Source organism: Pseudoalteromonas sp. H105, assembly GCF_001469215.1.
GTDB lineage: Bacteria > Pseudomonadota > Gammaproteobacteria > Enterobacterales > Alteromonadaceae > Pseudoalteromonas.
On sequence record NZ_LOFH01000005.1, the window covers coordinates 173,015 to 230,685 of the forward strand.

Consider the following 57,671-nt stretch of genomic DNA (forward strand, 5'->3'; position numbering starts at 1 on the left):
CAGCACCTAAAATAGCGATAAATGACGTTGTTTCGATACCAATTTGAGATAACGCCATCAATATAGTAGCCATAAATACAATGGCATATACAATGCTAGATACGAACGAACCAACCGCTTTATCAACTTTTTTCTTATCGAACGCTTTTTCCGTCAAACTAGCGCAAAATTTCGCAACGCGCCCGCCGAGTAGAAAGATCACGAGTGCAATAACAGCTTGAATGCTGTATTGCAGGATCAACCCTGAGTTTTCGTTTATCCAGTTTAGTATTGTATCCATTTTCACTCCTGATGTGAGGTTAAGCAGTTTGCTGGTTAAATTATATCTGATTTAAATCGTTTTTTTATATTAATTTATCTAGTTGCATGAAAGTGCATGTTGAAATACGAATTTTCTGAGCGCGCGATTGTAACGTTTTTAGATGAACACAGTATTAAAAGATTTATTTTTATACAAAAGAAAGTTTTTTTTACTTTTTTTGATTTTTTTTCGCTGACCCCCTTCACAAGATTTATAATTTTATGTATTATCCGCGCCACACCAAACAAGGTGTGTTGTGGCGGTTGTAGCTCAGTTGGTAGAGCCCCGGATTGTGATTCCGGTTGTCGCGGGTTCAAGCCCCGTCAATCGCCCCATCTTTTCCCCTCTAAGTTAAACATCAAATTTTAGTTAAAATCTCCTTTTTATTTAATAACAATGCCAGATATTCATCTCCTGAAAAAAGTCATGTAATTCGAACGACGAGATACATGTAAGTCATTTTAAATCTCAGTTATAACAATTCGCTTAATTAAGAGAACTATTTTGAGGCAAGAAAACCTTGTCGATAACAAGGCAAAAATATCGTCATTTAGTTGTTCTAAATAAGATATTTTTAATGCCGTTAACGTCAGGTTTAATACCTAAAAATGATTTTGTATTATTGCGGATTGGTATTAATAGCGACATTCCGTTATATAATATTGACGCGCTGAAGCACGCCCTACAACACAACCATGCTTAGCTCTCCTCTTAAGCACCTCTCGCGGTGGCAAGCCACTCGCCTACATGTAAATATTAAACTCCGTAGGCGTTAAGCTTGCTGACGCGAAAAACACTTGCTCAAAGAGAAGTAAATCCCCTTATCACTTTCTTATATCAATTCGCTTATTTAAGTGATCTATTTTGAGGGTAGAAAAACGTGTTGATAGCAAGGCAAAACAAATCGCTATTTTTTTGTTCTAAATGAGAATTTTTTAACGCAGATAGCGATAAGTTTAGCCCCGTAAAATGATTAAGTATTATTGCGGATTGGTATTGCAGACAAAAAAATGCCACCTTTCGGTGGCATTACACACGGGATTATTTCTACATTATAGAAATTCTTTTCAATAATTATTGCTGCGTGAGGTGAGGCATATCTCACTTCATCCTATTGATATGTTCTCGTTATTTCCAGCTTTTCATTTTATGGCCTTTAATAGCATAGAAAAGGATAAATAAATAACAAGGTAACATTACTATATAAGCTGCTTGCTGCGCGTCAGCTGAGTCCACACCGCCACTCGCAAGGCCCCAAAATAATGGACCAAATGCACCACCGGCAATACCCATTACCAACAAACCAGAGCCAACACTGGTTAGCTTACCTAAACCTGAAAGCGCGAGCGGCCATACAGCAGGCCAAACAATTGCATTGGCGAATCCTAACACAGCAATCATTAATAGTGTATCAGGTAATTGCACTTCTAAACCAAGCGCACTTGCAACAACCACTGAGCTTGAATCACTCAATACAATCGCAACAGTTAAAATACTACCCAAAATAGCTGAAACACTCAACGCAGCTTGCTGAGATATTACGCGTGGAATTAATGCTATACCAATAATATAACCAATCACCATACAGAACATAGTATACGAGGTCATGATGCTGTACTTTTCAACACCCAGAGATAAAGCAAAAGTACCGATAGTGTCACCAGCAATAACTTCAACAGCAACATAAACAAATAATGCAACAACGCCTAATGCTAAACTAGGGTGTGCCAATGCCGCCTTCACTTGTCCTTTTTGACCTTGCTCTTCATCATCAAGCAATTCTGGTAATGGCATTTTTGTAACAGCAAAACCCAGCGCACCAATAAATAGCGCCATACCTAGGTAAGGATAAATCAAGCTATTTGCCATTGCATCGATTTCGAGTTGAGTTAACTCTTTACCCACTGAGCCGGTAAAATCACTGAGGATTAGGGCTGTAAATACTATTGGTGCAATTACACCGGCTCCTTTATTCAGAATACCCATCACACTGACACGAGCGGCAGCTGATTCTTCAGGCCCAATACGAACCACATACGGGTTCACCGCCGTTTGTAGTAATGTTTGTCCAGCACCCATTACAAGTTGGGCGAATAAAAACAGTGCGAATACTTGTGTTTTTGCTGCAGGGATAAAGAGTAAACCTGCAACCATCATAGTGCCCATACCCAGCGCCATGCCATTTTTATAGCCTACTTTGCGAATAATCATCGCTGAAGGTACGGCAGTAAATGTTACCGCAATATAAAAAGAGAATAAAATCAGCGATGCCTGAAATGGAGTCAGTTGCAATACTTGTTTTAAGTAAGGCATGAGCGATCCATTTAACCAGGTTGCAAAACCGAGTATAAAAAATAGAGTGGCGACTATCGCCATAGGTATAAAGTTACTTTGCTTATTTGACACGGTGGCTTCCATAAAACATTCTCTTGTTGCGAGCTTTCGTTATAGTTATCTATATTTTATTAAGTGTTTTAACTTAACTGACTATCACACAGCTTCATTCTCAAAGGTAATTTATAACATTACCCTAACAAAAATGACAGCGCTGCCATAAAACTTTACGTTAATTGCTGCCATATTACTAGTAACTATTTATTTTACAAATAGCATAAAAAAGGGCCTACAGGCCCTTTCAATATTACAAAAACTACTAATACATTAATTTATATAGGTAATTCTGCTGTTAACTTGCTCATTTAAACGACTGCGTAGAGCAACTTTCTGCGATTGAGAAACACTGATCGGAGCTGTGTAACGTTGCCACGTAGTCCCTTCATCCAAGCTATACTCCGTTTCTAAGAATGCAAAAGGAGTATTAACGTTTAATTTACCATTTTCAATCACCCCTCCAGGGACTGGCAAATTAATACTCACATCAGCATTCGCTAGCTTAGTTAGCTCCTTAAGACCAACCGCTGCTGCAAATTGCGACCAATCTTTAGCGCGTGTTGCGGTATCAACTTGCTCACCTTCCCATGGTGCCTTATGCCAAGCTCGTTCTGCAACAGATAAAATACGTGGAAATATCATTGCTAATACTTGTTCTTCAGTTCGAATAGTCTCAGACCACACTTGCCCTTGCATTCCCAAAATATTTTCAGGCTTTTCAAGTTGAGGTAATGGACGACCAACCAATGCTTCTAAATTAGCAATTGGCTCGCGAGTACGCGTGTAATCTGCATTAGCATAAACATTATCTGGCATGTAATTAAATGCTTTTGCAGTATCCGTGTAACGTGTTGCCCAATAGTAACCACGCTCTTCAGGGTGCGCTTCGTAAGGGTGATCAAAGTACAAGTGAGTACCGTGAGACAAAATCACCTGATAACCGGCATTTGCTAAACGGTATGCTCTATCTGCAACCCCCCATTCCCAGATATTATCCCACACGTTCGCGGTGAATGTTTTATTAGGAAACTCATCACGCTTAAATGGGTTTGTACGGTCATACATCAGCCCGTCTTCCCAAGCACCAGGTGAAATACCGCGCTTTTCTAATAGTTTCGCGACACGCTGAGTAAAGTAAGGCTTTAAATCTGCCGCCCCAGCGACCCCATTATTTGGGTCAGCAAACATCGCTTGGCATATTGGCGAACCCACCCATGAGCCTGCGCCAACTTCATCACCACCAAAGTGGAGGTTTGTTAGTTGCACACCCGCTTCACGGTACATTTGCTGAAGCTCATACGTGACTTTGTCTAAAAATGCATAGGTTGAGTCCATACACACATTCATTGAGTTATCTTTGTAGTTTTGCACCGTCATGTAAACTGAGGTGTCGTTAGGATCGCTCAATAAATATTGCGCTGCAGCACTTATATCAACTTGCTGTATTTCTGTGTCTGTTTGCTTTTTATTTGTTAAATTATTTGTAGCCGTTTTCTTCGCTTCTTCACTGAGTGTGTGAAAACGCGCTTCCATCGCTTTTATAGATGCACGCGCGTGGCCTGGACCTTCTATTTCTGGAATAATTTGAATATGACGATCTTTGGCGAATTTTAATAGCTCTACAAATTCATCGCGAGTTAAGTAACCATTACCTGAGCCTGATTTAAATGGACCTGTTCCAAGTTGTGTAAGTAAACATTCCCGCTCTTGTAAATCAAAACAGCGATAGCCACCAATATCTGTCAACTCGGGTAGTCCCGGTATCTCTAAGCGCCAACCCTCATCTTCTGAAAAATGCCAGTGTAGCTTATTCATTTTATAACGTGCCATTTGTTCAACCAGTTTGAACATGGCCTCTTTACCATGGTAGTTACGACCATTATCGTAGTGCATACCACGCCAACCATAACGCGGGCTATCTTCAAGCTCTAGCTGTGGTACTTCAACAGCACCTTGGCTATTTGCAGGTAGCAAATTAAGCAAACTCTGCATGGCATAAAATACTCCAGCATTGTCACTACCGACAATATCAATGCGGTCATCATCAACTTCTAGGGTGTAACTCTCAGCTTTGCCATCAGCAAGGCTTGGATTTACTTTTAAGCTGATTAGTTTTTCTTTATTGGCTTTTATATGATCAGGCTCTGCTTTAAGTACTAAACCGTAGTCATCTTGTAGGTCTTGCATGAAAACCATGACTTCGCTTTTTAATTGCCCCTGAAAGCGAATTTGCCAGCTGTTATCAAGTTTGGCCACACCGCGATTGAACTCTATATTTTGTGGCTTTGGAATAATACGTTTCAATGCATCTTCTTTAGATACTTTATTTGCCGTTGCTTTATTTCGTTCAAAACGAACTTGTGGCGTAATGAGAACAGTGCGATCTAGCGGTTCATTGTATCTACGCAGTTGATTCTCGCGCTCGAACGGCGCTACAAACTGGGTCATATCTTCAGTATCAGTATTAGCAAAAACGGCTGGTTTACTGTCACCAGATACAAAGAAAGCACGCGGCATAAAATCGGTATAGGCCACAATCCAGACTTGAGCATCAAACTCGATGTCTACACTTTTACCTGCAGCTAAACCTTTGAAGTCTTTTGTAGGAACAATGCGATGTAAGTCACCATTTACATGATCGATATTCAACCCCGCAACATGCTCAGTATTAATTTTACGAACAGAGTGGATATAGAGCTGCCAATCACTTTCACCCGCAGGCAATGCAACATCTGATTGGTTATTTAGGGTTATTTTACCCAAGAACCCAGAATCTTTATTATGAAAATTATCGACGACTGCAAATGTTAATGTGGTCTGTTTTGCAAAGCTATTTACATCACTTTGCGAAAATTGTGCCTGTGCCATAAGAGGCATGGCAGCAATTAAACCTGCCACTGCGTGCTTCTTGAAATCCATTACTCTCTCCTCGTTTATACCCTAAGACTACGCATTTCCCCCCGCATAATCTCTTATTATTGTTTATAAATTCCTCCCCATCATATAAAAACTAAAATGACAGCGCTATCATTAATTGAAATAAAAGCGGTAAGCGGTAAGCGGTAAGCGGTAAGCGGTAAGCGGTAAGCGGTAAGCGGTAAGCGGTAAGCGGTAAGCGGTAAGCCAGAAAGTTGGAGGACATAATTGATTATGTCAACATCTAGAAAACACTCAGGCAACTTAGCGGCTTCACACATACCGCTTTGCCGCTAAATTTTTATACACACATATTTTTCTTCAAGGTATTCGTCGAGCCCTTGGCGACCACCTTCTCGGCCTAGTCCAGATTGTTTCACTCCGCCAAACGGCGCCACAGGGTTTGAGATTAGACCTTCATTAATGCCTACCATGCCATACTCTAACGCTTCGCTGACACGATAAATTTGTTTAATATCTTGGCTATAGAAATAAGCTGCTAAGCCATAAGGCACATCATTCGCTAGCGCCAAAACTTCTGGTTCTTCTTCAAACTCAATAATACTCAACACGGGGCCAAATACTTCTTCATGATAGATATCCATATCCCGCGTAACCCCTTTTAAAATTAGGGGGGATTGAAAATTACCGCCAAGGTCTTTATCGTCACCAATCAACAATGCCCCTTTGGCTTTTGCATCAGCAATTAAGTTTTGTATTTTTTGCTTTGCTTTAGCATAAATCAGCGGCCCAATATCACAGCCATCTTCAAAACCATTAGTGACTTTTAGGCCGGACACTTTTTTTGTCAGCTTTTCTATTACCTCATCAAGCACGTTACGCTGAATAAAAATACGATTTGCGGCAACACACGTTTGACCGGCATTTCTAAACTTAGCCCCCATTAAGCCTTTTACGGCGTCATCTAGATCTGCATTATCAAAGATAATAAAAGGAGCATTACCACCGAGTTCCATCGATGTGCGCTTAATTGTAGAAGCACATTGTGAAAGTAACTGCTTACCTACTGCTGTTGAGCCTGTAAAAGTAAACTTACGTACCCGTTCAGATTCTGTCAGTATTTCACCAACCATGTTGGCATTTTCACTCAGCAATACGTTAAATGCCCCTTTTTCAAAACCCGCCTGATCGGCTAAGTATGCTAACGCCAAAGCACACAGTGGAGTATGCTCTGATGGTTTTAATACAAAGCTACACCCAGCTGCATAAGCAGGTGCTACTTTTCGTGTCACCATCGCAATAGGAAAATTCCAAGGTGTTATTCCGCCAACCACCCCAATTGGCTGCTTAAAGCTTGTTAAACGATGCTCATTATCGGTTGCAGGAATTACATCGCCATAGCTGCGCTTGGCTTGTTCGGCAAACCATTTAATAAAGCCTGCGCCATATTCTACTTCGCCCAGAGACTCTTTAAGTGGTTTACCCTGCTCCTTGGTCATCAACTCAGCAAGGGTTTGTTTGTGCGCTATGACTAACTCGTACCAACGCATTAAAACGTCACTGCGCGCTGTGGCGTGAGTTGACTTCAATTTAATAAATGCACTCTGAGCTGCGTCAATAGCTTGTTGTACGCCAGCTTGGTCAATATCGCTGACTTCTACGATGCTTTCTTCGGTAGCAGGATCATCTACGCTAAATCGCGTATCAGTTTTATAAAACTCACCGTTTATAAACGAGTCTGAAAAAATAAGCTCACTCAAAATACACCTCCGAAATAGGGTTGAACCCGTAGCAGCAGATTTATTCCGCGTTCAACATAAAGACGCGACGTAAAATCATTACTACAAACAAAAACACCGCGTTCGAATTGAGCGCGGTGTTTTCAATAAAGCTTACAACTTATCGCTGCGCTTTAAATTAATGCTCTTCATTAACGATGTTGAGATTGTATTTCGGTATTTCAACCACGAGGTCTTCATCTTTAATGATTGCTTGGCAACCAAGACGAGACTCAGGCTCTAAGCCCCACGCTTTATCTAGCATATCATCTTCTAGATCGTCACTTTCATCTAGCGAGTCAAAACCTTCACGAATGACTAAGTGGCACGTTGTACACGCACATGATTTTTCACATGCATGAGGAATACTAATCCCATTTTTTAATGCAACATCTAATACTGTCTCACCCGTAGGTGCTTCAATTGCGGCGCCGTCAGGACATAATTCCGGATGGGGAAGAAAAATAATTTGTGGCATTCTAACCTCTTTAAACGTTGTCTACTGACTGCCCTTGCAGTGCTTTTTTAATCGATGCATCCATTCTTCTTTCAGCGAATACGCTACTAGCGTTATCTACTTTTTCAATGGCTGCTTTTATATCACTTGGCTCAACGGCTGTCTCACGGATAGCAGCAAGCGCTGCAATTTCAGTTTTTAACACACCCAGTTCTGTTTCATCAAGCAATTGACTATCTGTTGCCAGTGATGCATCAAGGGCTTCAATAACACGCAATGCCTCTACTTGTTGCTCTTTAAGCATACGCGCTTGCATATCACCTTTAGCATTTGTCATTGACTCTTTTAGCATATTGGCAACTTGGTCGTCAGATAAACCAAATGACGGTTTCACTTGAATATCAGCTTGAACACCCGTTGATTTTTCCATTGCTGACACACTGAGTAAGCCATCGGCATCTACTTTAAATGTTACACGAATATGTGCGGCACCCGCAGCCATCGGTGGAATACCTTTTAAACTAAATTTAGCGAGTGAACGGCAATCATCAACCAGTTCACGCTCACCTTGGAGCACATGTAAAGACATCGCGGTTTGGCCGTCTTTAAATGTTGTAAACTCTTGTGCGCGAGCAACAGGGATAGTGGTATTGCGTGGAATAATTTTTTCAACCAATCCACCCATTGTTTCTAACCCTAGTGACAAAGGCAATACATCAAGTAATAACATGTCTGAATCAGGCTTATTGCCAACCAATACATCAGCTTGCAATGCAGCGCCTAGAGCCACAACACGGTCGGGATCAATCGATGTAAGTGGTTCTTTACTAAAAAACTCGGCGACTTGGTTCCGCACGATTGGCATACGCGTAGATCCACCAACCATCACTACTTGTAGAACGTCGTCATTCTCAATGCCTGCATCCTTCACAGCACGACGACAAGAACGCAGTGTTTTTTTAACAAGCGGCACGGCGAGTTCTTCAAACTTTTCACGAGTGACTTCAACCATGTGTTTTTCGTCGTCAAACTCAAGCCCAACGTTAACTTTTGCGTATTGGCTCAACGCTTCTTTACAGGCTTTAGCCTTATTGATGAATAAACGAAGTACCGATGGCGATAAGTTCATTACCCCGGTTTCACGCTTAAAGTAATCGACTAGTAAGGAATCAAAATCATCGCCACCTAAACTTGAATCACCACCGGTTGCAAGTACTTCAAAGACACCTTGATTTAAACGCAAAACCGAAATATCAAATGTGCCTCCCCCTAAGTCGTAAACCGCGATGATACCTTCTTGACCTGAATCTAAGCCATAAGCAACCGCTGCCGCAGTTGGCTCATTCAATAAGCGAAGCACTTTTATACCAGCCAGTTCAGCTGCATCTTTTGTACTTTGACGTTGAGCATCGTCAAAATAAGCGGGCACAGTAATCACCGCACCTAAAATATCTTGACCAGCGAAGCTCTCTTCGGCGCGTTGTTTTAACGCGATTAAAATATCACTTGAGGCTGTAACAGGGCTTATTTTCCCTGCCGCTGTTTTGATTGCCAACGCCCCATCATGCTCACAAAAATCATACGGTAATTGACCATAGCTTTGTTGTATTTCTGCTTGGGTTTTACCTAAAAAGCGTTTCACAGAGATCAGTGTGTTTGCAGGATCTTGCGTCGCGGCTTGTGCGGCTTGCTCACCAACGGTTGTGCTATCCGCTTGATAGCGGACCACAGACGGTAACATGGCTGCACCACTTATATCTGTTAAAGTGCGTGCTTCGCCACTTTGCACCGTTGCCACTAAAGAATTGGTTGTGCCTAGGTCAATCCCTATGGCTAGCTTATGTTCATGTGGTGCCGCGCTCTGCCCCGGCTCAGCAATTTGCAATAATGCCATAATGATCTTTAACTCGCTTTTACTTACTTTAATACGTAAGTTAAAAAATTAATCGTCGAATAAACTGTCTTCAATACGCTCTAGTTCATCACGTAATTTATAAACAAACTTAAGTTTGCGTATGTTATCTGCTGCTTGCTGCCATTGTTGCTCATCAGCACTTGCCAATTGCACTGCTAGTTGTGCGCTGTATTGGCCATCGAGTTGCTTTATTTGCTGTTCAAACTGTCCAATCGCTGCATCTGGACCGCTACTTGAACTTAATTCTTCAAGCTCTTCACGTAGTTCCATTTGTTGCATTAAAAACAGCGGATCTTGCAACGTTTGTTGCTCAGCGCGAATATCAACACCGAGTTCACTCAGCATATATTCAGCACGTTTAACTGGGTGCTTAAGCGTCTGCAATGCATCATTAATCTCTGCAGCATTTTGTACCGCTAATAATTTATCGCGGCTGCTACTGTTTGCATGGCGATCAGGGTGGACGGCACGTTGCAAGTCCAGGTAGTTTTTGTTGACTGTTGCCAAATCTATTTGGTAATCAACAGGTATAGCAAACAACTCAAAATAGCGCATCATCAAACCATATAAATTTCAGATAGAACAAAGCCCTACAGGTGCAGGGCTTAAGAAAACAATTACGTTGCGAATTTAAACTGTGAAACTTTCACCACAACCACACTCATCAGCTTGGTTAGGGTTAATAAACTTAAACCCTTCATTCAACCCTTCTTTGGTGTAATCTAGTTCAGTGCCATCAATGTACACTAGGCTTTTAGCATCGACGATAACTTTAACCCCTTGGGATTCAAACACTTCGTCGCCTTCAGATAAATCGTCAACAAATTCAAGAACATAAGCAAGACCTGAACAGCCCGTCGTTTTAATGCCTACGCGAAGGCCTAGACCTTTTCCGCGATTTGCTAAAAATGATTCTACGCGGTTTGCTGCCGCATCTGTCAATGTCACTGCCATGAGTATCTCTTACTTCGCTTGTTTACTTTTGTAATCTGCAATTGCTGCTTGGATTGCGTCTTCGGCTAAAATCGAACAGTGAATTTTCACTGGTGGTAACTCAAGCTCTGCACTGATATCAGTGTTTTTGATAGTTGACGCTTCGTCTAACGTTTTGCCTTTAACCCACTCTGTTACCAGTGATGAAGAGGCAATTGCACTACCACAACCATATGTTTTGAATTTAGCATCTTCAATTACACCAGTGTCAGATACTTTAATTTGCAGCTTCATCACGTCACCACATGCTGGTGCGCCGACCATTCCTGTTGCTACTGATGGATCGTTTTTGTCTAAAACACCTACATTACGTGGGTTTTCAACATGATCAATTACTTTATCACTATACGCCATTACTCTATCCTCACTACCTGCTAGCGGATGTGCACATCAATTAATGATGTGCCCACTCAACTGAATCTAAATCAATACCTTCCTGATGCATTTCCCACAAAGGAGACATTTCACGTAAGCGACCGATAGAGCTCTTCATTAAATTGACGGTATAATCAATCTCTTCTTCGGTTGTGAAGCGGCCAATACTAAAACGAATTGAGCTATGTGCTAATTCATCGTTACGGCCAAGCGCACGTAGTACATAAGAAGGCTCTAAACTTGCTGATGTACAGGCAGAACCTGACGATACAGCAATGTCTTTTACAGCCATTAATAACGATTCACCTTCAACAAAGTTGAAGCTGATGTTAACAATTCCTGGTACTGATTGGTCTTGCGCACCATTGAAGTACACTTCATCCATATCAGCCATAATGCCATCAATTAAACGCTTACGTAGCGCGCTGATGTGAGCATAATCTTTTTCAAAATCTTGTTTTGCAATTCTAAAAGCAGCACCCATGCCAACGAGCTGGTGAGTGGCAAGAGTACCAGAACGCATACCACGTTCATGGCCGCCACCGTGCATTTGTGCTTCAAGGCGAGCACGTGGTTTACGACGAACGTACAACGCACCAATACCTTTAGGGCCATATGCTTTGTGTGCAGAGAACGACATAAAATCAACTTTAAGCTGTTGAATATCGATTAATACTTTACCTGCACTTTGTGCTGCATCAACGTGGAACATGATTTTGCGTTCGCGGCACATTTCGCCGATTGTCGCGATATCTTGAATCACACCTAGCTCGTTATTCACGTGCATAATGCTCACTAATACGGTGTCTTCACGCATTGTTTGTTCAAGCTTTTTAAGATCAAGAAGGCCGTTTTCTTCAACGTCCATATAGGTCACTTCAAACCCTTGACGTTCAAGTTCACGACATGTGTCGATAACAGCTTTATGCTCAGTTTTAGCGGTAATGACATGCTTACCTTTCTTTTTATAAAACTGTGCAGCTCCCTTAATCGCTAGGTTATTTGATTCAGTCGCACCCGAGGTGAAAACAATTTCACGTGGATCTGCGTTAATGAGATCAGCAATATCAGTTCGCGCCTGATCAATTGCTTCTTCAGCTTGCCAACCAAAACGGTGTGAACGTGATGCAGGGTTACCAAAATTGCCATCCATTGTTAGGCATTGCATCATTTCATTTGCAACACGCTCGTCAACTGGCGTGGTTGCTGCGTAATCTAAATAAATCGGTAACTTCATTTCTATCTCCGCTGGAGCCAACTTAAAGTTGACAGCTTACTTGAATATTTTCCAATTGCTTAATTGCATTGTTAACGCTGTTATCTTGGCGAGATGCTACTTCTTTCACATCTGATTTTTCCACCAATTCAGCAAGGGTAATACCATTTAAAAAGTCTTCAATCCGCGTGCTTAAATCGGACCACAATGTATGTGTTAAACAACGCATACCACTTTGGCATCCGCCTGTTGCGCCATGGCAACGTGTAGCATCAACAGATTCGTCGACGGCATTAATTACATCGCCGACTGAAATTGTGCTTGAATCACGCCCCAGTAAATAACCACCACCAGGACCACGCACTGAGCTCACTAAACCATTCTTACGTAAACGGGCAAATAATTGCTCAAGATATGACAAAGAAATTTCTTGTCGTTCTGAAATATCGGCTAGGGGGACTGCACCTACGTTAGTATGTAACGCAACATCGAGCATAGCTGTTACGGCATATCTGCCTTTTGATGTTAACTTCATAGAGCCCCCGCACAAAAGAGTGCAAATTTTAATTACCAGAGTAAAATAGTCAAGTATTATATTGACCCAGATTTGACGCTGTAGCCATTAACCTAAAGCGATTCTAAAACACTTTAATACCCGACCTTTTTAGTCAAGTATTGGTGTATTGTAATTACCTGAGTAATTTAGTCAAGTATTAGCTTATAACTTTCGCTTATTTTATAGACTTATTTATTGACGTTAAAATGCCGCGCAAAATATTCATTTCAGCGTCTTCTGGGCGTGCACGATTAAATAAGCGGCGTAGCTTTGTCATAACCAAACCGGGGTGTTGTTTGATAATAAAGCCGGTATTGTGGAGCGTTTCTTCAAGGTGATCGTAAAACAGCTCTGTTTGCTTTGAGCTTGGGTAGACCGTTTCATCTTCTTCAACCACTTTTTTAGGCTGTTGGTTTAAAAATGCCATACGCGTTTCATAACACAGGGTTTGAACCGCCATGGCTAAATTCAGTGAGCTATATTCTGGATTAGCAGGGATACAGACATGGTAATTACATAATTGTAATTCTTCATTCGTTAAGCCACTATTTTCACGACCAAAAACTAACGCCACAGGCCCATTAACAGCCTCATCAACTAGTTTTTCACCACATTCTCGTGGCTCAACCATAGGCCAAGAAAGTGTACGCGAGCGCGCACTGGTACCAATGGTAAGCGCACAATCAGCAATAGCATCCGCAACGGTATCGACAATCACCGCATTACCGAGTACATCCGATGCACCCGCTGCCAGCGCACTAGCGTGACTATCAACTTCACACGCTGGGTCAACCAAATAAAGCTTTGATAAGCCCATGGTTTTCATTGCACGTGCTGCAGAACCAATATTACCTGAATGCGAGGTGTTTACTAAAACAATACGGATGTCATCTAAGATCATTGCGGTGTTACTTAACTCATACAAAAAATTGGTGGGAATTGTAGCATGTATATTAGTTGTAAGCGATAAGCTGCGTAGGTTCTAGGTTCTAGGTTCTAGGTTCTAGGTTCTAGGTTCTAGGTTCTAGGTTCTAGGTTCTAGGTTCTAGGTTCTAGGTTCTAGGTTCTAGGTTCTAGGTTAATCACAAATTTTTTGTTTAAGCTGGCATTACAAATTTTTTATGTACTTTTTACCTTGCAACTCATACCAGTACAAAAAACACTCAGAACTATTTGGGGTTTGGTGTTTACTTTGTGTCAAAAGTCGCTAGAATACGCCAGCTTAAAATATATAAACGTTCTTTTACAACCCAAAGGTAAAACCATGCATCCAATGTTAAACATTGCGGTTCGCGCTGCGCGTAACGCAGGCAAACTTTTACTTCGCGCAAGTGAAGATTTATCAAAAGTTGAAGTGCAACAAAAAGGCACTAACGACTTAGTAACAAATATTGATAAAGAAGCTGAAGCCGTAATCCGTGACACTATTTTACAGTCTTACCCGACTCACTCTATCGTGGGTGAAGAATTAGGTGAGCACAAAGGCAAGGATGCAGATTACCAATGGATTGTAGATCCTATTGATGGCACAACTAACTTCATCAAGGGTCTTCCTCATTTTGCGATCTCTATCGCGCTTAAAGTTAAAGGTCGTTTGGACCAATCTGTTATTTATGATCCTATCCGTGGCGAGCTTTTCACAGCTTCACGTGGTCAAGGCGCACAGCTTAACAGTAAACGTCTTCGCGTAAGCAAAACAACGGTTCTTGCGGGCACTGTACTTGCTACTGGCTTCCCATATAAAAACAAACACCACATGGATGCATACACTGAAGCATTCAAAGCATTGTTTGTTCACACTGCTGATATTCGTCGTGCAGGTTGTACAGCGTTAGATATGGCATATGTTGCAGCAGGTCGCGTTGATGGTTTCTTTGAAATTGGTTTAAAACCTTGGCACAGCGCTGCAGGTGAACTTATGGTTAAAGAAGCGGGCGGTATGGTTGTTGATTTCGCTGGCGGTAATAACTATAACCAAAGTGGTAACCTTATCTGTGGTGCTCCAAAACTGACACAAGCGATTATTCGTGAGATTCGTCCAGTTTTAACTGAATCATTACTTCGCTAAACTTAGCGTCAAGTAAGAAAAAGGAGCGTAGGCTCCTTTTTTATTGTGCGAAATACGGATTGGCCAACGTAAGTTCTGTCGCTTTTGCCTCTTTGAAAGGCAGCGCATTTAAATCATCTGCAAAGTATTTATTAAATAACGCTAAAAACTCCCCAGACTGCTCCAGTTTCGTTAACCCTTGCTGTATTGCATTAGCGAGCGCTGGCTTTTCTTTCGATACAAAATAATAGAAGGCTGCTGGGTACTGAAGGTATATGTGCGGCACAATTGCCAGTTCATTATTATCTATCTCTCTAAGCTCAGAACTAACCTCGATAAATGACCGAGGAAAGTAATCAATCCTCCCAGCGGCAGTTAAACCGAACATCGCTTTATAATTAGCTAATGGCCTAACGTTTAAACCATTATGTGACAACACTTTTGTATCCGGCCAATCATGCCCTTGCACTGCAGTAAGGGGTTGAAGTTGCTCAAGTGTTGTAATATTTTTGAACTGAGGCAGTAATTCACGTTGGGTTACTAGCGCGCGCTTACCAATGTACCCACGATATAATGGGATTTTAATGGCGATTGCTAACGTTTCTCGCTCAGGGCTTGTCATGCTCCAATATAAATCGACCTCACTGTTTTGCAGGGTAATTAGCGTACGCTGTTGATGAGGGTGAACAATAATATAATTCAATGTAGCTGAATAGTTGGCGGCTTCAAGTGCTTTAATCAACAGTGTACTCAAGTATTCGTCACGCTTATATTGAGCGCGGGGCTCTTGCGCTACATTGATTGTTTGAGCTGATAACGCTGCACAAAAGAATATAAAACTATTAAATATTAAATAAGCAAATGATCGTGTCATTGATATTATTTTCTGTTGGTTTTCTTTAAGCTACACGCTGTTGAATAAATACTCAAGTGTTCTATTTCATAACGCTTTTATATCGGGTGTTAATCTAACAACAGCAGGAGCTGGACTACGCCGCTTACAGACAAATAAATGACTTTCACGGTAACGTTTAGCCTCTTTTTTAGCGTCAGTCGCCAGTGCCGCAACTTGGTGGCTGTTATTACAGAGCGCTAAATCGGGTTCAACAAGGCCAATAGACAATGTAAGTAGCGGCACAAATTGTTTTTCACCTTCACGATTACTAGCCCAATACCCCCCACTTGCAATATGTTCTGGCGTAAAAAAGGCGCGAGACTTCAGCTCAAACTGACTAATAATGTAATTACAAATCATAATGGCATCATCACTATCAAATACCACCATGAAGTCATCTCCGCCTATATGACCTACAAAGCTGGGTATGTTCGTACACGCTTGAACAGTGACATCTGCTAACAACTTAATCACGCTGTCACCACTGGCATAACCGTATAAGTCGTTAAACTGTTTAAAGTGGTTTAAATCAATGTAAGCAAGTGAAAAACTATTTTTAGTACGTAAGCGGTGCTCAATCGCCTCGTTAATAGCCACATTGCCAGGCAACATTGTGAGTGGATTTGCATGTTGCGCGTGGCGTATTTTTTCTTCAGTAATATGTTTTAAAATATCGCGTAACGGCGCTAAGCCTAAATACTTGTCAGATCGTGTGATGATTATATGGCGGCGAATATCAAAGTCATGCTCGGTGATTTGTTGGCTTACTGTATCTAACAGTTGATTTTCATCAACAACAAGCGGCTGCTTATGCATTAAAGCCGTCACAGGTTGCTTGCCGTATAATGCATGGCCATAAGGGGCTGCAAACACTTCTGTTAACTGATCTTTGTGGAGCAAACCAATAGGTTGGTGCTGTTCATTCAGCACTGCGATACTAATTATTGTTTTATCTTTTTCAAACAGCTTATGAGCATCTTTGCAGCGTGTGTTGCTGTCAATGCCAGGTTGATCCACCGCTAGCCAACCTATCGCCATAGACTGCTCAAGCTGATTGTTTAAAGGTGAGAAATTAAGTTGCTCTAACTGCTTACTGTTAAACTGTGTACTCGGTCGCGTATTTGGCTTTTCAAGTAAAAAACCTTGTGCATTAACAATCCCCAGCCCTTCGAGTAAATACAGCTCTTCTATTCGTTCAATTCCCTCTGCAATCACCGCTGTATTGGTCACTTTGGCCAGCTCTATAATCGACTTCAAAAACTCTTTCTTGACGACGCTTTGGTCACAATGATCAATAAAATAGCGATCGATTTTTACAAAATCAGGACATAATTCTGACCACTGTTTTAAACCAGAGTAACCAGCACCAAGGTCATCAATTGCAATTGAGAAGCCCAGTTTACGGTAATGCGCAATGGTTTTGAGGAGCAAGAAGCCATCATCTACTTTTTCTTGTTCTGTTACTTCTATCACAACGCGACTGGCAGCGAGTCCAAATTTTTCAATTAGGTGAAGGGTTTCGCCTTTTGGATGGCAGGGGTCAAGTAGCGTTTTGGGGCTGACATTCAAAAACAGTTTGCCCTTCAAGCCTAGTTTTACAAAGCTTTCTATGGCTGTTGAGCGGCACAATAATTCCAACTCAGATATTTTCTCGTAATTAACAGCGGTACTAAACAATTCGCTTGGCATCTCAAGTAAGCTGCCTGCGGGGCCTCGGCTCAATGCTTCGTAACCTAATATCTGTTTACCAGAAATATCGAAAATAGGTTGAAACAAAGTTGTTATATCACTGTTATGCAATATATTTTCTAAAGAACGCTGCTGCTCACTCACCTATCACCAAGCCAATACTAATTATCAAGAGGCACATAAAGTAGCAATAATGTATGACAATTTTATGTCAACTTTACGGCTTTTGGCTAAGGCTCTTTTTAACCTGATCATAATGCGCTAAAGCTGAAATTATCTCATGTTTAGGCACCAATAATACCAGCTCGTTTTTATCTGCTTTAATACTAAGCACCTGAATAGTCACAGCGTGAACTAATACCGCTTTTGCATGGTAACAAATTGGGTCATTAAATTTGGGGAGTGTTAAATTCGACAGTTGTTTACTTGTTATTTTTTCAAGTGCAGGAGAAGTTAATTCTGCCAATGCCGCGTTTAGCGCAGTTAAGTAATTTGTGCATTGGGGGTGCTGCTGCATAAACTGATCTAATAGCGCATTTGACACTTCAACAAGCGCAGTAGATTCTTTCGTTAAACTAGCAAGGCCTTGGCCCATATTAATCGCATTAAGAAGATGAGAAGCTTGGGCATGAAAAGCCTCTGAAGGGAGTCGCTTTTTAGCTTCAGTTTTTACTTGCGGCTCTGGCTGGGGCTTATCGCAAGCCGTTAATATAAAAACCGAGCACACGAATACAAACAACTTAAACATAAATCAACACAATCCGTAACAACAATAAAAGCCGCTTAAGTAAGCGGCTTTTATATAAGTGCAAATCTAAACCTATGGCATTGGGTCTAGGTCTGCCCCTTCTTTTTCAATCACTTCTGGAATTAAATCTTCTTTGCTTACACCCATTGCAATGGCAACAGCACTAGCAACATAAACTGAAGAATAAGTACCAATAAACACACCAAACAATAATGCAGTGGCAAAGCCATGAATTGTTTGACCACCCCATACGAACAATGAAATCAATACCAGGATTGTGGTAATTGAAGTCACTAAAGTACGGTTAAGGGTTTGTGTAAGTGAAATATCAATGATTTCAATGGTGTCGTCGATACGAACTTTACGGAAGTTCTCACGAATACGGTCAGATACAACAATAGTATCGTTAAGTGAGTAACCTATTACTGCAAGTATCGCGGCAAGAATGGTTAAATCAAACTCCAAGCCAAGCACTGAGAACAATCCTAGCGTAATAATCACGTCATGCATAAGTGCTGCAACTGCGCCTAATGCAAAGCGCCACTCAAAGCGAAACGCAACATAGATCAAGATACAAATCAGTGCAGTTAGCATGGCAAGGCCACCCTGCTCTTTTAAATCTTCACCAACACTTGGGCCTACAAACTCGATACGACGCATTTCAACACTATCATCAGCAGTTTTTAACGCCTCGATTACTTGGTTACCAATGACCTCAGCTTTTACGTCGTCACCGCGTGGGGCTAAACGGACTAAGATTTCTTGGCTGGAGCCAAATAATTGCACCGATGCATCAGCAAAGCCATTTTCAGCTAATACTGAGCGCACCTTTTTTAAATCCGCTGGCTGCGAAAAACCAACTTCGACTGCTGTACCACCTGTGAAATCAAGGCCAAAGTTCAAGCCTTTGACAAAGATAGACGCAAGTGAAGCCAAAATAAGTAGTGTTGAGATACCCATTGCAACTTTGCGCAACGACATGAACTTTAATGTTCTTCCGCCTAATTTTAAAATTTGCATTATGGCTCCTTATATTGACAGCTTATCGACACGTTTACCGCCGATAAATAAGTTGATCACGGCACGTGTACCCACTATTGCTGTAAACATTGAAGTAAGAATACCTATTGCTAATGTAACGGCAAAACCAGCTATTGGACCAGTACCTACAGCAAACAAGATAATCGCTGCAATTAGCGTGGTGATATTCGCATCAAATATAGTACTAAATGCACTGTCATACCCATGATGAACAGCTTGTTGAGGGCTACGGCCATCAGCCAGTTCTTCACGAATACGCTCAAATATTAGTACATTGGCATCAACCGCCATACCAACCGTTAATACAATACCTGCAATACCTGGCAGTGTTAACGTTGCACCTGGGATCAATGACATAACGCCAATGATCAGCACTAAGTTAGCCGCCAATGCGATATTCGCAACTAAGCCAAAGCCTTTGTAATAGATCAACATAAACACAAGAACAAACAAGAAGCCTAGTGCAACCGCAGTCATACCTGCTTCAATATTTTCTTGGCCTAAACTTGGTCCTACCGTTCGCTCTTCAACGATTTGGATTGGCGCTACAAGAGCACCTGCGCGCAGAAGTAAACTTAAGTTATGCGCTTCTGCTGGGTTATCAATACCGGTGATACGGAATGAACGGTCTAAACGCGCCTGAATTGTCGCAACGTTGATGACCTCTTCCACTTTAATCGGCGGAAGCGCTTTACCGTTGGCATCTTTTTTACCTGATGGCTTATATTCAATAAATACCGTAGCCATACGCTTACCGATTGCACGCTTGGTAAACGCATTCATTTTAGCGCCACCTTTGCTATCAAGGGTAATACTTACTTGTGGACGTTGATATTCATCAGCACCTGATTGCGCACCAGTAATGTGGCTACCTTCAAGAATAATGCGTTTTTTAAGCACTACAGGGTAGCCGTCACGGCTCATAATCATTTCAGTGCCTGGCGGAATACGCCCTTGCGCTGCCGCTGACACGTCTGCGTTTTCGTCTACTTCACGAAACTCAAGCGTGGCAGTTGCCCCTAAAATTTCTTTAGCACGCGCTGTATCTTGAACACCTGGAAGCTGTACAATAATACGCTCAGCGCCTTGACGTTGAACATTTGGCTCTGCAACACCAATCTGATTGATACGGTTACGAATAATCGTTTCATTTTGTTTGATTGCATAATCACGAATTTCTTTTAGCTTTAAATCACTTAGATTGGCATAAAAAGCGTTTTCGTTTGAGCTATCATTGATGTACGTGTGAAGTGGGTAGCGAGATTGTAAGAAACGCTCAGCAGCGTCTCTGTCTTCTTCGCTGCGCATCTCTACGCGCAGTCGTTCACTGTTTGCCACTCGGCGGATAGAGCGATAACGTAACTTTTCACCACGTAGGTCACTTTTGTAGTCTTGTTCCATTTGTTCCAGCGCGTTATCAACGGCTGTTACCATGTCGATTTCCATCGTAAAGTGAACACCGCCACTTAAATCCAAGCCCAATTTCATTGGATTACCACCAAGGCTTTTAAGCCAATGAGGTTGCGCCGGGGCCATATTAATGGCTGAGATGAAATCTTCGCTAAGTGCGTTACGCAGTAAATCTTGCGCTTTGAGTTGTTCTTCTACATTTTTGAAGCGAACTAAAATTTGTCCACTTTCAAGTTTGCTAGATTTAACGGTAACGTTATTGTCTTTGAGGATGCCATTTACTGTATCTAATACACTGAGTTCAACATCAGCACCTTTTGCGCCAGAAACTTGTATGGCCGGATCACGGCCATACAAGTTTGGTGATGCATATAAAAGGCCCATTGCTAACACAGCGATAACAAGTAAATACTTCCATAATGGAAACTTGTTTAACACGTGTCTGTCCTTATTTTTATAATTATAGCGACTTCATTGTGCCTTTAGGCAACACGGCAGAAACAGCAGATTTCTGCACAGTTACTTCTGCTTGATCGTTTAATGAAATAACGATGAAATCTTTATCTTCAGCAATCTTAGCGATTTTACCCACTAAACCACCTTGAGTGAGTACTTCGTCGCCTTTTGCCATCGCGCTCATCAAGCTTTTATGCTCTTTAACGCGCTTAGCTTGTGGGCGGTAGATCAAAAAGTAAAACACAAGACCAAAAATAGCTAACATGATCAGCATTTCATAACCACCGCCTGCTGGCGCTGCACCTGCCGCACTTGCGTGGGCGTTTGAAATAAATAAACTCATAACACTTCCTCTTTAATTTTTATAAAATTTAATTTCTTAATGTTCGATATCAGCAAGCTCAGGCACTTCTTGGCCTCGACGTGCATAAAAATCATTTACAAACTCATCAAGCTTACCTTCGCTGATGGCGTTACGTAAGCCTTCCATAACACGTTGATAGTAACGTAAGTTATGAATTGTGTTTAGCCGTGCACCTAAAATTTCATTACACTTATCAAGGTGATGCAAGTATGCGCGCGAGTAATTTTTACATGTGTGACAATCACACTCAGGATCCAATGGACCAGTGTCTGTTTTATGTACAGCGTTACGAATTTTAACAATGCCGCCGGTAATAAATAAATGACCGTTACGCGCATTACGGGTTGGCATTACACAATCAAACATATCAATGCCACGGCGTACTGCTTCGACTAAATCTTCAGGCTTACCGACACCCATTAAATAACGTGGTTTGTTTTCAGGCATTTTGTAAGCGCAATGATCAAGAATATTGATCATCTCATTTTTAGGCTCACCGACTGATAAACCACCCAGTGCGTATCCATCAAAACCGATTTCTTCCAAACCAGCTTGTGATTGAGCGCGAAGTTCAGGGTACATACCGCCTTGGATAATACCAAATAAGGCTGATGGGTTATCGCCATGCCCTTCTTTAGAACGTTTAGCCCAACGCAATGATAATTCCATTGAGTCTTTTGCTTCTTTTTCTGTTGCTGGGTACGGCGTACACTCATCAAAAATCATCACGATATCTGAGCCCAAATCACGCTGCACTTGCATTGCTTTTTCTGGCGAAAGCATAATTTTCTCACCATTTACTGGCGAGCTAAATAAAACACCTTCTTCAGAGATTTTTCGCATTGCGCCAAGGCTAAATACTTGGAAACCGCCTGAATCAGTTAGGATAGGACGATCCCAGTTCATAAAATCATGTAAATCACCATGTTGTTTGATGATTTCAGTACCTGGGCGAAGCATAAGATGAAAGGTATTTCCTAAGCAAATTTGTGCGCCCGTGTCTTTTACTTCATCAGGCGTCATACCTTTAACAGTACCGTAAGTACCAACAGGCATAAATGCAGGTGTCTCTACAACACCACGGTCAAAAATCAAGCGGCCGCGGCGCGCTTTACCGTCAGTACGGTCTAATTCAAATTTCATATTGTCCTCAATGTCGGAAAAACAGTCCAACTACTGATGCCGGTAAATAATACCAACAAGCTATAATTTAACCGCTCGATTCTAACCTTTTTGTTAGCGCAATACTATTAATTGGGCTAAAAGTGAGAATTAAAAGAGCGAATACTCAAATCAAAAAAGCCCAACATGCAGCTGGGCTTTCAACACATTAAGTTACCCGTTATTTACGAGTTAAAAACATCGCATCACCGTAACTAAAAAAGCGATATCTTTGTTCGATGGCCGTATGATAGGCAGACATAATATTTTCTTGCCCTGAAAAAGCGCTTACTAACATAATTAAGGTCGATTCAGATAGGTGAAAATTAGTAACCATCGCGTCGACAACGTTAAATTGATAACCAGGATAAATAAAAATATCGGTATCACCAAAGTAAGTATCGAGCTTACCACCATGAATTTTAGCGGCTGACTCAAGTGAACGAACCGACGTCGTACCGATGGCGATAACCCGGCCCCCATTAGCTTTGGTTTTGGCAACCGCAGCAACAACCTCATCAGGTACTTCAATATATTCTGAGTGCATAATATGGTCATCAACAGAGTCAACACGCACAGGCTGGAACGTCCCCGCGCCTACGTGTAATGTAACAAACGCCATGTTGACACCTTTATCTTTTAACGCAGCCATTAGCTTATCATCAAAATGCAAACCAGCCGTTGGCGCAGCGACAGCCCCTGGCTTTTCGCCATAGACTGTTTGGTAACGTTTACGATCATCTTCTGTGTCTGGACGGTCTATATACGGAGGTAAAGGCATGTGCCCAATATCGTTAAGGACCTCGAGTACATTTTCGCTGTCGTTAAATTTAAGCTCAAACAACTCACCATGGCGACCTACCATGGTTGCTTTCGCTTTACCTTCCAGTGTAATCACTGAGCCTTCTTTGGGCGATTTGCTCGCACGCACATGGGCCAACACTCTGTGTTCGTCTAATACTCGCTCAACAAGCACTTCAACTTTACCACCGGACTCTTTTTGCCCGTACATACGAGCAGGAATGACTTTGGTGTTGTTAAATACAAGCAAGTCGTTTTCATTGACTAATGCTAGAATATCACTAAATACTTTGTGTTCTAACGCCCCTGTTGGGCCATCTAAAGTTAGTAAACGGCTACTCGTTCTATCCTCTTTGGGAAAACGAGCAATAAGTTCATCAGGTAAGTCAAAACTAAAGTCTGCTACGCGCATAACATATACATCCAGATCAAAAAATTCGCGCCAAGTTTAACCCTATCAAACGCATTGCTCAACTAAGTTTAAAAACGCAACAATGTTTTCTTGTGGTTCAAGACAAATGGCATTATCCTAATCCACTGAATTAACATAGGTTGAATTAAGAGGTAGTGACGTCATGGCTAAGCAGCTCCAGTTGCTGATATTAAACGCCAGTATGGCTGAACGGCAGACTATTAGGTCAACTCTAAACAAACTAAATGTGTTTACTTTCATTGAAGTAGAAGACACTCAGCACGCATTAGAGCTGCTGAAAAGTCAGGCAGTTGATATTATTATTACCGGCTTAGATGTAGGAAAAATAGACGGCTGGCGTTTCTCTCGAATGATTCGCTCAGGGCTGTTAAAAACGCCAAAAAATACACCTATCGTCCTCACCCCCCCTATCTATTGTGAAAGAATCGCTGAAACCACGGCACGTAGTTATGGGATTGATGCTGTATTGCCATTTGAGCGTCAAGATATGTTACCTCAAGTTCTAGCTAACGTCTTATCAACGCATTTAGAAAAAAGCAGTCGTTTAAACCTTTTACTCATTGAACTTGACGATAATAAAGCCGCTGAAATTGAAGAAACATTGGCGCTAAATTTTGCATGTACCCGTACGACAACAAATAAGCAAGCCTTGGCTATTTATCTACAGCAAACGTTTTCGATTGTATTATTGGATGCAACATCAGCCAATGCCGTCGCCGCAAGCCAGCTTGTTGAAGAAATGCTGCAGCACAATCCTAAGCAAGCCATTGTAACAATCATAGATACGCGTGATGCCGATTACGCTGAGCAATTGTTGCTGTCCGGTGTAACTGATTTCATACGTACACCTTACAAACCGTCATTTTTAAGCAAGGTGTGTGATCATGCTGCACGGCGCGAAGACTTTATGGTGAGTTATGCTGAATTCGCCCAAAAAGTGGAGCAATTGAGCCAAAGTCAAAGCCGCTACAAAGATCTTTTTTCTGCCCATCAGCGCATATTGCTGCATCTAAATACCGTTGTGCTTGAATTTGATCAACAAGGCTTAATACGGTTTATTAACCCTGCTTGGGAGTCACTGTCTGGTTTTGGGATTAAACACACGTTAACAAAGTCATTAACTGATTTTTGTGAAGAAGAATGCAAAGTAAAACTGCTTGGCACCATTAGTAAAATTTTAAATGAAGGCAAAGAACAGCAAAAAGTAGAAATTCAGATCCGCCATAAGGAAGGGCGTGCTATTTGGGTTGAGTGTCGCTTGCAACTGATAAAAAATAGCAGTAATGCAGCCAGTATAACAGCCACAATAGACAACATTCACGAACGAAAACAAGCTGAACTGCAGTTACGCCATTTAGCCCTTCACGATACATTAACGGGTCTTCACAACCGCTATTATTTTGACCAGCAGCTCAACCTAATTTGTCAGCCTGAATACACGTTTGATCAAACCGAACATGCACTAATCTATATAGATTTGGATCATTTTAAAATAATTAACGATAGCAAGGGTCACCAACAAGGCGACATCGTACTCAAGGAAGTTGCGCAGCTATTCACGGCGAATATCAGTGATGAACATTTAATTTGCCGAATTGGCGGTGATGAATTTGCTGTTATTTTGAAAAACATGAACCTATTAGATGCGCATTTAGTTGCTGAAAGCATTTGTATGGCGATTGATGGCCATCAATTTAAGTCTGAAGAACAAATTTACTCAATCAGTTGTTCCATTGGTTTAACACAAATTACAGCAGCAAATAACGATCCGAGTGAGTGTTTGAAACAAGCTGATATTGCGCTATACGTCGCTAAGAGTTTAGGTAGAAATTTAGTTCATTGTTATTCAAAAGAAGATGCTAATCACAATACCCTGCAAGCGGGCCTTGAGTGGGGGCACAGCATACGCCAAGCCTTGCAACAAGACCAAATAGAGCTGCATTACCAACCTATTTGGGATTTCAAAAAAGGTAACATAGCCTATTTTGAAGCGCTGTTGCGCTTGAAACTAGATGGTGAGCTGGTTTATCCAAACCACTTTATTCCATCACTTGAGCTTCTTAATGATACATACTTAATGGATCAGTGTGTGATCCGTAATGCGATTGCAGCCATTGCGAAGCACCCTGAGCTTACTCAAGTAGCAATTAACTTATCTGCGCAATCATTTTTAGATGAGCGTTTATTACCTCATATAGAGTCAACACTTAAAGACTATGATTTATCACCCACCCGGGTGATTTTCGAAATCACGGAGTCTGCGAGTATTAATAACCTAGCAGCAACTCGCGCGATGATTGAAAAACTCAACCGTCTTGGTTGCCACTTTTCTATTGATGATTTTGGCACAGGGTTCAGCACGTTTAATTACCTAAAACAATTACCTGCTCAACATGTAAAAATTGATGGTTCATTTGTACGGGATATGCTCAACGATCCGATTGATTTAGCGTTAGTCAAAGCAATAAATGATATCAGTCGATCTTTAGACAAACGCTCTGTTGCTGAGTATGTTGAAAATAAAGATATTTTCTTAGCCCTTAAAGATATAGGTGTAGATTATGGCCAAGGCTACTTTATCGCCCGTCCATTACCTGTTGAAATGATCAATGCAGAGCTTAAAAAAATATCTCAGAACAAAACTTTTTACGAACAATAACCTAAGTGTCAGCGTAACAATTTAATACACTTTTAACACTTTTTTTACTTTCATCTCTCAATAACTCTTCTATACTTTGTACTCGACGTTGTTAAATGTCATGTTTATTTACATACAAACAAAAATAAACGTGACATCACAAATTGACAAGAACATACCGCTTTAGAGTAACATATTATTTTAATAGGTTTTGTCGGTTAAGGAGCTAAGTTATGATGCAATTGATCGTGTTAATACTACTAGTGAACTTAGGTATCGCGTACCAATGTTACAAATACGCGACTAAAAAAGGTTACCCCAAAACTACGTTTGCCTGCTTAGGTCTCGTTCCTTATTTTAATTTGGTTGTTTGGGTCTATTTATTGTTTCTCCCTGACATTACCCCATTTAACAAACAGTTTGAGTTTGAAGGTCATAATCAAAAGCAGCCATTATAAGTGGCTGCTCTTAATCACAAGACATGATAGATTTACTAAAATTGGTAACTGATTGCTTTAAGTGCCAACTCACTGGCTTTCGTTTCGCCAATGACACACTTTTTGATATCGCCTTTATTAAAGATTTTGATTAAATTTTTATCTTTTTGCCCTAAACCATCGAGTACAAAGCTGACATATTCATCATTTGGCAGGCTACGCAGCCCACTACCATAATCACACAGCGTTAAACTAATACTTTGGCTGATTTTTTCGAGTAACTGTTCTTGCTCCGCAACTTTTTGTTTCTCGCGCTGCGCGTGTTTAGCGCTTATTGCTTGGCGCGCCTTTTTTTGCTCTTTTGTCAGTTTAGTTTGTTGCTTTTCGAGTGCTTTAATCTCTTTTTCTAAGCTATTTTTACGCGACACTAACTCTTTTACCTCAGCGCTATTGTCATGGCGTGTCGCGAACTCTAAATCTCGTTTCTCGCGTTCTAAATCCCGTATCTCACGACTTACATCACGCTCTTGCTCTGCGATATCGCGTACCTTTTCTGCCCCTTCACGCATTACCTCCATGGCATGGTGATACGCATCTCGCGAAGACTCTACGGCATGCTCACTGATAATCTCAACCTGATCACTTAAGAATTCGATATTTACATCCGAGAAATCAATGTCAGGCATAGGAGGTAAAGGTGCTTCTGGGGCACCACTAAAAATAGCGTGCCAGCGGTTACCTGCTGTAATGTCTAATTCAAACACAACGCCTTGTTTAGCAAAATAGTTTGCGTTTATAGCGCGTACTTTGTTATCGGTATCTTGCTTTAACGCTGTGCTAAGTATGTTTTCCATTATGCTCACTTCACGGACAATCGCACTCAGTTCCTCTGGTGCTTTCGCCAATGACTGATCACTTGCGCACCCAGCTACAATGGCAATAACGCTATACATTATCTTTGTGTTCATAGTTAACTCCTAATTTTTCGCGATAGCAGCCATAGGCTGCACTTGAACTTGTTCGGCTATATCATTTAACTGCATACGCAGGTATGCGTGATCTTGGGCTCGTTGAGTTTTTATATAATTAATTAAACTATTAATATCTTCTTGTCGCTCGACTCGTCCTGTCGCTATTGCTTCCTTCGTTAATTGATACATATGCTGTTGTTGTAGCTCATTTTGTGCCGTAATAATAATTTGTAGCTGGTCTATTTGCTTTTGCTGGGATTCCAATAACTTTGTTTGCTTTATCAATTGCGCTGACAACTCAGTTTCTGCTTTTTTATTAGGGACTAAATACACCAAAGTGCAAACTATAATAGAGGCTGCAACAGCCCACGTAGCCGTATTACCTTGACTTCTGTGCTTTGCATTTGCACCTAAAGTGGATGTCCGGTCCCAATCAGGCACTGGTTGCTGTTTATAATCAGTGCTTTGTACTTGCCATCGCTGTGCTTGTGCTAACATTGCGCTGTATTGTGCACTCGTTTTTAATTGCTTAAGCGCCTCGTCTGTGAGTGGCTTACCCTCTAACCATTGCTCGAAAAGCGCGTCTAAATTAGCCATCAACGGCCTCCAAATGAACTTTTAACTTACCTAATGCACTGTATAAGCGTGACTTAGCTGTATTTGTCGATATATCTAACTGCAGTGCAATTTCCTCAAACGTACAATGTTGAAAAAACTTTAGTTCCACTACCAATCGTTGCTCCCACGGTAAATTATTCATCATTACTTTGAGTTGATTATGCTCTAGTTGCACGATTTGATTGTGCTCAAGCTCACCGTGTTTGCAAGTTTGCTCAGGGGTATCATCGAGTGACTGATAAACATGCCGACGACGATAAAACTCAACCCCACGACGATGCACTATTTGAAATACCCACGTATTAAAACTGGCGTCACCGCGAAAGTTAGGCAAACTTTTATAAACAGAAATAAACACTTCCTGCATTAAATCCATTGCATCATCGGGGTTGCTTAGCATTCTCAAGCAATAATTATAAACGAGGTCCTCATGCTGCTTAACGAGCTTTATCCAAGCTCGCTTATTACCCTGCTGCGCTTTTTTAATTAAGGTTTCTTGCGATTGGAAAAACACGATTCTCAGTTTTTAGTTTATTTACGTATTATGTTAGTCGAGGGAGTGAGGTGAATAGTTTGAAAACACCAAAAAAAAGCGCAATTAAATTGCGCTTTATTCATAACTTACTGCTTTATAATATTAAACTTGGCATTGCTTCGCTAGAAAATCCTTAAGCGCTTGGCTAAAGATTCTAAAGTCGCGAATTCGCCCCGTTGTTTTACGCCATAAAATGCCTATGTCACGATATGCATCACCATTTGAAGGTGTTGCAAGCATGTTTTTATTGGCTAGTATCCCTGCATTTAGTGCCATTTGAGGTAAGAATGTCACCCCGAGCTGATACTCAACCATACTTAATAATGTATGTAAGCTGGCAGCTTCAAACGGATTAATACAGCTTGAACGATTAAGATGACACGCACTGAGTGCGTGCCCTGTCATACAGTGCTCACGTTCAAGCAAGAATACACTAGCATCGGGGAGTAGATTAAAATCCTCAATCCCTGCTGCTGGCTTATAATCAGCATGGTGAACTAAACTGAAATGATCTTGTGCTAATACTTGCGTATGAAACTTATCTGTCTCATACGGCAATGCTAATAGCGCTAAATCTATATGCCCGTGTTCCAGCTTATCTAGCAGGTTATCACTGGTATCTTCTACAAGCACCAGTTCGAGATCAATAAATTGCTGCTGACAAAAATGATAAAGAGGGGCTGCGATAAAGCTTGCGATTGTTGGTATAACACCCAAGGTCAACTTGCCACTCAACGGGTTGAGGTGACTTTTAGTTAACTCTTTAACACTCAAAGTATCATCGATTATTTTTCGAGCACGTTCAACAACTTCTTCACCAACCGCAGTAAACATTAAACTACGATTTTCACGTTCTATGAGCTGACAACCCAAGGTTTCTTCAAGCGTTTGTATGGCACTACTCAATGTCGATTGGCCGATAAAACACGCACTGGCTGCACGGCCAAAATGTTGATGCTGATGCACAGCGAGTAAATACTGCAGCTGCTTAATACTGGGAAGATTCGTCATTACTTTTGTTACCTACAAATAAAAAGACCCCAATACCGAGGGCATTGAGATCTTTTCAAGCTAAAAGTCTGTGCTACTTAAAATCCGCAGGAATTAGACTCCGAATGCAAATCTTAAAACGTAGAAAATAACAATAGCAAGACCTGCACCAACTGGCAATGTAATTACCCAAGAAACCACAATGTTTCTGACTACACCCATGTTAAGTGCAGCGATGCCTCGCGCCATACCTACACCTAACACTGCACCAACAAGAGTCTGTGTCGTTGAGATAGGCAAACCTGTTCCCGATGCAATAACAACGGTAGACGCCGCTGCAAGTTCAGCAGCAAAACCACGGCTAGGTGTTAAATGTGTAATACCTTCACCAATTGTTTTAATTACTTTTTTACCTAGGAACGCAAGGCCAGCAACAATACCAATACCACCTAGTGGTAATATCCACCATGCTAGCGCGGCTTTTTTGGCTATTTCGCCGTTGTTTTCAACGATATTTACAACAGCAGCTAATGGACCAATCGCGTTTGCAACGTCATTTGAACCATGCGCAAATGCCATACAACATGCTGTTAATACCATTAAGATAGCAAACACTTTTTCAACATTGTTGAATTGCATTTTCTTGTCAGCTTGTGGATCAATTTTCAAGCGAGAAATTGCGACTTTACCCAGTAAGCCAACTCCAACAGCAATCGCAATGGCCAAGGCATAACCTTCAACCGCGCCTAAATTAATACCAATGTGCTTTAAACCTTTTTTAATCGTCACTAAAGACATAATAAAGCCGGCTAAGCCCATATAAATTGGCACAAAACGTTTTGCATTTTTAAGTGGCGCATCTGTATCAAAAATGAGTTTTTGTGCACTCATAAAAATAAGATAAGCGATAAAGCCTGAAATGGCAGGGGTAACAATCCAGCTCCCTACGATACCCGCTACTTTACCCCATTGAATGGCTTCACTTCCCACAGCAACAAGCGCAAAACCAATAATGGCACCGATGATTGAGTGAGTTGTTGAAACTGGCCATCCCAAAAATGAGGCAATGAGTAACCAGCTTCCCGCAGCAAACAATGCTGAGATCATACCGAGAACCATCAATTCAGGAATATCCATAAATGGCGTTGAATCAATAATACCTTTACGGATTGTTGATGTTACCTCACCACCGGCCAAATAAGCACCTGCAAACTCAAACACCATAGCAATTAAGATTGCTTGTTTGATTGTAAGCGCTTTTGAACCAACTGATGTACCCATCGCATTGGCAACATCATTTGCACCAATACCATAAGCCATGAAAAAACCGACAGCAGCGGCAATTAAAATTAATACCGTGCCATAAGATGCAATGATATCCATTGTGTAACCTTAATCTTTCGTTATTGAACTGAGTGTAAATTAACGAGCCAACATCAGCTCAAGACGTGAACCTACGCGCTCTGCTATATCAGCAAGTTCGCCGACCCATTCGATAATCTTGTATAAAAACATAACATCGACTGGGTTTAGTCCATCTTCTACGTCGCGTAATTGGCGACGTATTTTGATTTGCATATCATCCGTGTCTTGTTCTATTGCATCCAATTCAACGAGCATTTTTTCTACCAAGGTCACTTCGCGGCCTTTAAACCCTGTTTCTAAAAGCTCATCTAACTCATTGATTGCTTTTGATGCTTGTTTAGTCGCATCAACACAACGTGTTACATAGGCTAAGAAATCAGTTTGAATTTCTTTTGGTATGGTCATTTCGCGACCAATTACACGACCAGCAATGTCTTTAGCTTTATTAGCAATTTTATCCTGCTGGGTGACGAGCTCAAGCAGATCTGTACGCTCTACCGGCATAAATAAACCACGCGGTAGTTGTAAACGTATATTTCTTTTCATGTCGTCGGCTTCACGTTCTAAATTGCGAATGTCCAAGCGAATTTCTTCCGCTTGAGCCCACTCTTCTTTAAAAACGTGGTGGAAAAAAGGGATCAAGGCTTTACTTGCTTGATGTACCTTTTTGATGTGATCTTCCATTGGCTTGATAGGAGATTTTGCGAACACTCCTAAAAACGCGTTAGTTGGCATAGCTGACCCTTAATCAAATTAGTATGCTTTGCGGCGTGAATTTTACAGCATTCGCAACATTTGTGAACGCTTTTTATTACTTAGCCGCTCCATGATCATATTTTTAGTTACAGTATAAAAACAAAAAGCGGCTAATAGCCGCTTTTTTACAATAAACAAATCGCTAAGAAGTTAAAGTGATTTTTCTATATCTTCTTGAGATGTATGACGAATATCTTTTCCATTAACAAAATAGATTATGTATTCAGCAATGTTTTGGCATCTATCACCAATGCGCTCTAATGAACGCACAGACCAAACTAAATCCATTATTTTTGGAATTGAACGTGGATCTTCCATCATGTAGGTCATTATTTGGCGGGTAATTGCTTCATATTCGCGATCAACTTTGGCGTCTTCTTTATGTACTTCAAACGCTCGCTGGACGTCCATACGGGCAAATGCATCTAAAACATCATGCAGCATTTTAGACACTTGACGACCCATATTTTCAATATTCACTAATAAATCTTGTTGGTCTTTAGTAAATGAATCTAATGCAACTTTAGCAATACGTTCAGCTTCATCGCCGATGCGCTCTAAATCTGCAATCGTCTTCGCTATTGCAATAACCAAACGTAAATCACTGGCAGCTGGTTGACGTCGTGCAATAATACGGGTGCACTCTTCATCAATATTTACTTCCATTGCATTCACTTTGTAATCGTTTTCACGCACTTTACGCGCAAGCTCTGCATCACCGTTACTAACCGCATCAAGCGCGCTGTTTAATTGTTGCTCAACTAAACCACCCATGCTCAATACATGGTTACGTACATTTTCAAGCTCTTGATTAAAGCGACCTGAAATATGCTTATTAATATTGTGTTCCATTATTTACCTTCTTATCAAATTCGTTTATTGCTGCAAAATACCAACACAAATGTCTAACCGTAACGACCTGTAATATAGTCTTCAGTTTTCTTTTTGTTTGGCGTAGTAAATAGGGTATTAGTATCTGAATACTCTATTAACTCACCCATGTACATAAATGCAGTTTGATCTGATACACGCGCTGCCTGTTGCATGTTATGCGTAACAATGACAACGGTAAACTTGTTTTTTAAATCATTGATGAGCTCTTCAATGACTAGGGTAGAAATTGGATCGAGCGCCGATGTTGGTTCATCCAACAGCAATACTTCAGGTTCAATGGCAATTGAACGCGCAATCACTAAACGCTGTTGCTGACCACCGGAAAGACCAAACGCACTGTCATGCAATCTGTCTTTTACTTCATCCCATAATGCGGCACCACGAAGAGATTGCTCAACCACTTCATCTAGCTTACGCTTTTCTTTAATACCTTGTAAGCGCAGGCCATAAACCACATTCTCATAAATTGACTTAGGAAATGGGTTTGGGCGTTGAAACACCATACCGACATTACGACGAAGCGCGGCTACATCAACGCTTTTATCGTATATATTTTGCCCATGAAGTAATATTTCACCTTCGATTCGGCAAATATCAACTAAATCATTCATGCGGTTAATACAACGCAAAAGCGTCGATTTACCACAACCTGACGGCCCGATAAATGCGGTTACTTGACCTTTAGGGATCTTCATATTAACCGAGCTTAATGCTTGTTTATCACCATAGTAAAGATCCAAATCTTTGATCTCGAGTGCTGTTTGCTCTTTACCTAAATTCTCTAAATCCAATTTCAAGCTTGTGCCTGACTGGTTTACTTGTGGAGCGACTGTAATCATGTCTTTTTACCTTTACTAATTAATGCTCAAGCGATCTGTATTTTTCACGTAAGTGATTACGTATGCCGATTGCTGTGATATTCAATGTGATGATCACTGATACTAATAAGAATGCAGTGGCATAAACCAACGGACGAGCCGCTTCGACATTCGGGCTTTGGAAGCCAACATCGTATATATGGAAGCCTAAGTGCATAAACTTTCTATCTAAGTGAAAATACGGGAAGTTACCATCAAGCGGTAATGTAGGCGCCATCTTAACAACACCAACTAGCATTAATGGGGCGACCTCACCCGCTGCTCGCGCAACCGCTAATATTAATCCTGTCATAATAGCAGGGCTAGCCATTGGCACAATAATCCGCCATAAAGTCTCTGCTTGCGTAGCACCTAATGCAAGTGAACCGTGACGTACAGTACTAGGAATACGTGATAAACCCTCTTCTGTCGATACAATAACAACTGGCAATGTAAGAATCGCCAGTGTCAATGCCGACCACATCACACCTGGTGTACCAAATACTGGGCTAGGCGCGGCTTCTGGGTAGAATAGTTGGTCTAAGCTTCCGCCTAGCACATAAACAAAGAAGCCTAAGCCGAATACACCATATACAATTGATGGAACACCCGCTAGGTTAATAACAGCGATACGAATCATTTTTGTCACAGCATTCTTTGCTGCATATTCATGTAAGTAAATCGCCGCAACGACACCAAATGGCGTAACAATAACAGCCATTAGCATTACCATAAATACCGTACCAAATATAGCAGGGAAAACCCCCCCTTCCGTATTCGCTTCACGTGGGTCATCTGAAATAAACTTGCCCAATTGCACAAAGTAGTGACCTAGTTTCGCAAAAAAGCCCATATCATTGGGTAACCAAAAATCGAGCACTTGGTAAAGTGGTATTGTGACACTTTCCCCGCGCATGTCTTTAACGGTTACTTTATCGCGCTTTGCCTGGTTACGAAGTGCAAAAAGTTGTTTTTCTAGTACCAAGTAATCGGCTCTAAGCGCCGCACGTTGTTGAGCAAGCTCTGCAACTCGCTCATCAGTCAGCGCATCATCTAATAAGTAAGACTTCTCCTGAAGACGCAAACGTTCTAGCGCATAGTTGATATGGCCGATGTCACCGTCTTGTAGATCGGCAGCTTGATCATTTAAATCCACTGCGCGATCAACCAATTCTTCCAGTACTTGTTTTTTATTGTCAGTAATGACTTGCCCGTCTTTTATCACTGTTTCAATATAGCCGTAAAAATTACCATTTTTACTACGTTCAAATACTGCAAGATCCGCAGGAGTCGTCTTTGATTTTATATCCGTTTCAAGTACCCAACGGAAATCTAAATCTACATATTCACGGTTACCTGTTTTAATAAGTAAACGTTCTAATTGCTCTTTTTCAAAGCCTGATAAATCCACGCCCATTGCTTCAAGACGTGACTTTGGCACCATTTCTCGGTCATATACTTCACCAATCACGGTTTGTTTTGTTACTGAGCCATCAAGCTCAAATTGCACCACCTGTGAAGGCCAGAAAAAGCTTAACCCTTTCCATGCAATCATTGCTAATAATCCAAGAACAGATATCAAGCTGATACTTACTGCACCACCTGTCATCCATATCCAAGGAGAACCTGACTTAAACCACTGCTTTACCATGTCGTGTTTCTCCAATTACATTGAGCTGTATTTATCACGCAGTTGCTGACGAACAAACTCAGCCACTGTGTTGAAAATAAAGGTAAATATGAATAATACAAATGCCGCTAAGAAGAGGATTCGATAATGTGAACTCCCCACTTCAGATTCTGGCATTTCAACTGCAATATTGGCCGCTAGCGTACGCATACCTTGGAAAATACTCCAATCCATAATCGGTGTGTTACCTGTTGCCATAAGCACAATCATGGTTTCCCCCACTGCGCGACCTAATCCCATCATCACCGCAGAGAAAATACCTGGGCTGGCGGTTAAAAGCACAACGCTAACCAATGTCTGCCATTGTGTTGCGCCTAAGGCAAGTGACCCATTTGAAAGGTGCTTAGGAACACTGAATACCGCATCTTCTGCGATAGAGAAGATAGTCGGTATAACAGCAAAGCCCATCGCAATACCGACAACTAATGAGTTACGTTGGTCAAATGTCATTCCTAACTCATTCGTTAGGTATTGACGAACATTACCATCAAACATCCACAATTCTATTGCGCCGCTCATTGCAAACGCTAACCAGCCGATTAATAGCACTACCGGAATAAGTAAAATTGAATGTGACCCTTCAGGAATACGATGACGAATACCTGCTGGCAATTTTGTCCAACCATACGCTGTTGCAATAATCCCCACCGGAAGCATAATCAATAAACCAACGATGGCAGGTAAGTGCTCTTCGATTAATGGCGCAAGCCATAAACCCGCTAAGAACCCTAAAATTACCGTGGGTAATGCTTCCATGATTTCGACAGTCGGCTTAACCACTTTACGCAGCTCACTCGACATAAAGTACGCAGTATATACAGCCGCTGATAATGCAATTGGCACAGCAAATAACATGGCGTACATCGCCGCTTTAATTGTACCAAACGAGATCGGTACTAAAGAAAACTTCGATTCAAAGTCATCACTCGCAGAGGTTGATTGCCAAATGTATCCGGGTTCTGGATAACCTTCATACCATACCTCTTGCCATAAGGCTGACCATGTCACCTCTGGGTGTTCGTTATGAATATCGACCACTGTTAATTTGTTGTCAGCTAAAATAAGTGCTGCATTTGAACGCGGTGCAATTGCAAAATTTTCGATTGCTCCATCGCTTATTTTACCTTGCCAAAGTTTTGCTTCACTGGTGGTGTAGTACAAACCTAACTCACCATTTGAACTGGTAGTGAAAAACGTACGGCGGTAAAACTCAGTAAATATATCTAATTTGTCCTGTTTTGCTGTTTCAAAAGCCCTAATTTTTTGATATTCACGTCCATCATCTGTGTTTACTTCAAACCACTGAGATACTTCACCATTGTCATTAGCCAACATCAATGAGTTCGCGCCAGCTAAAAGCTCTGCAGAAACTAGGTTTGCATTCTCTTCATTAGCGGCCAAAACTTGAATTAACTCAACATCACTTGGGAAACGTGTGTCGTAGATATAAATTTGATTTGCCGTGCGAACAAAAGTACGGGTTGTATCTGGAGACATGAGTAATTGATCAATTCGGCCTTCAACATCAAGCTCAGTTCGCTCAACTTGCCACTCTATTTCACCAGTGAACATGTTCTCTTCCGCAATAAAGCTGCTAAACATCACGCGTTTATCAACTGTCTGCGCCACGATGGCCGTTTTCTCTTCGTAGTGACTAAATGCAAACTGAGCAATAGCAGCCCCCTGATCATCGACAGCCAAGGATAATTCACCTAGCGGATAATCTAAACGTGGTGTGAGTTTGCGTTTGTCGTTTGGAAAAGTAACTAAAAACTTTGGCACAACGATCACTGCTGAACCATTCTCCAACCCATAGGCATATTGCCCTTGAAAAGGTGCACTGGTCGCAAAGCTTGATACCTTAGCATCGAGTTTAACTGGTAGGCTCGTTAGTTTTTTGCCGAATGTTTGCTTTTCTACGCTGTAGAAATCAACAACACCTGCTTTGGTAAGTAAAAATGCAACTTCAGTTTGCTCTTCTACACCTAAGCCAGCAATTTGCTCAGCATTAGTTAATGGAAAGCTATCACGCGTTTCCACATCTGCTGATTCAAAAATAGGTTGAACTACATAAAGCAAATAGAAAAATATCAACAGCAGCGCTATTAACACCATTATACCGCCAGCAGTAATGCTGTATTGGGCAAACCGGTCTTTAAATAGACGGCTTCTATCCGTATTGAAAGACGGTTTATTCGGATTGGAAGTCATCGAAACACCTTTAAAACTTAACGTTGACCTATTATATTTCACCAAGATGACAGTAATGTTACAGACGTCATAATAGGGTTAATTAGCTTTTACCTAAAATTGACAGCGACAAAGCCTATTATTAATCAACACATTAGCATGCTGCTGCTAACATGAGAAAAATTCAACTTAGCAATATTACATAATAAACATGGAGTTAACTACACTAAGCATAAGCAGTTTACTTATTCTTTGTATCAATATGGAACCAAACCCAACAAAAATTGGACAAAATAACTAACTGAGTCAATACTCAACGTGGCTTTATAAACATAATAATCATTCAACTATTTCATGCCGGTGCATTTTTCATAGCGGCAATTTTAGGAACCTACTCATGAAGCAATTAGTTATCACTATTTTAGGGCAAGACCGCCCGGGCCTTGTCGAAGACATTTCTTCTGCCATTTTAAGTCATCATGGAAACTGGTTAACAAGTAATTTGAGCCATTTAGCGGGCCACTTTGCAGGAATTTTAGAAGTGGCTGTGCCTGAAGAGCACCTTAAAGAGTTACAAGTTGCACTTGATGAACTCCCTAATTTAGAAGTTAAAATTGAAAACGGCGTCGAGTCAGTTGAAAACATGCCAGCTGAAACGCTTAATTTTGTTATCACCGGTAATGACCGCCCAGGCATAGTGCAAGAGCTTGCCAGTGTCATTAGACATAAAGGCGCCAGCATTACCCACTTAAACTCTAAGCAGCAAAGCGCGCCAAATTGGGGGGTGCCTATTTTTAGTGCAGTTGCAACAATTGAACTTCCTGCGGGTATGAACAAAGATGAAGTTGTTAATGCTCTTGAAGCAATCACGGCAGATTTAATCGTTGATATTGAAACGGCATAAACTTACCCATTTCACTCTTCAATTCCCATGACAAATGTGTAATGAAATTGACATGTTTGTCATGATAATGTCATCTTTTTGTACTATCTTTTAAGGAGACGTTATTTAAGGAATGAATCATGAATGCTTGCTCAAACGTGTCGCAAACAATTACTTATTTTGCCCCAGAATTAAGCTGGCTGTCGTTTAATGACCGTGTATTGCAAGAAGCCGCTGACGAGAGCAACCCTATTATAGAACGCATGCGCTTTTTAGGGATCTTTTCTAATAATTTAGATGAGTTTTTTAGAGTCCGCGTTGCTGATGTAAAGCGTAGAATACTACTCAATAAATTACCTGATACTAATTTTGATGAAGACGAGATATTACTTGCTGAGATTCAGCAAAAAATTCTGCAATTAACCAAAAAATTTAATGCCATTCACCAGCAAATCCTCTGCGACTTAAATGATCATAACATTCACGTGGATCGCCCAGAAACTCTTAGTGATTTTCACATCAATTGGTTGAAGACCTTTTTTCATGACAAAGTTCTCCAGCATATTTCTCCCATCATGCTGGATGAAAATAAAGATTACTCTGACCACATCAACGATACAATGACCTACATTTTTGTCGAAATGCTCAGTGATAAAAGCCATTATGCAATGCTCGAAGTACCAACCGATAGAGTCCCTAGGTTTGTAATTTTACCTCCGGAGAAAACGCGTCGTCACAAAACAATTGTATTACTCGATGATATTATTTTGTTTTTTATTAACGATGTATTTAGTAACTTTTTCAGTTTTAATGAAATACAAGGTCACTCTATCAAACTCACCCGTGACGCCGAGTACAACTTAGACGACGAATTAGAAGAAGGCATTCTTGATAAAATGTCCAAAGGCTTAAAGCAACGAGTGTATGCCGAGCCTGTTAGGCTGGTATATGATCAAGTCATGCCTGAGTCGATGCTTAAAGTGATGAAAAAGCGTTTAGGGGTCACCCATCATGATGCCCTTATACCGGGCGGACGCTACCGTAACTTTAGAGACTTCATCGGCTTCCCTAATATAGGACGTCAATATCTAGAGAATAAAAATTTACCCGTTTTACAAAGCAGCTCATTTAATACCCATGCAAGTGTATTTGACGCAATTACTCAGCAGGATATTTTACTTTACTACCCTTACCACACTTTTAACCACTTACTTGAGTATGTACGCCAGGCTGCATTTGACCCTAAAGTGACTCAAATAAAAGTAAATATTTATCGTGTGGCCAGTAAATCACGGTTAATTTCATCACTGATTAATGCGGCAAAAAATGGAAAAAAAGTCACCGTTATGGTGGAGTTAAAAGCACGCTTTGATGAAGAAAATAACATTAAATGGGCAAAGGTATTAAGCGCTGCAGGCATTAAAGTTATTTTTGGTATCCCCGCATTAAAAGTACACAGTAAACTATGTATTATCCACCGCCGTGAAAAAGGTCAAATTGTAAAATATGCACACATAGGCACCGGTAATTTCCACGAGAAAACCGCTAAAATTTACACTGACTTTAGTTTATTTACCAAGCATAGCGGCATTTGTGATGAAAGTGACAGCGTATTTAAATTTATAGAGAACAGCTATAAACCGTTTGTTTTTGAGCACTTAATGATCTCGCCTGTTAATGCGCGAACAGTCCTTAATAAATTGATTTTACAAGAAGTAACAAACGTCGAGAGCGGTAAATCAGGGAAAATATCTATTAAAGTCAATAACCTTGTCGATAAAGAGCTGATTGATAATTTATATTTCGCTGCGCGCAAAGGGGTCAAGATTAAGATTATCGTACGTGGTATGTGCTCTTTAGTGCCTGGCATTGTAAACTTTAGCGATAATATTCGTGTAATAAGCATTGTCGACCGTTTTTTAGAGCACCCACGAGTCATGATATTTGGTACTAAAGGTGAGGAAAAAGTATATATCTCATCAGCAGATTGGATGACACGAAACTTAGATCACCGTGTTGAAGTGGGCGTTCCCATTTACGATGAAAAGCTGAAACAGCTCATTATTGATATCATCGACTTACAATTTAAAGACCGTACAAAAGCACGTATCATTGATAGTGAACAAAAAAATCTCTATGTTAAACGCGGGAATCGCAAAAAGATTCGCTCGCAAATAGCAATCCATGACCTCTTAAAAAAATGGGAACACAATTACCATAATGAATAATTATCCTTCGATTGCTGCCGTTGATTTAGGCTCAAACAGTTTTCACTTAGTGGTAGCAAGAGAAGTGGATGGCTCTTTGCAGATTCTTCACAAAGAGAAGCAGCGCGTATATTTGGCTGATGGGCTGGATGATAAGTACCAACTTAGCCAAGCTGCAACCGAGCGTGCTTTAGCCGTATTAAAACAGTTCGCCACTACATTGCAGGACTTCCCTGCGAGTAATGTAAAAATAGCCGCAACGTATACTTTAAGGCGCGCCAAGAACATTAATGCGTTTTTAACACAAGCAAGTAAGGTTTTTCCTTATCATATTGATGTTATATCTGGGCAAGAAGAGGCGCGTTTAATTTATCAAGGTGTGGCGCATTATATCCATCATGATGAAAACCGCTTAGTTGTCGATATTGGTGGTGGCAGTACTGAACTCATTATCGGTAAACACTTTAAGCACTCATTGCTCAGTAGCCGTAATATGGGGTGTGTTAGTTATAGTAAACAGTTTTTTGCTGATGGGATCATTAATGGCAAGCGCTTTAATAAAGCGCAAATCAGAGCAGAGCAAGAACTTGAGGTTATTTATGCCAGCTATATAGGTGCTGGCTGGGACGCTGTGGTAGGCACTTCCGGAACAATAAAGTCGATTCTTGCAATGATCATTGCAAATGATCCACAGCAAAAAACCATTACCCTAGAGCGCTTACTTGAACTAAAAACGCAGTTTATCGCTGCTAAAACAATTGATAACTTACTTATCACGGGATTAAGTCCTGAGCGACAAGTCAGTATTTGCGGCGGGTTGGCTATTTTAATCGCTATTTTTAAGTTATTTAACATCGACGAAATGGATTACAGTGACTTCTCATTGCGAGAAGGGCTACTTCATGAAATGCAGCAAAAGTTGGCACTCAAAGATATTCGTACTAATACAATTGCTAACTTAAGTGAAAGAAATGCTATTGATAAAGTGCACGCTGGACGAGTCGCAAACACCGCTGATTGGCTTTTTATCCAAGTGCAAAAAGAGTGGCAACTGGACTCGCTAGATAATCATCAGTTACTCGTTTGGGCTGCACAATTGCATGAAATAGGCTTGAGTATTAATTCATCAGGCCTGCATAAGCACAGTGCCTATGTCGTTGAAAACAGCCAGCTGCCTGGCTTCACACAGCAACAGCAAACATTGCTGAGTTGTTTGATACGTTTTTATCGTAAAAAAATTCGCTTAGAAGCATTCCCTCAACTTCTTTCGCTACCCCATTTTCAGATTTTACAGCTCATTGTATTACTCAGGTTAGCGGTATTATTAAATCAGAAGCGTCTGAGTGATCAACACCAAGATCTGGCGGTAACTGTAAAGGGTAATAGTATGCTATTACAATTCCCTGTAGGGTGGTTAAGCGAACAAACATTGCTATTAGCTGACTTACAACAGGAACAAAAATACTTAAAGAAAGTCGGGTTTTTAATCGACTTTTGTTGATTAAAGTGACACGGGTAGCAAACACTACCCGTATCATCTTAATAAATCATCAGGTTAATTACATACCCTTGCCGTGATTAAATGCGGGTTCCTGCCAAACAAATAGATAGTTTAAGATCAATAAAAACAGATGATGTACTACATATAGGTCGATTAAAAATACACCTTACACATCCCCTGTCAAAGTAATGGAGCGATTGCATTAGCTTATTGACTGCTTTCGCCATAGTAAATACACCGCAGGTAAAACCAATAAGGTTAATACAATAGCGCTGAACATGCCTCCGACCATAGGCGCAGCGATACGGCTCATTACTTCACTGCCTGTTCCTGTACCGTATAACACGGGTAATAAGCCGATGATAATAGTGGCAACTGTCATCATCACTGGGCGAACTCGCAGACCGGCACCTTCAACAATAGCTTGCTTAAGTTGGTCAAGGCTAAGCGTGTTGCCAGCTTGTTGCGCATGCACACACTTCTCTTGGTAAGCTTGGTTTAAATACACCAGCATAATCACACCTATTTCAACGGCAACCCCTGCTAACGCGATAAAGCCCACTCCCACTGCGACTGAAAAGTTAAAGCCTTCTAAATACATGAGCCATACCCCACCAATCATCGCAAGCGGTAAAGTAAGCATAATAATCGCGACTTCTACAAAGCTTCGAAAGTTTAAAAATAGGAGCACGATGATAATCGCTAAAGTCAGTGGCAATACATACGCAAGCTTATCTTTAGCGCGCTGCATATATTCATATTGCCCAGCCCATGTTATTGAGTAACCTGCTGGTAATACTAATTGCTCGTTTAACACTTCGCGTGCATTGTCTACATAACTGCCAATATCAATGCCATCGATATCAATAAAACTCCAGCCGTTCAAACGTGCATTTTCACTTTTGATCCCTGCGGGGCCATCTTCAATGAATACATCAGCCACATCAGCAAGCGCTATTCGCTGCCCTGTTGGGGTAACGATTGGTAGTAACATAAGCCCCTCAGGCGAATCCCGATAGTCCTGAGGATAGCGTAAATTTACCGGGTAGCGCTCTTGCCCTTCGACTGTTTGCGTGACATTCATGCCACCAATTGCCGTTGAAACCACTTGCTGTACATCAGCAATATTCAAACTATAACGCGCCGCTTTTTCACGGTTAATATCCACCTTGATATAACGTCCACCCGCTACCCGCTCAGAATAAACAGACGCGGTACCCGGCACTCCTTTAAGTAACACTTCAATCTGCTGGCCAATTTTTTGAATCTCTCCCAAATTTGGCCCAGCAACTTTAATGCCTACTGGCGTCTTAATCCCCGTTGCTAACATATCAATACGGGTTTTGATTGGCATCACCCACGCATTAGTGAGGCCTGGAAACTTTACTAAGCCATCAAGCTCTTTTTTTAACTTATCTAACGTCATTCCTTCACGCCACTGATCTTTTGGTTTGAGCTGAATAAAGGTTTCAATCATCGTTAGAGGCGCAGGATCGGTGGCTGTCTCAGCCCGTCCGACTTTACCGAATACCGTGAGTACCTCGGGGACTGTTGCGATGAGCTTATCGGTCTGCTGTAAAATCTCGCGTGCTTTACCAATCGACACACCCGGGTAAGTGGTTGGCATGTACATTAAATCGCCTTCATCAAGCGGGGGAATAAACTCACTGCCAATTTTATTCACCGGGTAAAAACCTATGATTGCCACAACAACAGCAAGGACTAAGGTCATTTTAGGAAAACGCAAGACTTGGTTAAGTAGTGGCTTATATGTATTAACGAGTAAGCGGTTAATCGGGTTTTTCTGTTCTGAAATCACCTTACCGCGAATAAAGTAACCCATTAACACGGGCACTAAAGTGATAGCGAGGCCGGCTGAGGCTGCCATGGCATAAGTTTTAGTGTACGCCAATGGGGCAAACATCCGCCCTTCTTGTGCTTCTAAAATAAACACAGGTAAAAAACTAACGGTAATAATCATCAAACTAAAAAATAGGGCTGGGCCGACTTCGCTTGCAGCGTCTGTAACTATTTGCCATCGGTTATCATCTGTTAATGGGGTTTTCTCCATGTGCTTATGCATGTTTTCAATCATCACTATTGCGCCATCGGTCATCGCACCAATCGCAATCGCAATACCACCCAGCGACATAATATTGGCATTAATGCCTTGCCAATACATAATGATAAATGCCGTTAAAATCCCCAGCGGCAGGGTAATTATTGCGACTAAGGATGAACGCACATGAAACAAAAACACCACACAAATCAATGCGACGACGACTAACTCTTCGACCAGTTTGCCGGTGAGGTTATCCACAGCATTTTTGATTAGATTAGAACGGTCATACACTGGCACTATTTCAACACCATCTGGCAGGCCTTTTTTCAATGATTCAAGTTTTGCTTTTACCCGCTCTATGGTCTTTTGCGCGTTTTCACCAAAGCGCATAACAACGACGCCACCAGCCACTTCACCTTCACCATTGAGTTCAGCAATACCCCTGCGCATTTGTGGACCAAGTTGAATATTAGCGACATCACGTAATTGCAAGGGCGTACCATTAGCATTCACGCCCAATGGTATGGATTCTAAATCCACCACACTTTTTATATAACCCGTGCTGGTTACCATGTATTCAGCTTCAGCCATTTCGATTACCGAGGCGCCCATTTCTCGGTTGCCTTGCTTAATAGCCGTTTGTATTAAACTTAGCGGAATACCGTAAGCCCGCAGTTTATCTGGCTCTACATTGACTTGATACTGCTTAACCATACCGCCCACCGAGGCCACTTCTGACACCCCTGGAACGGTTTGCAATTCAAACTTTAAAAACCAATCTTGCAGGCTACGTAATTGGCTAATGTCGTGCTGGTTGGTTTTATCCACCAGCGCGTATAAATAAACCCAACCAACCCCGGTGGCATCTGGACCCAGTTCCGCAGTTGCGGTATCCGGTAAGCGACTAGCCACTTGGCTTAAATACTCTTGCACTCGGCTACGCGCCCAGTAAAGATCAGTATCTTCATCAAAAATGACATACACGTAAGAGTCACCAAAAAATGAGAAGCCTCGCACTGTTTGTGCTCCGGGCACTGACAGCATCGCCGTGGTGAGCGGAAAAGTGACCTGATCTTGCACCACCTGCGGTGCTTGGCCTGGGTACGATGTTTTGACAATAACCTGCACATCGGATAAATCTGGCAAGGCATCAACGGGGGTGTTTTTTACTGCAAATACACCAGCACCTATTAAGATTGCTGTGAGTAATAAGACAAAAAACCGGTTAGTCACGGACCAACGAATAACTGCTGCTATCATAAAGCCTCCTAATGCCCGCTGTGCAATTGCTTGATTGACTCTACAGCAATGTCATTAATGACAAACTCACCTTCTTGCACACTAAACGTAAATGTCATTGTTTGTTCAGCATTTAGGCCAGCTAAATCAAGATCTTTAGCAAATTTAAAATCCATGGTTGCAGGGCCTCGATTCCATTTTTCAATCGGACCGCGGCTAATATTAGCAACGCCTGCGAGTTTATCGATTCTGTTTATCGTGCCAGTGACCGTTGCCATATTATCAGCATCACTCATCACATGCGTTGCATCCATAATATGAATACCACTGATTAAGTAGTTTCCCTCAGCTGCTTTGGTCAATTCAAAGTGTAATGTTTGACCCGCCTTTAATGCTTGCATATCCATACCCTCAGCGAGGGTAAAGTCCATTGTCATACTCGGCCAGCCAAGTTCATCCATTGGCTCATGGCTTATATTCACCATTCGGTGGTGTTTCATTACATTATTAACCACGCCTTTACCCCAGACACGAGCTGCTTCAATAGGCGTCTGCATTCGCTTAAAGTCAGAACTTTTACTTGACTCTGAATCCAATAAAAACTGTGCAGAAGTCACCACTTTATCGCCCTCTTTCAGGCCTGATAAAATAACAGTGTCATTGTTATCACTACGTCCTAACGCTACCGCCACTGACTTAAAGCGCCCCTCCCCTAAAGCAACGACAACACGGTCTTGCGAACCCGTACGGATCACCGCTTCTTTTGGCACGATAAGCTGCTCTTGTGCGGCCTTAACTTGGATACTGACTTGGGCAAACATATTAGGTTTTAGTTGGTGATCTTGATTATTAAAACGAAGACGCACGCGTAAAGTGCGGTTTTTAGCATCTAACGTTGGGTAAATATAATCCACCTTGCCACGCCAGCTTTGCCCTGAAATATAATCAAGGGTCATGGTAACGGGTAAACCAAGTTCGATTAATTCAGCTTGACGTTCAAATACTTCGGCTTCAATCCACACCTCATCCAATTGCGCGATGCTCATCATCGAGGTCCCTGGCTTTACATAAAATCCTTCTCGTATATTTAGTTCATCCACAACGCCACTTTTACGGGCATAAAACGTCACATTTTGCGTAACTTGTTTGGTTTTTTCTAGACGCGTAATAAAGCTATCTGAAATATTGAGTGAATATAAGCGTGCTTTAGCTGCTCGAATAAGCACCGTATTATTGCGATTAATCGCTAAAATAAACTCCTCTTGCGCATTTACTAATTGAGGTGAATATAAGGTATATAAAGGTTCCCCCTGGGTAACTTGATCACCTTCAGACTTAACATATAGTGTTTCAAGCCACCCCTCAACACGAGGGTGAATATGTACCAGCTGATCTTGATTATACTGCACGTAACCGACCGTTCTAACTTCATTCTGTAATGCTTTAAATTGCACATCAGCAGTGCGAACACCTAAGTTATTAACCACAGCAGGAGAGATCGTGATGGCACCGGGTCCATCGTGGTTATTATTGTCTTCCATCTCATAAACCGGTACTAAATCCATGCCCATCGGCGAAAGCCCTGGCTCATCGCGACGATAGTTACTATCCATGGGGGCAACCCAATAAAGTGGTTTTTTCTCTGCGCTAGCGCCGCTCACGTGTGCTGCATTATCGATGAAGTTAAGACCAGCTGTAGCAATAACGGCTCCCGCTAATCCTGCAATGAGTAATTTAAAATTAGTGTGCATGATGCTCTCCTGCTGTTAGCTCTGCCATCACGACAGCATCTTTGCTACTGGCGTAATAATTTAACCGTGCGATTATAATCTGCTGATCTATTTGAATATTTAATGCATCTATTTTAGCGTTGAGTTCACTTATGCGTGCGCGCATGACTTCAAAAAAATCACCATCGTCGCGCGTATAAGCATTTAATGTCGCTTGTGCCTGCTCAGCCATTTGCGGCAATAATTTAGTTTGATACAAGGCGTCACGCTGTTGTAAGCGCACAAGTTGACTGTATTCTTTGAAGTACATCCCTTTGAGTTTGTTCACTGCAATGAGTTTTTCTGTTTTCACCGACTCAGCCATAGCAATAGCAGCATTAACATGTTGATCCTGCCGGTTATCTGTAAAAAAGGGCAAATCGATACTCATGCCTATTGAAAGTAAATCAGCACGTGAATCACCTGCAGGTGTAGCACCGCGATAACCATATCCCATATTTACGCCTAACTGGGGTTTATAACTTTGCTTTGCGACTGCAATCTCAGTGTGTTTAGCAGCAGCCACTTTGTCGATTGCTACAATGGCGGGGTGAGCCATTAAGAGTGCCATTAATTGCTCAAAGCTAAGTTGGGAAAAATGCACTAAAGGAGTGATATCACGTCGCGTACTACTTACGGATTGAGTGAGCATGCTCATGGGCAACCATTGCGACAATCGTTTTTTAGCACTTTCAACTTGCATCTCAAGCATGACTAATTTGTCTTCAAGGCGGGTAAACTCAAGTTGAGCAAGAATTATATCTTGCTGGCGTGTACTCCCCATGGCGCTTGAATAACTTGATTCCGTAATATCAATTAACTGGGTAAATAAGCTTTTGTCTTGTTCAATCAGCGCAATACTCTGTTGGGCACGATAAGCATTCAGCCAGGCTTCGATAACAATGGCTTTTACCTGTGCAACGCGTTCGGAGCGCAGCCAAGGATACTGTTGTGCGGCTTGCGCCATGGCTTTTTGCTTAAGCTCTAGGCTATCACCACGACTAAACATTTGACTCACACCCACCTTAAACTGGGTCATACCTTCTTGGTCAAAAGCAAAACCGTCTGTGGGAAAATTCATTAAACCCACCGTTAATACGGGATCAGGCAAGGTGCCGGCAGCGACACTTTGTGCGTGTATAGCCGCTTGTTGATATTTATTTGCCACAAGCCAAGGTTCGTTATTTAACGCGTAATCTAAGGTATGCTCGAGGCTAAGTTCGTTACTATGTGCTGGTATTACCGCTGTTAGCATACAGGCTAAAAAGCTGGCTTTAAGGACTGCTAAGTGATTCATCACTGGCTCCATTAAAATTAAAAAATTAACAATATTTAATTCAAATGCAGAACAGGTGATTATTACGACATTAGCTAAATTTTAGACACACCTATCCTACAGCTAAGCAACCATGGGAGGACGGTAGAGGGAGCTGGCAATAGAGTGTTGGTTTTGTAGGGTATAAAGCTGTACCTTTTCAGGTGGCGGTAATACAGTAATGAATAAGCCGTCAGTACTCAGCATTGAATAAGCAGAGCAGGCACTTATCGGGCAGCTACATTCTTGGTTACCGGTGGCATCATCATCGCAACAATCCATATTCATCATGCTTGACGACATAGTATGATGCATTTCATTCATTATCTCGCTTTTTGATGATTCGTGAGTTTGATTCATATGCGGCATTTCACAACTCATAGCAACAGACGCAACTGCTTGACCCACTAATGTGAGTAACAAAACACAGGTCAATAAACTAAGGTAAATACGTTGCAAAACACGCCTTTTATAAATTAGGTTCTAGGTTCTAGGTTCTAGGTTCTAGGTTCTAGGTTCTAGGTTCTAGGTTCTAGGTTCTAGGTTCTAGGTTCTAGGTTCTAGGTTCTAGGTTCTAGGTAAGTTTATGATAACTATTTTATTAATACAAACGTTTAACTATTTTTTGGTGTAACTTTAATTAAGCTGCTCGCAGCGATAGCAAATAAACAATAACCGGTAAAATACCAAAAGCCATTTCCTAATTGAGCGTGCATATTGATCAACTCTCCCATTTGACCATCGGCATTGCCTGCAAGGTAGGCGACTATAATTGCAATGACAAACACATCAACCATGCTCCACTTACTTAAACCTTGGATAACACGACCTAGTAATAACTTACACTTGTTTGTCGGCAAAAAGATATACACTAACTGCATCAGTAATTTTAATGTTGGTATCACAATTGAAAAAAAGGCGACCAGCACAGCCACTAAGTAATTTTTATTGTTCGCCAGTTCGTTTACGGTACCCCAAATACTGCGTGTTTTCTCATAAGCGCTAATTTCTCCTTCAAGCTTATCAAGTCCCAACATACTCGACGCCATAATAAGCATTCGACGCGTATTGTTATCGCCTTCCTCTGCGAGCATTTCAATACCGACGTGTGCCAATTGCGATTTATCTATTTTGCCTTCAAGGGTTAAAACAGGTTGAGTAACACCGGGAAATAATAATACAAGCGCAATAAATATCGTTATCAGTGGTAAAATTTTACGCATAAACCGTCTTAAGGGAAATTAATAAGTTCGTATCATACTTAAGCAATTATTCTTGTTCAATGATGGACGCTAACACCTCGTCACCATATGCACGGGCGCTCAGCATAATATTATAGACAATCGTTATATCTGAAGCCGGACGAATTGTTTTAAGCAGTTGCTCCGCAAGCGGCCAATTTTCTTCTTCCACAGCTCGCACTAAATGAAGTGTTGCGCCTAACATCCCATTAAAATTAAGCAGTGCACCTGATAACTCATCACCTAAAGAGAACTCTTTTGCTATCACATCAAGCTCTATATTTAAGACCGCATCAAGGATTGAAATTAACCCTACTAAATAACCTTGCTCTGACATTTCTTTGCCACCTGGCTCTAGCATTAACTGCATAAAGTGCCCGCGAATCAAACCAAGCTTAGTCAATTCAGTCGGCCGGTCTACCCCGAGTTCACTTAAAGCAAGTACTCGCACAAATTGACGAATCGCGTCTTCACCTAAGTAAATAACAGCTTGTGAAATTGACGTAATAACTAAATTCTTACTTTCTGAACGCGCGTTAACCAATTTTAAAACCCGCGCTGTAAGGCCAACATCTTTTGCGATACGTTGCTGTATATGATCAAAATTAAGGTCTAACCGCGTCGTGCATCTTAGTAAATCAAACACAACGAGTTTTGACGGCTCTACATTTTGGTAAGTCAGCATTTCTGGGCGAGCAAAAAAGAAACCTTGAAACAGGTCACACCCTGCATTTTTCAATGATACAAACTGCTCATGTGTTTCAATTCGCTCTACAATTATTTTTACATTAGGAAAACGGCGTTTGAGTTTTTTTAAGGCCATATTGGTTTTAATAATTGGCTCTTCCACCTCAAGCTTAATGTAGTCTACAAGCTCTAAAAGTGGCTCCCATTTTTCATCGCCATCATAATCATCTAGGGCAAATCGATACCCTTCCTTTTTTAATGACTTTACGCGATGTGTTACTTTTTCAATACTGCTTGCACGTTCAACAATTTCAATCACTGCGCTACTAGGTTGAAGTAACCGAGGAAAGTCCTCTAGCAAAGCATCTGAAGATAAATTTATAAACGCATATTGACTGGCTGTTAGTTTGTCTAAACCAATCAGCATAAGCGCATTAAAAAACAATCGTCCCGTTGCTTGGCCATCTGATGTACCAACAGGGAACACATTATTTACAGAATCACGGTACAATAATTCATAGGCAAAAATACCTTTTTCAGCATCAAAGATTGGCTGACGCGCAATATATTGCGTCACCATTGTCGGCATTGTTTTTGTTATTTTAGTATTCGCCATTGTTAGCCCTTCCGATGAACCTACTTTTCAGGTTAATCAAATTAGTACTCAATATATCAATTAGTATAGTGATTTTTTAAAAGCTTGCATGAACAAACTGCGCTTAAAAGTAATAATTCCTCTTACTCAAAGCAACCAGAACTTTCTGATTTAATAAATTTATTAACAAAAATACCCATACATTAATCAGGGAGATGTCCTTCTGATAGAGGACAGTGGTATACTTAGCCACTACCTCAGCCACAGACCAAAAGACCTTTAGAATATGAGTATTGAACACACTTTAATTGAGCGCAGCAATAACCAATGTGAATTATGTAGTGCTACCGATAACTTGTCTGTTTATGAAGTACCGCCAGTCACTGAAGCGCACTCAGATCGGTGTATTTTTGTTTGTAAAACATGTAAAGATCAAATTGAAGCAACGACTGAGTTAACACCAACACATTGGCATTGCTTGAATGACAGCATGTGGAGTCAGACCCCTGCGGTGCAGGTAGTTGCTTATAGAATGCTAACTCGCCTTGCAGTAGAGAATGGGTGGGCGCAAGACGCTTTAGATATGATCTATCTTGAAGAAGATACACTGAGCTGGGCACAGAAAGTTCTTGCCGAAGAGGATGATATTAAACACCTTGATAGTAATGGTGTAGTTTTACACGCTGGCGACACGGTTACTCTTATCAAAGATCTTGATGTTAAAGGAAGTAGCTTGGTTGCTAAACGTGGTACTGCCGTGCGTAATATTGGCTTAACCAGCAACCCTGAGCACATTGAAGGGCGTGTAGACGGTCAACGTATAGTCATTTTGACCAAGTATGTAAAAAAATAACCTCAACCTTGATGTTTCATTTTTAAAAATGGGCCATGCGCCCATTTTTGCTAATTAACCTGAACTCTGGTTAAGATATGCACTAATACATTGATATTAAATAACCCCCACCCCCTTTAGTCTCCAGCCGGAGACTTTTAGCGATAACAAGGCGAATTTACGCGTCAATAGCTGGCCTATTAAAAGTAAATTCAACACAGTTAGCGTTGAAAGTAGCTGCTAGAGATATATTTATTATCCAAAGCTCCGGTTAATTAAGTTAAGATTAAGTGTATAGGGAATATGCTGCATAAAGTGTGTAGTCGCGTGTGCTGCTAGCTTTACCTCATTCAAGGAATATTTATGTCATTACAAAAGTCATCATTAGGCTGCGTTACTTTATTAACAGCAAGTATTGCTCTTTCTGGTTGTACTCAAGAGAAAACCCCCGACAATACAACCAAGCAAAAAACAATGGCGACTCTTAACACCCAAGTCACCTATTTAGACCGCAGTATGTTACGCCCAGACTCCGTTTTGACAGTGAAGCTTTTGAATGTGTCTAAAATGGACGTTAAAGCAGATGTTATCAGCGAACGAGCCATAGAGCTCAATGGTGGTCCGCCGTATGATGTGTCACTGCAATATGAGCAGTCAAAAATTAAAGCTGGTCATCGTTATAGCGTTAGTGCGCGTATCGAAAACCAAGACCAATTGCTTTACATTAGCACAACCAATAATGACCCGTTTACACAGCAGCAAACTGAGCAACCTTATAAAGTAATCGTGTCAAAAGTCGCTGCACCTAAGCCAGACGTAACCCTAACAAACACTTACTGGAAAGCGATAAGCTTCAATGGTGAAACTGTTGAGGTGAAAACCAAAGAACCCTTTATTCAATTTAAAGCCAATGGCACTACACATGGCTTTTTAGGATGTAATAACTTTACTGGTAGCTACGAAGCCAGTGAACAAACGCTTACTTTCAAATCATTAGCAAGTACTCAAAAAATGTGTATAGAGCAAATGAATATTGAAACAACGATGTCAGCAGTGCTTGGTACCGCCAGCGAATTTGCTATTGATGGCGAAACACTCACAATGAAAAATGCAGCAGGTGAGGCCACCGTTATCTTCCAAGCAACGTACTTTAATTAGGCTCTTGCAAAAAAACGCCCAAGTAAAGTTGGGCGTTTTTTACAACAGGCTCAAAGGTTACTCTTCAACTAACTGTTCGCTGCGGTAGAAGCCGCTTGCATCGCTTAACAAATCCACTAATTCAGGTAACACGGCATCCATGGTTTGTTTTAATTTCCATGGCGGGTTTATAACAATCATGCCTGATGCTGTCATACCGTGTACATCAGTATCTGCTTGTGTAGCTAGCTCAAATAATTGAATATTACGCATACCTGAGGCAATCAACCCCTCTTCCATGCGCTCTATTCGCTCTCTATCAACAACTGGATACCAAATCATGTAAGTACCCGTAGCAAAGCGCTGATGGGCTTTAACTAACGTTTTAACAACTGTATCGTAGTCGTCTTTGATTTCATAAGGTGGATCAATCAACACGCAGGCTCTGCGTGATGCAGGAGGCAACAAACCAATTAGCCCCGCAAAACCATTTTCACCGCGAACACGGATGGAGCGCTTGCCTTGCATGTTTTCTTCGAGTAACACCAGATCTCTAGGGTGCAACTCAAAAAACCAGCCTTTATCTTGGCGGCGTAAATAATGCTCAGCTATTTTTGGTGAGCCTGGATAAAAAGCAAGCTCTCCTTGTTCATTAAAAGATTTGATCAATGCTATATAATCATTTAAAGCTTCGTGATTACTACTGTGCTGATAAAGCTTTGCTATGCCATCTTGAAATTCTTGTGTTTTTTGTGCATCAGCAGAAGCTAATTCAAAAAAGCCCGCTCCTGAGTGAGTGTCGATATAATCAAGTGGCTTATCTTTAATTGTTTGATACCTTAATACCTGCGCAAGCACGAGGTGTTTAAGAACATCGGCTGGATTTCCAGCATGAAATGAATGTCTGTAACTGAGCATAATTTAAGTTTCGCTATAAGCCAATTGATAGGAGCTGTGAACTAACTCATTATACCCAAGCCTCCCTAAGATACGAGTTTCTGATGAAATAAATATCCAAGCCCAGTGTCACAATATCAGCGATTAAAATGAACCAATCCTGAACAAAAAAGCTGACCAGCTGAATTTCCCCTTAACATTAAATAAAAAACAGCTAAAAGCTGCGTAAGTGCTAGCATATAGTGTAACTTTGCTTTACATTTGCAAGATATTAATAACAGTTATATGAGCGCCTTTATGAACAACGAAACTCTTTCTCAACTCGAACAACTGATCGATCAATTAATCTCTCGAAACAACGAGCTACAAGCTGAAGTAAAAAGCCTGACTGAAAAAAATGGCCAGCTAATAGACGAAAACGAAACCTTACAGCTAGAAGTACTTGATAGCGAAGAAAAGCAAAAAGATACCAGCAGCACGTTAAGCTCCCTACTCGAGAAGTTACAAAGCGCGCAACAGGCTAACTAATGCCAGCGCTGCAAAATCAGCGAGTCACTGTTGAACTACTTGGCAAGGAGCAGCAATTTGCTTGCCCACAAGGTCAAGAAGAGGCATTGATTGCAGCTGCTAAGCACCTCAATGATTTAGTAGAGCAAATGAAACAACGCTCTACAGTAAGAAATGATCAAAAAGCGTTGCTTATGGCAGCATTGAACATCAGCCACGAGTTGTTAGAGATGCAAAAGCAACAAATAACAGCGCAACGGCAACAAGATGGACTCATTGATAAGCTGAGCTCGCACTTAGCTGAGTCAAATAAAAAACAAGCGCTCTAAGCGCTTGTTTTTATTTTTATACCCTGATACTAAATTCAATTAACACTCTGTAATTGCAGCAACCCTGGGCAAACAATCATGAACCGACTTAACGTCATCTCACACACCCTAGTGTTACTCCTATTAAGCTGTATGGCTTTTATCCACTCACTGGCACATGCAAAGAGTCAAACTCAGCAAATTTCAAAGCATATTTTATTTTTTAAACAACCTTCAGAGTATCGCTTTTATGACTCTAATCAAGTGTTAGTACAAGGCGATAAGTGCGCATTACTATATGATGCTAGTGGCAATTTTAGCGCTGTAGAAGGCACTGTAGAATATTTAAAAACAACGCTCAAAACACCTTTGTGTTACGTTGTTGCTAGTCACTTTCATGATGACCACTTACTCGGTATCGCAGTGGTACAAGCCCATTTTAAGGATGCAAAGTTAATTGTTCATCAGCAACTAGCCAAAGAATTCGATTATTTTCAACAAGCCTTTACCGATAAACTCGACAGCTACCAGCAAAGTATTGAGCTGAGTTATCAGCGCTTAGCTGAACAACCAGCAAGTCAGCGAGCATTATGGCAGGACAAACTTTCTTTAGCGAAAACAAGACTATTGCGATGGCGTGAATATAAATTGTATCCACCCGCACTGACTGTCGAGAATACGCTAACCTTAGATTTAGGGGGCTACCCTATTTCTATTAATGCGTATAACGCGCACACGCGCGCTGATTTAATGCTATTAGCAAAACATGACCGCACCCTATTGGGTGGTGATATTGTTGATTACCTACCATACCCTGGCCATGGTGATTTATCTAATTGGGTTAATGTGTTAGAACAGCTAATAAATTCCAAGACCATTGATGTCATTTTGCCTGGCCATGGTAACGCCCTCACTCCTAATGATTTGAAACAACCAGCGGCATTTTTGAAGGCCATCTTGAGTCATGGTTATAGCCAGCCTGAACAAGACCTACAACAACTACAGCAAAGTTTCCCTGAACAATTTGAACATCACTACAGTCAAGATGAACCGGCTAAGAAAGCATACCCTCTGTTTTTGCAAGCTGGACTTAAACGTACTAAACAGTCAAAATAGCAGCTGCACATGGTTGTGCTAAACTAAAACAAGGACTGGAGTTGGGTGGTTTGTATGTGCAGATATCGTTGTGCTTTTTTACTAATGTTTTTTTTGCTTTTCGGATGTCAAACAATCGAGCACCCCGCCGAACCAGTTGAAACAATTCAAGCTCCTGTTATTTTTACCCATTTTAAGCCTTCGGATACACAACCAACCACGACGCTAATTGGTGAATCATCCGACGAGAAGCCTAGACTAGAAACGCCTGAAAAAACGCCTTCACCGAGCTCGTCAAAAACAGAGTTAAACCAGCGTCACAAAGACTTATGGCAGCACATTGCAAACAATTTACAGTTCAATATTCATCTCAATAAAGCATTAAAAAAACGAATTCAGTGGTATGTTAAACAACCCCATTACTTAAACACTGTGAACAAACGTGCGGCACCTTATCTTTATCATATCGTGCGAAAAGTAGAGCAGCAAAACCTACCAATGGAAATCGCCTTACTGCCCTTTGTAGAAAGCGATTTTAGGCCCTCAATACGCTCATCACAACACGCTGTTGGCGTGTGGCAGTTAGTTGGCGCCACCGCGCATCATTTTGGGGTTAAATCCGATCAATGGTACGATGGTCGTCAAGATGTGCTGGCATCGACAGATGCAGCTCTTGCCTACTTAAAATACCTACATAAACGCTTTAATGGAAATTGGTTACATGCTTTAGCTGCTTATAATACTGGTGAAGGAAGAGTAAAACGCGCCATATCAGAAAATAAAAAACGCGGTAAGAGCACCGATTATTGGTCATTAAATTTACCCAAAGAAACCGCTGAATATGTACCTAAGCTGTTTGCACTGAGCTATTTAGTACAAAACCCTCAACAGGGTTTAAAGCGCCCTACCTTAGTCAACAGAGCAATCACAACCGAATTCGATGTTGGACAACAGTTTGATTTTTCAGTCATTGCTAATTTATCCGGTATTGACCGTAAACACCTCCACACGCTTAATTCTGGGTATTTAAAAAACCAAAGCTCACCAAATGGTCCTCACACTCTTTTAATTCCAATGGCGCAGCAAAGCCTACTAAACAGCCAGTTTTTTAAACGTAACTTTGCAGGGGAGTATAGTGTAAAACAAGGGGATACCTTGTATGCCATTGCGCGCCGTTTTGACACATCAGTCAAAAAATTAAAAATGATGAATAACAAGTCATCAAGCCTCATTAATATTGGTGAGACCTTGATTGTTGGCCAACCACGCACCATGCCTAGATCTTTAACAATAGATTATAAAATCAGTCCTTACCTTGAACACACAGAGGTAGCTATTCCCACCATAGCCGTAGAGTATCAAGTAAAACCTGGCGACACTATTTGGGGAATAAGCCAGTTATATGATGTACCCCACAAAGATTTAGCCCAATGGAACCAACTCAGTGCATCCAGTATTTTAAAGCCCGGTGCTTTATTAGTACTTCATTTGCCTCAGGCAATAAAACCCACCCCGCAAAAACGTGACGAAGGCATGCTTTCAGGCTTGGAA

The 57,671-nt window shown here is 41.2% G+C and carries 50 protein-coding genes and 1 tRNA gene (2 of these 51 running past the window's edge); 13 read left to right on the forward strand and 38 right to left on the reverse strand.

All coding sequences use genetic code 11. The features are described 5' to 3' along the window. A protein-coding gene (locus ATS75_RS10635; RefSeq protein WP_058560429.1) for a mechanosensitive ion channel family protein crosses the window boundary here: on the reverse strand, positions 1-280 show its start. 539 nt of this gene lie to the left of the window's left edge; only the first 280 of its 819 coding nucleotides appear in the window; the start codon lies at positions 278-280; its stop codon lies beyond the left edge, outside the window. Positions 281-560: 280 nt separating this feature from the next. Between ATS75_RS10635 and ATS75_RS10640 the strand changes: the two genes are divergently transcribed. Then, positions 561-636 (forward strand) — tRNA-His (locus tag ATS75_RS10640). A 793-nt stretch (positions 637-1,429) separates the two neighbouring features. Here the strand turns inward: ATS75_RS10640 and nagP are convergent. The 12 genes from nagP to trmJ all read right to left on the reverse strand — a co-directional run bounded on the left by nagP (position 1,430) and on the right by trmJ (position 13,760). Then, positions 1,430-2,719, reverse strand: a complete 1,290-nt coding sequence (gene nagP / locus ATS75_RS10645; protein WP_058560430.1) for an N-acetylglucosamine MFS transporter NagP — start codon at positions 2,717-2,719, stop codon at positions 1,430-1,432. A 243-nt stretch (positions 2,720-2,962) separates the two neighbouring features. Beyond that, the gene (locus tag ATS75_RS10650) at positions 2,963-5,611 is read right to left on the reverse strand and encodes a family 20 glycosylhydrolase (RefSeq protein WP_058560431.1); all 2,649 of its coding nucleotides are present in this window, start codon (positions 5,609-5,611) and stop codon (positions 2,963-2,965) included. An 80-nt stretch (positions 5,612-5,691) separates the two neighbouring features. Continuing rightward, the gene (locus ATS75_RS20490; protein WP_058560432.1) at positions 5,692-5,889 is read right to left on the reverse strand and encodes a hypothetical protein; all 198 of its coding nucleotides are present in this window, start codon (positions 5,887-5,889) and stop codon (positions 5,692-5,694) included. 12 nt (positions 5,890-5,901) lie between these two features. Then, positions 5,902-7,329, reverse strand: coding sequence for an NAD-dependent succinate-semialdehyde dehydrogenase (locus tag ATS75_RS10660; protein ID WP_058560433.1), 1,428 nt, complete (start codon positions 7,327-7,329; stop codon positions 5,902-5,904). 157 nt (positions 7,330-7,486) lie between these two features. After that, a complete protein-coding gene (fdx, locus tag ATS75_RS10665) occupies positions 7,487-7,825 on the reverse strand; it encodes an ISC system 2Fe-2S type ferredoxin (protein ID WP_058560434.1) in 339 nt (112 codons plus the stop codon). Positions 7,826-7,835: 10 nt separating this feature from the next. After that, positions 7,836-9,698, reverse strand: coding sequence for a Fe-S protein assembly chaperone HscA (gene hscA, locus ATS75_RS10670; RefSeq protein ID WP_058560435.1), 1,863 nt, complete (start codon positions 9,696-9,698; stop codon positions 7,836-7,838). 48 nt (positions 9,699-9,746) lie between these two features. After that, the gene (gene hscB, locus ATS75_RS10675; protein WP_058560436.1) at positions 9,747-10,274 is read right to left on the reverse strand and encodes a co-chaperone HscB; all 528 of its coding nucleotides are present in this window, start codon (positions 10,272-10,274) and stop codon (positions 9,747-9,749) included. 75 nt (positions 10,275-10,349) lie between these two features. Continuing rightward, on the reverse strand, positions 10,350-10,673 hold the full coding sequence (gene iscA / locus ATS75_RS10680) for an iron-sulfur cluster assembly protein IscA (protein ID WP_058560437.1): 324 nt from the start codon (positions 10,671-10,673) through the stop codon (positions 10,350-10,352). 9 nt (positions 10,674-10,682) lie between these two features. Continuing rightward, positions 10,683-11,066, reverse strand: coding sequence for a Fe-S cluster assembly scaffold IscU (gene iscU / locus ATS75_RS10685; RefSeq protein ID WP_058560438.1), 384 nt, complete (start codon positions 11,064-11,066; stop codon positions 10,683-10,685). Between the two features lie 40 nt (positions 11,067-11,106). After that, positions 11,107-12,324: an IscS subfamily cysteine desulfurase gene (locus tag ATS75_RS10690; RefSeq protein ID WP_058560439.1), complete on the reverse strand. Its 1,218-nt coding sequence runs from the start codon at positions 12,322-12,324 to the stop codon at positions 11,107-11,109. A 22-nt stretch (positions 12,325-12,346) separates the two neighbouring features. Further along, positions 12,347-12,838 (reverse strand): Fe-S cluster assembly transcriptional regulator IscR, encoded by a 492-nt coding sequence (iscR, locus tag ATS75_RS10695; RefSeq protein WP_058560440.1) that lies wholly within the window; start codon positions 12,836-12,838, stop codon positions 12,347-12,349. A gap of 196 nt (positions 12,839-13,034) precedes the next feature. Continuing rightward, positions 13,035-13,760 carry a tRNA (cytosine(32)/uridine(32)-2'-O)-methyltransferase TrmJ gene (gene trmJ / locus ATS75_RS10700; protein WP_058560441.1) on the reverse strand — a complete coding sequence of 242 codons (726 nt, stop codon included), beginning with the start codon at positions 13,758-13,760 and terminating at the stop codon, positions 13,035-13,037. 363 nt (positions 13,761-14,123) lie between these two features. On the opposite strand from trmJ, the gene suhB reads away from it, so the two are divergent. Further along, complete coding sequence (gene suhB / locus ATS75_RS10705; protein WP_058560523.1) at positions 14,124-14,927, forward strand: inositol-1-monophosphatase; 804 nt, start codon at positions 14,124-14,126, stop codon at positions 14,925-14,927. Positions 14,928-14,967: 40 nt separating this feature from the next. On the opposite strand, the gene ATS75_RS10710 is transcribed toward suhB, so the two are convergent. The 8 genes from ATS75_RS10710 to queA form a co-directional block, all read right to left on the reverse strand. Continuing rightward, positions 14,968-15,780, reverse strand: a complete 813-nt coding sequence (locus ATS75_RS10710) for a substrate-binding periplasmic protein (RefSeq protein ID WP_058560442.1) — start codon at positions 15,778-15,780, stop codon at positions 14,968-14,970. 66 nt (positions 15,781-15,846) lie between these two features. After that, on the reverse strand, positions 15,847-17,634 hold the full coding sequence (locus tag ATS75_RS10715) for a GGDEF domain-containing protein (protein ID WP_058560443.1): 1,788 nt from the start codon (positions 17,632-17,634) through the stop codon (positions 15,847-15,849). Positions 17,635-17,707: 73 nt separating this feature from the next. Beyond that, on the reverse strand, positions 17,708-18,238 hold the full coding sequence (locus ATS75_RS10720) for a hypothetical protein (protein ID WP_058560444.1): 531 nt from the start codon (positions 18,236-18,238) through the stop codon (positions 17,708-17,710). A gap of 72 nt (positions 18,239-18,310) precedes the next feature. Beyond that, positions 18,311-19,258: a protein translocase subunit SecF gene (gene secF, locus ATS75_RS10725; RefSeq protein WP_058560445.1), complete on the reverse strand. Its 948-nt coding sequence runs from the start codon at positions 19,256-19,258 to the stop codon at positions 18,311-18,313. Positions 19,259-19,267: 9 nt separating this feature from the next. After that, positions 19,268-21,127, reverse strand: a complete 1,860-nt coding sequence (gene secD, locus ATS75_RS10730) for a protein translocase subunit SecD (RefSeq protein ID WP_058560446.1) — start codon at positions 21,125-21,127, stop codon at positions 19,268-19,270. Between the two features lie 22 nt (positions 21,128-21,149). Beyond that, a complete protein-coding gene (yajC, locus tag ATS75_RS10735) occupies positions 21,150-21,488 on the reverse strand; it encodes a preprotein translocase subunit YajC (RefSeq protein WP_058560447.1) in 339 nt (112 codons plus the stop codon). A 36-nt stretch (positions 21,489-21,524) separates the two neighbouring features. Further along, complete coding sequence (gene tgt, locus ATS75_RS10740; protein ID WP_058560448.1) at positions 21,525-22,652, reverse strand: tRNA guanosine(34) transglycosylase Tgt; 1,128 nt, start codon at positions 22,650-22,652, stop codon at positions 21,525-21,527. Positions 22,653-22,851: 199 nt separating this feature from the next. Continuing rightward, entirely contained in the window at positions 22,852-23,883 is a 1,032-nt protein-coding gene (queA, locus tag ATS75_RS10745) for a tRNA preQ1(34) S-adenosylmethionine ribosyltransferase-isomerase QueA (protein WP_058560449.1), read from the reverse strand. A 163-nt stretch (positions 23,884-24,046) separates the two neighbouring features. Between queA and ATS75_RS10750 the strand changes: the two genes are divergently transcribed. Both ATS75_RS10750 and ATS75_RS10755 read left to right on the forward strand, forming a co-directional pair. Continuing rightward, positions 24,047-26,563, forward strand: coding sequence for an EAL domain-containing protein (locus tag ATS75_RS10750; RefSeq protein ID WP_058560450.1), 2,517 nt, complete (start codon positions 24,047-24,049; stop codon positions 26,561-26,563). 212 nt (positions 26,564-26,775) lie between these two features. Beyond that, on the forward strand, positions 26,776-27,000 hold the full coding sequence (locus ATS75_RS10755) for a hypothetical protein (protein WP_058560451.1): 225 nt from the start codon (positions 26,776-26,778) through the stop codon (positions 26,998-27,000). 35 nt (positions 27,001-27,035) lie between these two features. Here ATS75_RS10755 and ATS75_RS10760 read toward each other — a convergent pair whose 3' ends face one another. The 10 genes from ATS75_RS10760 to ATS75_RS10805 all read right to left on the reverse strand — a co-directional run bounded on the left by ATS75_RS10760 (position 27,036) and on the right by ATS75_RS10805 (position 37,866). Further along, positions 27,036-27,947 (reverse strand): hypothetical protein, encoded by a 912-nt coding sequence (locus ATS75_RS10760; RefSeq protein ID WP_058560452.1) that lies wholly within the window; start codon positions 27,945-27,947, stop codon positions 27,036-27,038. A 9-nt stretch (positions 27,948-27,956) separates the two neighbouring features. Beyond that, positions 27,957-28,547, reverse strand: coding sequence for a hypothetical protein (locus ATS75_RS10765; protein ID WP_058560453.1), 591 nt, complete (start codon positions 28,545-28,547; stop codon positions 27,957-27,959). After that, positions 28,540-29,082, reverse strand: coding sequence for an RNA polymerase sigma factor (locus tag ATS75_RS10770; RefSeq protein WP_058560454.1), 543 nt, complete (start codon positions 29,080-29,082; stop codon positions 28,540-28,542). The genes ATS75_RS10765 and ATS75_RS10770 overlap by 8 nt, the downstream gene beginning before the upstream one ends. Positions 29,083-29,205: 123 nt before the next feature. Next, positions 29,206-30,114 carry a hydrogen peroxide-inducible genes activator gene (locus tag ATS75_RS10775; RefSeq protein ID WP_058560455.1) on the reverse strand — a complete coding sequence of 303 codons (909 nt, stop codon included), beginning with the start codon at positions 30,112-30,114 and terminating at the stop codon, positions 29,206-29,208. 93 nt (positions 30,115-30,207) lie between these two features. Then, positions 30,208-31,476, reverse strand: coding sequence for an inorganic phosphate transporter (locus ATS75_RS10780; RefSeq protein WP_058560456.1), 1,269 nt, complete (start codon positions 31,474-31,476; stop codon positions 30,208-30,210). A gap of 39 nt (positions 31,477-31,515) precedes the next feature. Beyond that, positions 31,516-32,193, reverse strand: coding sequence for a TIGR00153 family protein (locus tag ATS75_RS10785; RefSeq protein WP_058560457.1), 678 nt, complete (start codon positions 32,191-32,193; stop codon positions 31,516-31,518). A gap of 171 nt (positions 32,194-32,364) precedes the next feature. Further along, positions 32,365-33,066: a phosphate signaling complex protein PhoU gene (gene phoU, locus ATS75_RS10790; RefSeq protein ID WP_058560458.1), complete on the reverse strand. Its 702-nt coding sequence runs from the start codon at positions 33,064-33,066 to the stop codon at positions 32,365-32,367. A gap of 53 nt (positions 33,067-33,119) precedes the next feature. After that, positions 33,120-33,947, reverse strand: coding sequence for a phosphate ABC transporter ATP-binding protein PstB (gene pstB, locus ATS75_RS10795; protein ID WP_058560459.1), 828 nt, complete (start codon positions 33,945-33,947; stop codon positions 33,120-33,122). Positions 33,948-33,966: 19 nt separating this feature from the next. After that, positions 33,967-35,616 (reverse strand): phosphate ABC transporter permease PstA, encoded by a 1,650-nt coding sequence (gene pstA, locus ATS75_RS10800; protein WP_058560460.1) that lies wholly within the window; start codon positions 35,614-35,616, stop codon positions 33,967-33,969. A gap of 15 nt (positions 35,617-35,631) precedes the next feature. Further along, on the reverse strand, positions 35,632-37,866 hold the full coding sequence (locus ATS75_RS10805) for an ABC transporter permease subunit (RefSeq protein ID WP_058560461.1): 2,235 nt from the start codon (positions 37,864-37,866) through the stop codon (positions 35,632-35,634). Between the two features lie 376 nt (positions 37,867-38,242). Between ATS75_RS10805 and ATS75_RS10810 the strand changes: the two genes are divergently transcribed. The 3 genes from ATS75_RS10810 to ATS75_RS10820 all read left to right on the forward strand — a co-directional run bounded on the left by ATS75_RS10810 (position 38,243) and on the right by ATS75_RS10820 (position 42,436). Further along, positions 38,243-38,749, forward strand: coding sequence for a glycine cleavage system protein R (locus ATS75_RS10810; protein ID WP_058560462.1), 507 nt, complete (start codon positions 38,243-38,245; stop codon positions 38,747-38,749). Positions 38,750-38,868: 119 nt separating this feature from the next. Next, a complete protein-coding gene (gene ppk1, locus ATS75_RS10815; RefSeq protein ID WP_058560463.1) occupies positions 38,869-40,956 on the forward strand; it encodes a polyphosphate kinase 1 in 2,088 nt (695 codons plus the stop codon). Further along, complete coding sequence (locus ATS75_RS10820; protein ID WP_058560464.1) at positions 40,949-42,436, forward strand: exopolyphosphatase; 1,488 nt, start codon at positions 40,949-40,951, stop codon at positions 42,434-42,436. The genes ppk1 and ATS75_RS10820 overlap by 8 nt, the downstream gene beginning before the upstream one ends. 202 nt (positions 42,437-42,638) lie before the next feature. Here ATS75_RS10820 and ATS75_RS10825 read toward each other — a convergent pair whose 3' ends face one another. The 6 genes from ATS75_RS10825 to ATS75_RS10850 all read right to left on the reverse strand — a co-directional run bounded on the left by ATS75_RS10825 (position 42,639) and on the right by ATS75_RS10850 (position 51,365). Further along, positions 42,639-45,758, reverse strand: coding sequence for an efflux RND transporter permease subunit (locus ATS75_RS10825; protein WP_058560465.1), 3,120 nt, complete (start codon positions 45,756-45,758; stop codon positions 42,639-42,641). An 8-nt stretch (positions 45,759-45,766) separates the two neighbouring features. Next, positions 45,767-47,488 carry an efflux RND transporter periplasmic adaptor subunit gene (locus tag ATS75_RS10830; protein ID WP_058560466.1) on the reverse strand — a complete coding sequence of 574 codons (1,722 nt, stop codon included), beginning with the start codon at positions 47,486-47,488 and terminating at the stop codon, positions 45,767-45,769. Continuing rightward, positions 47,478-48,803, reverse strand: coding sequence for a TolC family protein (locus tag ATS75_RS10835; RefSeq protein ID WP_058560467.1), 1,326 nt, complete (start codon positions 48,801-48,803; stop codon positions 47,478-47,480). Before ATS75_RS10835 ends, ATS75_RS10830 begins: the two co-directional genes overlap by 11 nt. Positions 48,804-48,905: 102 nt before the next feature. After that, entirely contained in the window at positions 48,906-49,280 is a 375-nt protein-coding gene (locus ATS75_RS10840) for a hypothetical protein (RefSeq protein WP_058560468.1), read from the reverse strand. Positions 49,281-49,435: 155 nt separating this feature from the next. Next, the gene (locus tag ATS75_RS10845; protein ID WP_058560469.1) at positions 49,436-50,044 is read right to left on the reverse strand and encodes a paraquat-inducible protein A; all 609 of its coding nucleotides are present in this window, start codon (positions 50,042-50,044) and stop codon (positions 49,436-49,438) included. Positions 50,045-50,090: 46 nt separating this feature from the next. Next, positions 50,091-51,365 (reverse strand): EAL and HDOD domain-containing protein, encoded by a 1,275-nt coding sequence (locus ATS75_RS10850; RefSeq protein WP_058560470.1) that lies wholly within the window; start codon positions 51,363-51,365, stop codon positions 50,091-50,093. 265 nt (positions 51,366-51,630) lie between these two features. On the opposite strand from ATS75_RS10850, the gene ATS75_RS10855 reads away from it, so the two are divergent. Together ATS75_RS10855 and ATS75_RS10860 are read left to right on the forward strand one after the other, a co-directional pair. Further along, the gene (locus ATS75_RS10855; RefSeq protein ID WP_058560471.1) at positions 51,631-52,197 is read left to right on the forward strand and encodes a PhnA domain-containing protein; all 567 of its coding nucleotides are present in this window, start codon (positions 51,631-51,633) and stop codon (positions 52,195-52,197) included. Between the two features lie 342 nt (positions 52,198-52,539). Beyond that, complete coding sequence (locus ATS75_RS10860) at positions 52,540-53,334, forward strand: META domain-containing protein (protein ID WP_058560472.1); 795 nt, start codon at positions 52,540-52,542, stop codon at positions 53,332-53,334. Between the two features lie 57 nt (positions 53,335-53,391). On the opposite strand, the gene ATS75_RS10865 is transcribed toward ATS75_RS10860, so the two are convergent. Then, positions 53,392-54,231, reverse strand: coding sequence for a 23S rRNA (adenine(2030)-N(6))-methyltransferase RlmJ (locus tag ATS75_RS10865; protein WP_058560473.1), 840 nt, complete (start codon positions 54,229-54,231; stop codon positions 53,392-53,394). Between the two features lie 276 nt (positions 54,232-54,507). Here ATS75_RS10865 and zapB point away from each other — a divergent pair, with 276 nt between their 5' ends. The 4 genes from zapB to ATS75_RS10885 all read left to right on the forward strand — a co-directional run. Further along, positions 54,508-54,738 (forward strand): cell division protein ZapB, encoded by a 231-nt coding sequence (gene zapB, locus ATS75_RS10870; protein WP_058560474.1) that lies wholly within the window; start codon positions 54,508-54,510, stop codon positions 54,736-54,738. Next, entirely contained in the window at positions 54,738-55,046 is a 309-nt protein-coding gene (locus ATS75_RS10875) for a cell division protein ZapA (RefSeq protein WP_058560475.1), read from the forward strand. Before zapB ends, ATS75_RS10875 begins: the two co-directional genes overlap by 1 nt. 78 nt (positions 55,047-55,124) lie before the next feature. Further along, positions 55,125-56,141 (forward strand): MBL fold metallo-hydrolase, encoded by a 1,017-nt coding sequence (locus ATS75_RS10880; RefSeq protein ID WP_058560476.1) that lies wholly within the window; start codon positions 55,125-55,127, stop codon positions 56,139-56,141. Between the two features lie 54 nt (positions 56,142-56,195). After that, positions 56,196-57,671, forward strand: the 5' portion of a protein-coding gene (locus tag ATS75_RS10885; protein WP_058560477.1) for a LysM peptidoglycan-binding domain-containing protein. 24 nt of this gene lie beyond the right edge of the window; 1,476 of the gene's 1,500 nt are visible here — the first part of the coding sequence; the start codon lies at positions 56,196-56,198; the stop codon falls past the right edge of the window.

Coding starts and splice junctions, on each gene's coding strand:
- suhB (WP_058560523.1), top strand. CDS start 14,124: ATGCATCCAATGTTAAACATTGCGGTTCGCGCTGCGCGTAACGCAGGC.
- ATS75_RS10650 (WP_058560431.1), bottom strand. CDS start 5,611: ATGGATTTCAAGAAGCACGCAGTGGCAGGTTTAATTGCTGCCATGCCT.
- pstA (WP_058560460.1), bottom strand. CDS start 35,616: ATGGTAAAGCAGTGGTTTAAGTCAGGTTCTCCTTGGATATGGATGACA.
- ATS75_RS10860 (WP_058560472.1), top strand. CDS start 52,540: ATGTCATTACAAAAGTCATCATTAGGCTGCGTTACTTTATTAACAGCA.
- ATS75_RS10825 (WP_058560465.1), bottom strand. CDS start 45,758: ATGATAGCAGCAGTTATTCGTTGGTCCGTGACTAACCGGTTTTTTGTC.
- ATS75_RS10710 (WP_058560442.1), bottom strand. CDS start 15,780: ATGACACGATCATTTGCTTATTTAATATTTAATAGTTTTATATTCTTT.
- ATS75_RS10855 (WP_058560471.1), top strand. CDS start 51,631: ATGAGTATTGAACACACTTTAATTGAGCGCAGCAATAACCAATGTGAA.
- iscU (WP_058560438.1), bottom strand. CDS start 11,066: ATGGCGTATAGTGATAAAGTAATTGATCATGTTGAAAACCCACGTAAT.
- pstB (WP_058560459.1), bottom strand. CDS start 33,947: ATGATTACAGTCGCTCCACAAGTAAACCAGTCAGGCACAAGCTTGAAA.
- ATS75_RS10850 (WP_058560470.1), bottom strand. CDS start 51,365: ATGGCGAATACTAAAATAACAAAAACAATGCCGACAATGGTGACGCAA.
- ATS75_RS10765 (WP_058560453.1), bottom strand. CDS start 28,547: ATGGCTAATTTAGACGCGCTTTTCGAGCAATGGTTAGAGGGTAAGCCA.
- ATS75_RS10830 (WP_058560466.1), bottom strand. CDS start 47,488: ATGCACACTAATTTTAAATTACTCATTGCAGGATTAGCGGGAGCCGTT.
- ATS75_RS10875 (WP_058560475.1), top strand. CDS start 54,738: ATGCCAGCGCTGCAAAATCAGCGAGTCACTGTTGAACTACTTGGCAAG.
- yajC (WP_058560447.1), bottom strand. CDS start 21,488: ATGAGTTTATTTATTTCAAACGCCCACGCAAGTGCGGCAGGTGCAGCG.
- iscA (WP_058560437.1), bottom strand. CDS start 10,673: ATGGCAGTGACATTGACAGATGCGGCAGCAAACCGCGTAGAATCATTT.
- ATS75_RS10810 (WP_058560462.1), top strand. CDS start 38,243: ATGAAGCAATTAGTTATCACTATTTTAGGGCAAGACCGCCCGGGCCTT.
- ATS75_RS10750 (WP_058560450.1), top strand. CDS start 24,047: ATGGCTAAGCAGCTCCAGTTGCTGATATTAAACGCCAGTATGGCTGAA.
- fdx (WP_058560434.1), bottom strand. CDS start 7,825: ATGCCACAAATTATTTTTCTTCCCCATCCGGAATTATGTCCTGACGGC.
- ATS75_RS10690 (WP_058560439.1), bottom strand. CDS start 12,324: ATGAAGTTACCGATTTATTTAGATTACGCAGCAACCACGCCAGTTGAC.
- ATS75_RS10760 (WP_058560452.1), bottom strand. CDS start 27,947: ATGAACACAAAGATAATGTATAGCGTTATTGCCATTGTAGCTGGGTGC.
- ppk1 (WP_058560463.1), top strand. CDS start 38,869: ATGAATGCTTGCTCAAACGTGTCGCAAACAATTACTTATTTTGCCCCA.
- ATS75_RS10835 (WP_058560467.1), bottom strand. CDS start 48,803: ATGAATCACTTAGCAGTCCTTAAAGCCAGCTTTTTAGCCTGTATGCTA.
- zapB (WP_058560474.1), top strand. CDS start 54,508: ATGAACAACGAAACTCTTTCTCAACTCGAACAACTGATCGATCAATTA.
- ATS75_RS10805 (WP_058560461.1), bottom strand. CDS start 37,866: ATGACTTCCAATCCGAATAAACCGTCTTTCAATACGGATAGAAGCCGT.
- ATS75_RS10755 (WP_058560451.1), top strand. CDS start 26,776: ATGATGCAATTGATCGTGTTAATACTACTAGTGAACTTAGGTATCGCG.
- ATS75_RS10880 (WP_058560476.1), top strand. CDS start 55,125: ATGAACCGACTTAACGTCATCTCACACACCCTAGTGTTACTCCTATTA.
- trmJ (WP_058560441.1), bottom strand. CDS start 13,760: ATGATCTTAGATGACATCCGTATTGTTTTAGTAAACACCTCGCATTCA.
- ATS75_RS20490 (WP_058560432.1), bottom strand. CDS start 5,889: ATGTGTGAAGCCGCTAAGTTGCCTGAGTGTTTTCTAGATGTTGACATA.
- ATS75_RS10845 (WP_058560469.1), bottom strand. CDS start 50,044: ATGCGTAAAATTTTACCACTGATAACGATATTTATTGCGCTTGTATTA.
- ATS75_RS10865 (WP_058560473.1), bottom strand. CDS start 54,231: ATGCTCAGTTACAGACATTCATTTCATGCTGGAAATCCAGCCGATGTT.
- ATS75_RS10780 (WP_058560456.1), bottom strand. CDS start 31,476: ATGGATATCATTGCATCTTATGGCACGGTATTAATTTTAATTGCCGCT.
- phoU (WP_058560458.1), bottom strand. CDS start 33,066: ATGGAACACAATATTAATAAGCATATTTCAGGTCGCTTTAATCAAGAG.
- nagP (WP_058560430.1), bottom strand. CDS start 2,719: ATGGAAGCCACCGTGTCAAATAAGCAAAGTAACTTTATACCTATGGCG.
- tgt (WP_058560448.1), bottom strand. CDS start 22,652: ATGAAATTTGAATTAGACCGTACTGACGGTAAAGCGCGCCGCGGCCGC.
- ATS75_RS10785 (WP_058560457.1), bottom strand. CDS start 32,193: ATGCCAACTAACGCGTTTTTAGGAGTGTTCGCAAAATCTCCTATCAAG.
- hscA (WP_058560435.1), bottom strand. CDS start 9,698: ATGGCATTATTGCAAATTGCTGAGCCGGGGCAGAGCGCGGCACCACAT.
- iscR (WP_058560440.1), bottom strand. CDS start 12,838: ATGAAGTTAACATCAAAAGGCAGATATGCCGTAACAGCTATGCTCGAT.
- ATS75_RS10775 (WP_058560455.1), bottom strand. CDS start 30,114: ATGACGAATCTTCCCAGTATTAAGCAGCTGCAGTATTTACTCGCTGTG.
- secF (WP_058560445.1), bottom strand. CDS start 19,258: ATGCAAATTTTAAAATTAGGCGGAAGAACATTAAAGTTCATGTCGTTG.
- hscB (WP_058560436.1), bottom strand. CDS start 10,274: ATGCGCTATTTTGAGTTGTTTGCTATACCTGTTGATTACCAAATAGAT.
- ATS75_RS10720 (WP_058560444.1), bottom strand. CDS start 18,238: ATGTTTAAGTTGTTTGTATTCGTGTGCTCGGTTTTTATATTAACGGCT.
- ATS75_RS10820 (WP_058560464.1), top strand. CDS start 40,949: ATGAATAATTATCCTTCGATTGCTGCCGTTGATTTAGGCTCAAACAGT.
- queA (WP_058560449.1), bottom strand. CDS start 23,883: ATGCGCGTAGCAGACTTTAGTTTTGACTTACCTGATGAACTTATTGCT.